Annotated in this window: 58 protein-coding genes and 1 riboswitch (1 of these 59 only partly in view); of the genes, 37 read left to right on the top strand and 21 right to left on the bottom strand. The window is 68.2% G+C overall.

From position 1 onward, the window contains the following. On the top strand, positions 1-409 hold the 3' portion of the coding sequence (locus tag JWP60_RS24415; protein WP_299797414.1) for a VOC family protein. It extends 71 nt beyond the left edge of the window; the window shows 409 of its 480 coding nt (coding positions 72-480); its start codon lies beyond the left edge, outside the window; the stop codon is at positions 407-409. A 140-nt stretch (positions 410-549) separates the two neighbouring features. Continuing rightward, on the top strand, positions 550-951 hold the full coding sequence (locus JWP60_RS24410; RefSeq protein ID WP_299797411.1) for a YciI family protein: 402 nt from the start codon (positions 550-552) through the stop codon (positions 949-951). A 37-nt stretch (positions 952-988) separates the two neighbouring features. Here the strand turns inward: JWP60_RS24410 and JWP60_RS24405 are convergent, their stop codons facing one another. Together JWP60_RS24405 and JWP60_RS24400 are read right to left on the bottom strand one after the other, a co-directional pair. Further along, entirely contained in the window at positions 989-1,621 is a 633-nt protein-coding gene (locus JWP60_RS24405) for a ProQ/FINO family protein (RefSeq protein ID WP_299797408.1), read from the bottom strand. 453 nt (positions 1,622-2,074) lie between these two features. Next, entirely contained in the window at positions 2,075-2,314 is a 240-nt protein-coding gene (locus JWP60_RS24400; protein WP_299797406.1) for a hypothetical protein, read from the bottom strand. A 452-nt stretch (positions 2,315-2,766) separates the two neighbouring features. Between JWP60_RS24400 and JWP60_RS24395 the strand changes: the two genes are divergently transcribed. Next, positions 2,767-3,513, top strand: a complete 747-nt coding sequence (locus tag JWP60_RS24395) for a class II aldolase/adducin family protein (protein ID WP_299797404.1) — start codon at positions 2,767-2,769, stop codon at positions 3,511-3,513. 142 nt (positions 3,514-3,655) lie between these two features. Here JWP60_RS24395 and JWP60_RS24390 read toward each other — a convergent pair whose 3' ends face one another. Next, a complete protein-coding gene (locus tag JWP60_RS24390) occupies positions 3,656-4,045 on the bottom strand; it encodes a cupin domain-containing protein (RefSeq protein WP_299797401.1) in 390 nt (129 codons plus the stop codon). 252 nt (positions 4,046-4,297) lie between these two features. On the opposite strand from JWP60_RS24390, the gene JWP60_RS24385 reads away from it, so the two are divergent. From JWP60_RS24385 to JWP60_RS24365, 5 genes are all read left to right on the top strand, one after another. Then, on the top strand, positions 4,298-5,476 hold the full coding sequence (locus JWP60_RS24385; protein ID WP_299797398.1) for a pyridoxal phosphate-dependent aminotransferase: 1,179 nt from the start codon (positions 4,298-4,300) through the stop codon (positions 5,474-5,476). A gap of 136 nt (positions 5,477-5,612) precedes the next feature. Next, positions 5,613-6,122 (top strand): DinB family protein, encoded by a 510-nt coding sequence (locus JWP60_RS24380; protein WP_299797395.1) that lies wholly within the window; start codon positions 5,613-5,615, stop codon positions 6,120-6,122. 103 nt (positions 6,123-6,225) lie between these two features. Next, positions 6,226-7,308 (top strand): peptidyl-alpha-hydroxyglycine alpha-amidating lyase family protein, encoded by a 1,083-nt coding sequence (locus JWP60_RS24375; RefSeq protein ID WP_299797392.1) that lies wholly within the window; start codon positions 6,226-6,228, stop codon positions 7,306-7,308. Between the two features lie 60 nt (positions 7,309-7,368). Next, a complete protein-coding gene (locus tag JWP60_RS24370; RefSeq protein ID WP_299797390.1) occupies positions 7,369-7,644 on the top strand; it encodes a hypothetical protein in 276 nt (91 codons plus the stop codon). 54 nt (positions 7,645-7,698) lie between these two features. Continuing rightward, complete coding sequence (locus JWP60_RS24365; RefSeq protein WP_299797387.1) at positions 7,699-8,592, top strand: YihY/virulence factor BrkB family protein; 894 nt, start codon at positions 7,699-7,701, stop codon at positions 8,590-8,592. A gap of 88 nt (positions 8,593-8,680) precedes the next feature. Here JWP60_RS24365 and JWP60_RS24360 read toward each other — a convergent pair whose 3' ends face one another. After that, a complete protein-coding gene (locus JWP60_RS24360) occupies positions 8,681-9,031 on the bottom strand; it encodes a cupin domain-containing protein (RefSeq protein ID WP_299797385.1) in 351 nt (116 codons plus the stop codon). Between the two features lie 79 nt (positions 9,032-9,110). Then, on the bottom strand, positions 9,111-9,476 hold the full coding sequence (locus JWP60_RS24355; RefSeq protein ID WP_299797382.1) for a glutaredoxin domain-containing protein: 366 nt from the start codon (positions 9,474-9,476) through the stop codon (positions 9,111-9,113). 122 nt (positions 9,477-9,598) lie between these two features. Here JWP60_RS24355 and JWP60_RS24350 point away from each other — a divergent pair, with 122 nt between their 5' ends. The 4 genes from JWP60_RS24350 to thiC all read left to right on the top strand — a co-directional run bounded on the left by JWP60_RS24350 (position 9,599) and on the right by thiC (position 14,576). Further along, positions 9,599-10,816: a helix-turn-helix domain-containing protein gene (locus tag JWP60_RS24350; RefSeq protein WP_299797379.1), complete on the top strand. Its 1,218-nt coding sequence runs from the start codon at positions 9,599-9,601 to the stop codon at positions 10,814-10,816. 48 nt (positions 10,817-10,864) lie between these two features. Then, positions 10,865-11,554, top strand: a complete 690-nt coding sequence (locus JWP60_RS24345) for a hypothetical protein (RefSeq protein WP_299797376.1) — start codon at positions 10,865-10,867, stop codon at positions 11,552-11,554. Between the two features lie 97 nt (positions 11,555-11,651). Beyond that, positions 11,652-12,461: a thioredoxin family protein gene (locus tag JWP60_RS24340; protein ID WP_299797373.1), complete on the top strand. Its 810-nt coding sequence runs from the start codon at positions 11,652-11,654 to the stop codon at positions 12,459-12,461. A 79-nt stretch (positions 12,462-12,540) separates the two neighbouring features. After that, a riboswitch (TPP riboswitch) is annotated at positions 12,541-12,651 on the top strand. 65 nt (positions 12,652-12,716) lie between these two features. Continuing rightward, on the top strand, positions 12,717-14,576 hold the full coding sequence (gene thiC / locus JWP60_RS24335) for a phosphomethylpyrimidine synthase ThiC (protein WP_299797371.1): 1,860 nt from the start codon (positions 12,717-12,719) through the stop codon (positions 14,574-14,576). A gap of 49 nt (positions 14,577-14,625) precedes the next feature. Here thiC and JWP60_RS24330 read toward each other — a convergent pair whose 3' ends face one another. From JWP60_RS24330 to JWP60_RS24320, 3 genes are all read right to left on the bottom strand, one after another. Further along, entirely contained in the window at positions 14,626-15,990 is a 1,365-nt protein-coding gene (locus tag JWP60_RS24330; RefSeq protein ID WP_299797368.1) for a M20/M25/M40 family metallo-hydrolase, read from the bottom strand. Between the two features lie 301 nt (positions 15,991-16,291). After that, positions 16,292-17,257: an amidohydrolase family protein gene (locus JWP60_RS24325; protein ID WP_299797365.1), complete on the bottom strand. Its 966-nt coding sequence runs from the start codon at positions 17,255-17,257 to the stop codon at positions 16,292-16,294. A 92-nt stretch (positions 17,258-17,349) separates the two neighbouring features. Then, the gene (locus JWP60_RS24320) at positions 17,350-18,342 is read right to left on the bottom strand and encodes an amidohydrolase family protein (protein ID WP_299797362.1); all 993 of its coding nucleotides are present in this window, start codon (positions 18,340-18,342) and stop codon (positions 17,350-17,352) included. Positions 18,343-18,688: 346 nt separating this feature from the next. Here JWP60_RS24320 and JWP60_RS24315 point away from each other — a divergent pair, with 346 nt between their 5' ends. The 9 genes from JWP60_RS24315 (at position 18,689) to JWP60_RS24275 (ending at position 27,219) form a co-directional block, all read left to right on the top strand. Further along, positions 18,689-19,186 (top strand): hypothetical protein, encoded by a 498-nt coding sequence (locus tag JWP60_RS24315; RefSeq protein WP_299797359.1) that lies wholly within the window; start codon positions 18,689-18,691, stop codon positions 19,184-19,186. 158 nt (positions 19,187-19,344) lie between these two features. Then, positions 19,345-19,974 (top strand): dihydrofolate reductase family protein, encoded by a 630-nt coding sequence (locus JWP60_RS24310; protein WP_299797356.1) that lies wholly within the window; start codon positions 19,345-19,347, stop codon positions 19,972-19,974. 158 nt (positions 19,975-20,132) lie between these two features. Then, entirely contained in the window at positions 20,133-21,017 is an 885-nt protein-coding gene (locus JWP60_RS24305; protein WP_299797353.1) for an NAD(P)-dependent oxidoreductase, read from the top strand. Between the two features lie 92 nt (positions 21,018-21,109). Continuing rightward, entirely contained in the window at positions 21,110-21,787 is a 678-nt protein-coding gene (locus JWP60_RS24300) for a hypothetical protein (RefSeq protein WP_299797351.1), read from the top strand. A gap of 167 nt (positions 21,788-21,954) precedes the next feature. Next, on the top strand, positions 21,955-23,103 hold the full coding sequence (locus tag JWP60_RS24295; protein WP_299797348.1) for an ABC transporter substrate-binding protein: 1,149 nt from the start codon (positions 21,955-21,957) through the stop codon (positions 23,101-23,103). A gap of 4 nt (positions 23,104-23,107) precedes the next feature. Then, complete coding sequence (locus JWP60_RS24290; RefSeq protein WP_299797345.1) at positions 23,108-23,983, top strand: branched-chain amino acid ABC transporter permease; 876 nt, start codon at positions 23,108-23,110, stop codon at positions 23,981-23,983. Further along, positions 23,980-25,734, top strand: coding sequence for a branched-chain amino acid ABC transporter ATP-binding protein/permease (locus JWP60_RS24285; protein ID WP_299797342.1), 1,755 nt, complete (start codon positions 23,980-23,982; stop codon positions 25,732-25,734). The genes JWP60_RS24290 and JWP60_RS24285 overlap by 4 nt, the downstream gene beginning before the upstream one ends. Further along, positions 25,715-26,449, top strand: a complete 735-nt coding sequence (locus tag JWP60_RS24280; RefSeq protein WP_299797339.1) for an ABC transporter ATP-binding protein — start codon at positions 25,715-25,717, stop codon at positions 26,447-26,449. Before JWP60_RS24285 ends, JWP60_RS24280 begins: the two co-directional genes overlap by 20 nt. A 2-nt stretch (positions 26,450-26,451) precedes the next feature. After that, positions 26,452-27,219, top strand: coding sequence for a class I SAM-dependent methyltransferase (locus JWP60_RS24275; RefSeq protein ID WP_299797336.1), 768 nt, complete (start codon positions 26,452-26,454; stop codon positions 27,217-27,219). Between the two features lie 12 nt (positions 27,220-27,231). On the opposite strand, the gene JWP60_RS24270 is transcribed toward JWP60_RS24275, so the two are convergent. Next, positions 27,232-28,194, bottom strand: a complete 963-nt coding sequence (locus JWP60_RS24270) for a LysR family transcriptional regulator (RefSeq protein WP_299797333.1) — start codon at positions 28,192-28,194, stop codon at positions 27,232-27,234. A gap of 107 nt (positions 28,195-28,301) precedes the next feature. On the opposite strand from JWP60_RS24270, the gene JWP60_RS24265 reads away from it, so the two are divergent. Both JWP60_RS24265 and JWP60_RS24260 read left to right on the top strand, forming a co-directional pair. Further along, positions 28,302-29,510, top strand: a complete 1,209-nt coding sequence (locus JWP60_RS24265; RefSeq protein ID WP_299797331.1) for an MFS transporter — start codon at positions 28,302-28,304, stop codon at positions 29,508-29,510. 41 nt (positions 29,511-29,551) lie between these two features. Further along, entirely contained in the window at positions 29,552-30,529 is a 978-nt protein-coding gene (locus tag JWP60_RS24260) for a DUF2272 domain-containing protein (protein WP_299797329.1), read from the top strand. Between the two features lies 1 nt (position 30,530). On the opposite strand, the gene JWP60_RS24255 is transcribed toward JWP60_RS24260, so the two are convergent. Continuing rightward, a complete protein-coding gene (locus JWP60_RS24255; RefSeq protein WP_299797327.1) occupies positions 30,531-31,982 on the bottom strand; it encodes a DUF3943 domain-containing protein in 1,452 nt (483 codons plus the stop codon). Between the two features lie 177 nt (positions 31,983-32,159). Here JWP60_RS24255 and ggt point away from each other — a divergent pair, with 177 nt between their 5' ends. Together ggt and JWP60_RS24245 are read left to right on the top strand one after the other, a co-directional pair. Beyond that, a complete protein-coding gene (gene ggt / locus JWP60_RS24250; protein WP_299797461.1) occupies positions 32,160-33,866 on the top strand; it encodes a gamma-glutamyltransferase in 1,707 nt (568 codons plus the stop codon). 70 nt (positions 33,867-33,936) lie between these two features. Continuing rightward, positions 33,937-34,167 (top strand): DUF1653 domain-containing protein, encoded by a 231-nt coding sequence (locus tag JWP60_RS24245; RefSeq protein ID WP_299797324.1) that lies wholly within the window; start codon positions 33,937-33,939, stop codon positions 34,165-34,167. 34 nt (positions 34,168-34,201) lie between these two features. Here the strand turns inward: JWP60_RS24245 and JWP60_RS24240 are convergent, their stop codons facing one another. Then, the gene (locus JWP60_RS24240) at positions 34,202-35,860 is read right to left on the bottom strand and encodes an FAD-dependent oxidoreductase (RefSeq protein WP_299797321.1); all 1,659 of its coding nucleotides are present in this window, start codon (positions 35,858-35,860) and stop codon (positions 34,202-34,204) included. A 209-nt stretch (positions 35,861-36,069) separates the two neighbouring features. Between JWP60_RS24240 and JWP60_RS24235 the strand changes: the two genes are divergently transcribed. Continuing rightward, positions 36,070-36,339: a hypothetical protein gene (locus JWP60_RS24235; protein WP_299797318.1), complete on the top strand. Its 270-nt coding sequence runs from the start codon at positions 36,070-36,072 to the stop codon at positions 36,337-36,339. A gap of 160 nt (positions 36,340-36,499) precedes the next feature. Here the strand turns inward: JWP60_RS24235 and JWP60_RS24230 are convergent, their stop codons facing one another. Together JWP60_RS24230 and JWP60_RS24225 are read right to left on the bottom strand one after the other, a co-directional pair. Next, on the bottom strand, positions 36,500-36,925 hold the full coding sequence (locus JWP60_RS24230) for a DoxX family protein (protein WP_299797315.1): 426 nt from the start codon (positions 36,923-36,925) through the stop codon (positions 36,500-36,502). Between the two features lie 110 nt (positions 36,926-37,035). Next, a complete protein-coding gene (locus tag JWP60_RS24225) occupies positions 37,036-37,836 on the bottom strand; it encodes an IclR family transcriptional regulator C-terminal domain-containing protein (RefSeq protein WP_299797313.1) in 801 nt (266 codons plus the stop codon). Positions 37,837-37,963: 127 nt separating this feature from the next. On the opposite strand from JWP60_RS24225, the gene JWP60_RS24220 reads away from it, so the two are divergent. The 5 genes from JWP60_RS24220 (at position 37,964) to JWP60_RS24200 (ending at position 43,487) form a co-directional block, all read left to right on the top strand. After that, on the top strand, positions 37,964-38,932 hold the full coding sequence (locus tag JWP60_RS24220; protein WP_299797310.1) for a tripartite tricarboxylate transporter substrate binding protein: 969 nt from the start codon (positions 37,964-37,966) through the stop codon (positions 38,930-38,932). Positions 38,933-38,951: 19 nt separating this feature from the next. Beyond that, on the top strand, positions 38,952-40,166 hold the full coding sequence (locus tag JWP60_RS24215) for an amidohydrolase family protein (protein WP_299797307.1): 1,215 nt from the start codon (positions 38,952-38,954) through the stop codon (positions 40,164-40,166). After that, positions 40,166-41,437, top strand: coding sequence for an FAD-dependent oxidoreductase (locus JWP60_RS24210; RefSeq protein ID WP_299797304.1), 1,272 nt, complete (start codon positions 40,166-40,168; stop codon positions 41,435-41,437). The genes JWP60_RS24215 and JWP60_RS24210 overlap by 1 nt, the downstream gene beginning before the upstream one ends. Further along, complete coding sequence (locus JWP60_RS24205; protein ID WP_299797301.1) at positions 41,437-42,411, top strand: tripartite tricarboxylate transporter substrate binding protein; 975 nt, start codon at positions 41,437-41,439, stop codon at positions 42,409-42,411. Before JWP60_RS24210 ends, JWP60_RS24205 begins: the two co-directional genes overlap by 1 nt. Before the next feature lie 119 nt (positions 42,412-42,530). Beyond that, complete coding sequence (locus JWP60_RS24200; protein WP_299797298.1) at positions 42,531-43,487, top strand: NAD(P)-dependent oxidoreductase; 957 nt, start codon at positions 42,531-42,533, stop codon at positions 43,485-43,487. Between the two features lie 18 nt (positions 43,488-43,505). Here JWP60_RS24200 and JWP60_RS24195 read toward each other — a convergent pair whose 3' ends face one another. Beyond that, complete coding sequence (locus JWP60_RS24195; RefSeq protein WP_363320990.1) at positions 43,506-43,742, bottom strand: 2TM domain-containing protein; 237 nt, start codon at positions 43,740-43,742, stop codon at positions 43,506-43,508. Positions 43,743-43,908: 166 nt separating this feature from the next. Here JWP60_RS24195 and JWP60_RS24190 point away from each other — a divergent pair, with 166 nt between their 5' ends. Then, positions 43,909-44,163, top strand: coding sequence for a hypothetical protein (locus tag JWP60_RS24190; protein ID WP_299797295.1), 255 nt, complete (start codon positions 43,909-43,911; stop codon positions 44,161-44,163). Here the strand turns inward: JWP60_RS24190 and JWP60_RS24185 are convergent. The 6 genes from JWP60_RS24185 to JWP60_RS24160 all read right to left on the bottom strand — a co-directional run bounded on the left by JWP60_RS24185 (position 44,138) and on the right by JWP60_RS24160 (position 51,511). Further along, positions 44,138-45,079, bottom strand: a complete 942-nt coding sequence (locus JWP60_RS24185; RefSeq protein ID WP_299797291.1) for an SMP-30/gluconolactonase/LRE family protein — start codon at positions 45,077-45,079, stop codon at positions 44,138-44,140. The genes JWP60_RS24190 and JWP60_RS24185 overlap by 26 nt on opposite strands. Positions 45,080-45,104: 25 nt before the next feature. After that, positions 45,105-46,073, bottom strand: coding sequence for an ABC transporter permease (locus tag JWP60_RS24180; protein WP_299797288.1), 969 nt, complete (start codon positions 46,071-46,073; stop codon positions 45,105-45,107). Between the two features lie 4 nt (positions 46,074-46,077). Further along, positions 46,078-47,064, bottom strand: a complete 987-nt coding sequence (locus tag JWP60_RS24175; RefSeq protein ID WP_299797285.1) for an ABC transporter permease — start codon at positions 47,062-47,064, stop codon at positions 46,078-46,080. Continuing rightward, positions 47,061-48,572 carry a sugar ABC transporter ATP-binding protein gene (locus tag JWP60_RS24170; RefSeq protein WP_299797283.1) on the bottom strand — a complete coding sequence of 504 codons (1,512 nt, stop codon included), beginning with the start codon at positions 48,570-48,572 and terminating at the stop codon, positions 47,061-47,063. The genes JWP60_RS24175 and JWP60_RS24170 overlap by 4 nt, the downstream gene beginning before the upstream one ends. A gap of 9 nt (positions 48,573-48,581) precedes the next feature. Continuing rightward, complete coding sequence (locus JWP60_RS24165) at positions 48,582-49,703, bottom strand: sugar ABC transporter substrate-binding protein (RefSeq protein ID WP_299797280.1); 1,122 nt, start codon at positions 49,701-49,703, stop codon at positions 48,582-48,584. Between the two features lie 347 nt (positions 49,704-50,050). Then, the gene (locus tag JWP60_RS24160; RefSeq protein ID WP_299797458.1) at positions 50,051-51,511 is read right to left on the bottom strand and encodes a D-alanyl-D-alanine carboxypeptidase family protein; all 1,461 of its coding nucleotides are present in this window, start codon (positions 51,509-51,511) and stop codon (positions 50,051-50,053) included. On the opposite strand from JWP60_RS24160, the gene JWP60_RS24155 reads away from it, so the two are divergent. The 3 genes from JWP60_RS24155 (at position 51,510) to JWP60_RS24145 (ending at position 53,064) form a co-directional block, all read left to right on the top strand. Beyond that, positions 51,510-51,707 (top strand): CsbD family protein, encoded by a 198-nt coding sequence (locus JWP60_RS24155; protein WP_299797278.1) that lies wholly within the window; start codon positions 51,510-51,512, stop codon positions 51,705-51,707. The genes JWP60_RS24160 and JWP60_RS24155 overlap by 2 nt on opposite strands. A gap of 201 nt (positions 51,708-51,908) precedes the next feature. Then, the gene (locus tag JWP60_RS24150) at positions 51,909-52,226 is read left to right on the top strand and encodes a hypothetical protein (RefSeq protein ID WP_299797275.1); all 318 of its coding nucleotides are present in this window, start codon (positions 51,909-51,911) and stop codon (positions 52,224-52,226) included. A 94-nt stretch (positions 52,227-52,320) separates the two neighbouring features. Next, entirely contained in the window at positions 52,321-53,064 is a 744-nt protein-coding gene (locus JWP60_RS24145; protein ID WP_299797273.1) for a glutathione peroxidase, read from the top strand. A 30-nt stretch (positions 53,065-53,094) separates the two neighbouring features. Here JWP60_RS24145 and JWP60_RS24140 read toward each other — a convergent pair whose 3' ends face one another. Further along, positions 53,095-53,676: a hypothetical protein gene (locus JWP60_RS24140; RefSeq protein ID WP_299797270.1), complete on the bottom strand. Its 582-nt coding sequence runs from the start codon at positions 53,674-53,676 to the stop codon at positions 53,095-53,097. Positions 53,677-53,897: 221 nt separating this feature from the next. Between JWP60_RS24140 and JWP60_RS24135 the strand changes: the two genes are divergently transcribed. Together JWP60_RS24135 and JWP60_RS24130 are read left to right on the top strand one after the other, a co-directional pair. Further along, entirely contained in the window at positions 53,898-54,734 is an 837-nt protein-coding gene (locus JWP60_RS24135; protein ID WP_299797267.1) for a serine hydrolase, read from the top strand. Then, a partial coding sequence (locus tag JWP60_RS24130) for a hypothetical protein (protein ID WP_299797264.1) occupies positions 54,731-54,981 on the top strand: 251 nt, incomplete at its 3' end. The genes JWP60_RS24135 and JWP60_RS24130, both read left to right, overlap by 4 nt.

Raw genomic sequence — 54,981 nt, 5'->3', positions numbered from 1 at the left:
GACGTTCCCCGAGAGCTCCGTCGGCGCCGTGCATCGCGCGCCGGGGGACTTCCCCTCGGGCAAGGAGGGCGACGTCCTCACCGTCGAATTCACGGTCATGGGCATCCCCTGCCTCGGGCTGAACGGGGGGCCGGCGTTCCGGCACAACGAGGCGTTCTCGTTCCAGGTGGCCACCGACGACCAGGCGGAGACGGATCGCCTGTGGGACGCGATCATCGGCAACGGCGGCCAGGCCAGCCAGTGCGGCTGGTGCAAGGACAAGTGGGGCCTGTCGTGGCAGATCACCCCCAGGGCGCTGATGGCGGCCATCGCCGACCCCGATGGCGCCGCGGCCAAGCGCGCGTTCCAGGCCATGATGCAGATGGGAAAGATCGACATCGCCAGGATCGAGGCGGCCCGCAGGGGATGAGGGGACACATCCAGGTTCCTTGCCAAGCGCAGGGCGCACGCGGGCGCCGGCGGGGATGGTTCGCACTGCGCACCGGCGAAACCGGGGCGGACAGGGAAGCCTGGAGTCCGCGTAAGCTCCGGCCAGGAGGACAGGCAACGATGTCGACGACTTCTTCGCTGAACGAGTACCTGCTGCTGTCGCGAGGGCAGTGGGACGCCGACAAGTCGGCGCAGGAAATCCAGGCCACCATCGATGCGTTCTATGCCTGGCACGGGCGGCTGGTCGCGGATGGCCGGTTCAAGCCCGGGCAGCGCCTGGCCAAAGCGGCGAAGCTGGTCACGCGCTCCGGCATCACGGACGGCCCATTCACCGAAAGCAAGGAAGTGATCGGCGGCTACTGGTTCGTCCTGGCCCCCAACCTGGAAGAGGCCGCCCGCATCGTCGCGGCCAATCCGTGTCTCGCGTGCGGCCTGGCCTTCGAGATCCGCCCGATCGAGGCGGAACAGGCCAGCGCCTATCGCGAGAGCAACGAGACGCCGGCAAGATGGCGAGAGGGGTGAGCGGGCGCGGTCGGTCAGAAAGGCGGCTCGAGGCTACTTATGCCAGCAGCCTTCCAGCTTCCTTCGGGTCCAACCCATACATCTCGGCGAAGTCGGCAACCGTCTTGCCGCTGGCCTTGAACGCGTTCTGCAAGGCTTCGCGGCGCGCCGCCTTTTGCGCCACCACCGACAGGGCGTCCTCCAGCATCGCATGCACGTTGTCGTCGGGCGAGGTGAAGCGTTCGCGGTATTCTTCGCGGCTCATGCCGGACGCCTCGATCGCAGCGGCCAGTTGCGCGACGGCATGCTGGCGCGCCTGCTCCGGCGCCCTGCCGCTGCGGCGCTTGTACAGCTCCAGGATGGCGTGATGCACATGCTCCGGCGCCACGGGCTCCACTGGCGTGGCTTGCAGGTCGTGGCGTGGCAAGCCGGAGGCCACAGCCTCGATGTAGCGCGTAGAGCGCGTGTGCAGCCCGAGCGCCACCTTGAGCTCGGCCGCGGGCAGCGCGTCCGGCTGCGCCGCCACCAAGTCCTTGAAAATGCCGATCTTGAGTGGAAGGAACCGGGCACCGAACAGCCGCGGGTACAGCTCGAACAGTTTCTGCAGGAGCGGATGCACTGGCTGGCGCGCCCTGCGTGCGGCGGCCTGACCGCGCGAAGCTGGGGAAGTGACGATCGAGTCTTGGGTCATGGTCATGTTCTGGGTCGACAGGCGCGAGCACGGGTGCGGATGGCCACTCGGGCAGCCGGAACGCTGCCCGCCGTGTTGCGTCCGCCCTGGATTTCCCTGAGATCTCGTGCCGCAGCAGCTTGCGCTTCTCCTGCGCGTCGGCGTGCGCGAGGCGGCCGCGTAACGCACAAGAGCGCTCCTGCATTTTGAACACCGAGCTCAAGCTAAGGGCAATCCGTGAGCAGGCGGCACGAATGGCGCGCCGTCTGCCTGGCGAGGTTGCCGCAAATCGGGAAGGGCTTCTTCGCCTGCAGCCACAGTTTAGTTGCAAAGAGCGGGTGCTCCGTGAGCGCTGCGATGCGAAGGAGCTGTGCCGGATTCTGGCGCAAGTGCGGGAAGGTGCGAAACGGTGACGCCGCGGACGCGGCTCAGCGTCCGTCGCGGGATTCCAGCTGCGGGTAGGAAGCCGCCGTATCAGTTCCAGTTGAACCAGATCCAGGCGGTTGCGCCGGCGCCAATGAGCCAGAGCAGCCAGGTTTGCGGAATCACATACGGGTAGAGCATGGTCGCCACGCCGACCCACGTGAGTGGCGCTTGTGACGTCTTGCGGCCGCGCCGGAAGGCTGCATACCCGACCACGCCGAAGACGATCAGGCCGAGAAGGTACAGCGGGGAGGGCAGGTCGATGCCGAGGGAATGGAGGTCGGCTGGCATCGGGCGACTTTGCCACACTGTCATGTCTGGATCCGCAGCCACAAGCAGCCCTCAGTCTGGATGCGCCGGCTTTTTCTGAATGCCCCAAGCACCGCCGCTCCTGCATCCATACGAGCGGCACGCCCAACCAGCTAAAGTCCGACTGCCTCAACCTGTTCGACGTCAACGTGGGCTGCACGATCGGCAATGGCGTCACGGTGAGGGTCAGCGCGCTGCCCGTGCGCAGGTTCATCCGCTTCCCGGTTCTGGTCGATGCGGGTGCGTCGACTCGCTGGTGCAGCTGCCGACAAATACTTGCTGGCCGCTCGGTCCGATCGCGCTGGACGGCATGACATGGCAGGACAACGCGGTGCTGACGGACAACATGGCCTTACGCTCGTGGCGGGCACATCTCCCTGTCCCGGGATGTCAAACCGCCGGATCTGAACTGAATCACCGAAGGAGCACGAGCGATGAACCACACCAACGACGAGACCTGGCGCGCGCGCGTCCATCTGGCTGCGGCGAACCGCCTCGCGGTCTACGACGATCTGGAAGAAGGCATCGACAACCATTTCACGATGCGCGTGCCCGGTCAGGAGGACCGCTACCTGGTCCTGCCATTCGGCCTGCACTGGTCCGAGGCGAGGGCCAGCGACCTGATCGTCTTCAACGAGGCGGGTGAGGTGCTGGAAGGCAGCGGCAGCCTGGAGCTGAGCGCGCTGAGCATCCACGCCCCGCTGCACCGGATCACCGGCGCGAACGTGGTCCTCCACACCCACCAACCCTGGGCGCTGGCGTTGAACCTGCTGGAGGACAACCGCCTGCTGCCCGGCAGCCAGACGGCCGCATTCCTGACGCGGAACATTGCCTACGACGACGGCTACGCCGGACTGGCCGATTCGCTGACCGAAGGCGAACGCCTTGCTTCCGTGCTGGGCGACCAGCAGATCATGTTCATGAAGAACCACGGCGTCCTTGCGGTGGGCGACAACGTTGCACAGGCGTACCGGCGCCTGTACAAGCTGGAGCGTGTCTGCCGCGCGCAGATCCTGGCCATGTCCACCGGCCGGCCCCTTGCGGTGCTGGACGAGGCGATGGTCAAGAGGGTGGAGACGCCGAACCCACGCAACAGCCACTCGCAGGCGGAGCGCGAAACGCTCTATTTCGCCGCGATGATGCGTGTGCTGGATCGGGAGATGCCGGGCTACGCGGACTGAGACGACACGCTGGTCGCCAGCGCTGCATCAAGTGCCACTCGCCGGGTCTTCCGAGGTCTTGGGATGGCCAGATCAGAAGTTTCGGACCTTGCCGAACGTGCCCGGGGAAGCTGCCTTGCATGGGCCCGTGAGCCCATGTTGCTCAGTTCGCTGGCGTGGCAACCGGTTTGCCCTTTTCCACGATGTAGGTCGCCAGCACCTTGGCCTTGCCGCTGCCGGTGTTGATGCCATCATGCACAAGGCCGGCCGGGACAAAAAACGCTTCACCGGCCTTGACGGTTCTGGGCGGCTGGCCGTCGATTCGCAGTTCCAGTTGCCCCTCGAGGACGTAGCCGAGTTCTTCACCCGGATGGGTGTGGCGGCCCGCGGCAACGCCCGGATCGAACTCTGCCCGCGCCTGCACGGCAACGCGGCCTGGTGTGCTCAGGTCCTGGGTCTGCACCGCAGTGCGGGTAAATCCGGCCTGCTGCGCGATCACGAAGCCAGTCACCAGCAATGCAGCAAAGCCCGCGATGACCATTGATTTCTTCATGGTGTCTCCGAGGAACAAGTCGAGGCCGGCCGCGAAAGTGGCGCCCGATGTCGGCGCAGCAGTATGTGGCGGGCCGGGGCCGACGTCAAACGTGCGTGCAGACAGACCAGATGCTCGGGAAGAACGCCAAGGGTTCCCGAACCGCCGCGCGCGCCGCGTCGCTACGGCTTGCGGCGCGGCGGCCCTTCTACCGATTGAAAGACCGGCCGCTTGCGCCGATGATGACCTGCCGCAACGCGTGCATGAGGAGCCATGAAGGAACGAGCCTTGCGCATGGAGCGCGTCGACGCGCCGATCATCCCCGTGATCGCGGCGCTTACGCGCCAGACCCCGGGCACCATTTCCCTCGGCCAGGGTGTCGTGAGCTACGGGCCACCGCCGGAAGCAATCGGGCGGCTGCCCGCGCTGCTCGCGGATCCGCAACTGCACAAGTACCAGGCGGTCAGCGGCTACGCGCCGCTGCTGGATGCGATCCGTTCCAAGCTCGCCGCCGAGAACGGCCTGCACGCGCAAGGCGTTTCGCAGGTCACCGTCACGGCGGGCAGCAACATGGCCTTCCTGAACAGCGTGCTCGCGGTGGCGGACCCCGGAGACGAATTCATCCTGCCGACGCCCTTCTACTTCAACCAGGAGATGGCGATCCGCATGTGCGGCTGCGCGCCGGTGCTGGTGCCGACGCGCGCCGACTGGTCGCTGGACGTAGCCGCGCTGGCGGCCGCGATCACGCCGCGGACGCGCGCCATCGTCACGGTGTCCCCCAACAATCCGACCGGGGCGGTCTACAGCGAAGCCGACCTGCGCGCGGTGAATGCGCTGTGCGCGCGCGCCGGCATCTACCACTTCAGCGACGAGGCGTACGAGTACTTCACCTTCGACGGCGCGCGGCATTTCTCTCCCGGGTCGATCCCTGGGGCGCACGCGCACACGCTGTCGTTCTATTCCATGTCCAAGAACTTCGGCATGGCGAGCTGGCGGGTGGGCTACGTGGTGTTCCCGTTGCACCTGGCCGAGGCGATGGACAAGGTGCAGGACACCAATCTCATCTGCGCTCCCGTGCCCTCGCAGCTGCTCGCGCTGGAGGCGCTGCGACTCGGCAAGCCCTGGGTGCAAGGGAAGGTGGAGGAGCTCGCCCGGGTCCGGTCGGCCGTCTACGCATCGCTCGACCAGCTGGGCGATCTCGTGCGCTTCCCGCGCACGCAAGGGGCTTTCTACGTGCTCATGCGTCTGCCCGGCGTGGACGACGCGCTGGCCTTCAACCGGATGCTGATCGAGAAGCACAAGGTCGCAACCATTCCCGGCTTTGCATTCGGCCTCACCGACACCCGCCGCGACAACTACCAGCGCCTGTCGTACGGTGCGCTGGACGCGGTGACAGTCGCCGAGGGCGTGCAGCGTTTCGTTGCGGGGGTGAAGGACTGGTATCGCGCGTGAGGCAGCCTTCATTCCACCGATTTGCGTGAATGTGACTTGAGCTTGCGCCTCCCGGGCTTCTGTTACTGCGCGCGCTGGTAGCTATCGATCTGGCAGGCGCGTGCTCCAATGCCGGAAGCTCTTACCGGAGACGCTCATGGACCTGCCCGCCAAGATCTGCATGCTCGCGCGCTATACGGCCTGGGCCAACGCGCGCTTGTTCGCCGCGATAGCGCAATTGCCCGAAGGCGCGGAAGTTGCAAAACGGCCGACGCTGTTCGGCAACATGCTGCGCACCCTCAACCACTGCCACGTGGTCGACCAGATCTGGATGGCGCACCTGGAGGGCCGGCCGCATGGATACACCGCGCTCAACACGGAAGGCTCCCCCGCGTTAGCGGAACTACGATCGGCGCAGGCCGCACTGGACGAGTGGTTCGTGGCGTATGCCGGCCGCCTGCCTGCGGCGGCGTACGACGAGGTTGTGGAGTTCCGGTTCGTCGACGGCGGGGCGGGCGCCATGACCCGAGGCGACATCCTGCTGCACGTCGTGAATCACAAGACTTATCACCGGGGATGGGTGGCGGACATGTTCTTCCAGGAGAACGCGCGGCCTCCGGCCATGGACCTTCCGGTGTTCGTGCGGGAGGCCCGCGAGCCAGCGTAGGCCTTGTTCAGGAATTCGCAAGGTATGATCCGCGCTCGGCGCGCGGGTCGAGTGCAAAAAGCGCAGCCGGTTGGTTCGGTCCACCATCCAGAGGGAGGAGAGCATGCTTCGTGCGTTGTTCGCGCTGCTGTTTTTCGTTTCCGCGGCTGTCTGCGCGCAGAATTCCGCGCCGACGATCAGCTTCGATTCGGTGCCGGATCCGCTGAAGCTGCCGAAGGATCTCTATCTCGGAGAAGTCGCCGGCGTGGCGGTGAATTCGAAGGGACACATCTTCGTCTTCTCGCGCGGGAACACAAGCGGCCCGGCTTACGCCGCCTCGGCAGCTCAGCTTCTCGAGTTCGACCGCAACGGCAAGTTCATGCGCGAGATCGGCCACAACCTCTATGGATGGTCGTTCGCGCATGCGGTGCGGGTCGATCAGCAGGACAACATCTGGGTGACCGACAAGGGATCGGACCTCGTCGTCAAGTTCGACCCGCAGGGGCGCGTGGCGATGGTCGTCGGGCGCAAGCAGGAAGCCTCCGACGAAGAGACCGGGCCGGTCAAGCATCCGAAGCCGCCGGCGCCGCCCGAGATCGGCCGCTTCAGGCAGGTCACCGATGTCGCGTGGGACCCCGCGGGCAACGCCTACATCAGCGACGGCTACATCAACTCGCGTGTGGCGAAAATCGACAGCAACGGGCGCTGGCTCAAATCGTTCGGCGAGCCGGGTCACGGGCCGGGGCAGTTCGTGCAGCCGCACAGCATCGCCGCCGACGCGCAGGGCAATATCTACGTCGCCGATCGCGGCAACCGGCGCATCCAGGTCATGGATGGCGAAGGCAGGATCCTGCGCGAGATCAAGATCGACGTGCCTTTCGATCCGCGCATCCAGCCGCTGCTCGGTCCGGTTCCGGAGACCGAGAAAATGGAAGCGGCGGGCGCGAACCTCACGCAAACCCCGGGTGCGCCGTGGGCGCTCTGCATCACGCCCGGGCCGCGCCAGGTTCTCTATGCGGCCGACGCGTATCCGGGCCGCATCTACAAGCTGTCGCTCGATGGCAAGGTGCTGGGCGTGCTCGGCGAGGCGGGCAGGCAGCTCAAGCAGTTCGGCTGGATCCACGAAATTGCGTGCCCGTCCGAGAACGTGCTGTACGTTGCCGAACTTCTCAACTGGCGCGTGCAGAAGCTGATTTTGCACCCGTAAACGGCGGCGGCGATATGGCGCGACCGGGGAGCCGTTCGCGCCGACAACAAACGAAAGATCATGAAAAAAATTCTTGCAGCCATCGCTCTGCTTCTGGCGTTCCTGCCTGCTGCGTATGCACAGGAGACCATCGGCGACAAGGCGCGCGAAGCGAAGGCAGAGGGCGTCGCTGCCAAGCGCGCCGCAGGACATGACATCCGCAAGGGCGGCCGCAAGGTCAAGGCATCGGCGCGCAAGGCGCGGCAGGCCGTGATCAGCCGCTGTGCTGACGGTCGCCATACGGTGAGAGGCGCGTCCGGATGCGCAGGTCACGGTGGAGTGCGCGACCCGAGGTGAAGCGCGCCCACTGAGGGGTCGCGGGCGGGGCGCCATCACAAGGGACCTGCGCCTATGAGCCGACTTCGTGCAGCCGGGCGCTGGCTCCGGCACGCCGCGCTGGCCACGCCGGGCCTGCGTGTGCTTCTGCTGGCCGTGCGCAACTACGTCGTTCACCAGAGCGCCAACCAGGCTGGCAGCCTGGCATTCTCGTCGGTGCTGGCGATGTTTCCGTTGCTGATCCTGTTGTCCGCGTCCGCCGGTTTCTTCGGCCGGCCCGGCGAGGCGGCGGCTCTCGCCGACCGCGTCGTCGGCTACGCGCCGCAGCTGGTGAGAGAAGCGATGAAGCCGGTCATCCAGCAGGTACTGGCGCAGCGCAGCCAGGCGCTACTGACCATCGGCGTGCTGGCGACGCTATGGACAGCGTCGTCGGGAATGCAGGCGGTGCGTTCGGCGCTGAACCGCGCCTATGGAATCGAGCGCGGCCTTCCTTTCTGGAAAGCCCGCATCAAGGTCACGCTTTTCACGTTGATCGTTGGCGCCGGTGTCCTCGCGGCATTCAGTTCGGTGGTCGTGATGCCGTACGTGTGGCAGCTGCTCGCGTCGAATGTGGCCGGCGGGAGCGAAGCTCTGCGGCTCTACAACGGCGTGCGCTACGGCGTCGCATTCCCGGTGCTGGTGCTCCTGTACGCGTTGTTGTACGGCTGGTTGCCGGACATCCCACAGCGGCTGTACACGGTATTACCGGGGGCGCTGGTGGGGGGCGCGCTGTGGGTGGCGGCTGCCGCCACGCTGTCGTACACCTTGCGGACGGCCGGCAAGCTGGCCTTGCTCTATGGCAGCTTCGCCGGCGTGGTCGCCACCTTGGTCTTCATGTACATCACCGCGAGCACCTTGATCTTTGGCGCCGAGATCAACGGCGTGCTGCGCGAGGGTGGGGCAACGCCGGGACAGGCGCCGCGCGGATAGAAGCGCTTGCCCTCGCGAGAGCGGGGCCGCGGCGTCCGACAGCAGCCAGCACCCAAGGACTGCCGCCGCGGGAAAGCAACTCCCCGGATCAGATGACGGCGCGGGTCGCAGCCGTGGCCTGGTCGCCGGTGTTGGGCGTACCCCTGGGTTCGATCAGCAGGAGATGCGCCTCTTCGATTGCGACCGGGCAATGCTGGACACCCTTCGGAACCACGAACAGTTCGCCTGGACCGAGATCCACGTTGCCCTCGTGCATCTGGATCGTGATGCGGCCGCGAAGGACCAGGAAGAAATCGTCCGTGTCGTCATGTTGGTGCCAGCGAAACTCCCCCTTCACTTTCACCACCATGACGTCGTGACCATTGAATTCCGTCACCACCCGAGGAGCCCAGTGGTCGGAGAACGTGGATAGTTTCTGCGCCAGGTTCACAGCAGGCATGGCAGGCTCCTCTTCGTTGGACGGCCAGGGATGGACGCGCGACTCGGGAAAGGCTCTCGTGCGGTCGATTCGATTGCGATCAGGCCAGCATGGCTTTGAATTCGCCGCTGTCGATCAGGGCCTGCAGCTCGCTCGAACCGCCGACCAGGACGCCCTTGACGAAGACCATGGGGAAGGTCGGCCAGCCCGTCCACATCTTCAATGCGCTGCGCGGGCGCCACATCCCGAAGTAGCTGCCGTACTCGAGATATTTGAACGGCTGCCCGATCGCCTGGAGGGCCTTGCGCGCCTTCGCGGGAAACGGGTTCTGCTTCATCCCGACCACCACGACGTCGTTGGCAGCGACTGCCGTCCGCACCTGATCGACGGTGGCATTGTTCCAGCCCGCGATCTTCGCGCGAACGGCGCTGTGGATGCTGGGTTCATCGAGGATCGCGCGCGGCATGATGGTTCCTTCCAATAGACCGCTACGGTAGCACGGGCACGGAGGTACACGTCCATGCCGGGCGGCCCGCCGCTGCTCGCCGCGCGCAACGGCCGCGGGCGCGCACGCGTTAGGCTCGCGCCATGGACGCCCTGATCGCCGCCTCCGCCCGCGCGCTTGCCGCCGGCGATGCGCTGGGCGCGCTCAAGCGCGTCGCCCTGCGCGACGACCCGCCGGCGCTCGCCCTGCGTGGCATCGCGATGGCGCAACTGGGCGAGCATGCGCGCGCCCGCGAACTGCTGCGTCGGGCCGCGCGTGCGTTCGGGCCCCAGGAGGAACTCGCACACGCCCGCTGCGTGCTGGCCGAAGCCGAAGTGGACCTCGCCTTGCGCGAGTTGCGGGGAAGTCCGCGCGGCCTCGCGGCGGCAGCCGGTGCGCTGGCCCGGCACGGCGACCACGCCAACGCGATGCACGCGCGGCTGGTGGCGGCGCGGCGCTTCCTGCTGCTCGGCCGCCTGGCCGATGCCGCCGTGACGCTGCAGGGGCTCGATCCGCGGCAACTGCCGCCCGCGCTCGCCGCCGTCGCGGAACTCGCGGCCGCCGAACTCGCCCTGCGCTCTCTGCGCTGCGCGCCCGCAAGGGCCGCCTTGGCGCGGGCGGACCAGGCTGCGTATCGCGCGGGTATCCCGTCGCTGATCGCCGAAGTGGCCGAAGCGCGGGCGGCGCTCGATCGCCCGGCGGCCCGCCAGCTCGCCGGCGACGAAGTTCGCGCGCTGCGGCTCGAGGAGGTCGAAGCGGTGCTGGGCTCCGGCGCGCTCGTGCTGGATGCCTGCCGGCGCGGGCTGGCCTCGGCCGGCGCGTGGGTGCCGCTCGCGCGCCGCCCCATCCTGTTCGCGCTGGCCTTCGCGCTGGCGCAAGCCTGGCCGCGCGACGTGGAGCGCGACGCGCTCATCGCGGCCGCCTTCCGCACGCGCGAGCCCGACGAGACCCATCGCGCACGGCTGCGCGTGGAGATCGGCCGGCTGCGCGCGCTCGCCAGGGATATCGCCGGCATCGAGGCGACGGCGCGCGGCTTCGTGCTGCGGCCCCGCGCGTCGGAGGTCGTCGTGCTCGCGCCGCCGATCGAAGGCGACCAGGCCTCGTTGCAGGCGTTGCTGGCCGATGGCGCGGCATGGTCGACCTCCGCGCTGGCGCTGGCGCTCGACGCCAGTCAGCGCACCGTGCAGCGGGCGCTCTCGGCGCTCGAATCCGCGGGCCGCGTGCGGGCCATCGGCCAGACGCGCGCGCGGCGCTGGGTGGCGGCGCCGCTGGTGGATTTCACGACAATCTTGTTACTCCCCGCTGCGCTGCCGGGTGCGTAGAGTCCTCCCCATGGCGCCGACCAAGGCGCCGACGAAAGGCCCGGCACCATGACCAGCAGCCCCCGCGAATCTTCCCCCGAGACCGAGACCGAGACCGAGGCCCGGCCGGCCGAGATCGTGCGCGAGTTCGGCCCCTTCCCGGGCGCGAGCGCGGTGCACGGCGTGAGCTACGACGGCCGCCACATGTGGGCCGCGACCGGCACGCGGCTGCTGGCGATCGACCCGCACAGCGGCGAGGTCGCGCGCACGCTGCAGCACGCGTGCGACGCGGGGACCGCGTTCGACGGCAGGCATCTCTGGCAGATCGCCGAGTCGCGCATCGACAAGATCGATCCCGCGAGCGGGGCGGTCCTGGCATCGATCCCGGCGCCCGGCGGCGGTGGCGACTCCGGCCTGACCTGGGCGGAAGGCAGCCTGTGGGTGGGCAACTACCGCGGCCGCAAGATCCACCAGATCGATCCGGACACGGGTGCCATCCGGCGCACGATCGCCTCGAACCGGTTCGTCACCGGCGTCACCTGGGTCGACGGCGAGCTGTGGCACGGGACCATGGAGGCCGACGAGAGCGAACTGCGCCACGTCGACCCCGGGAGCGCCGAAGTGCTGGAACGCCTGCGCCTGCCCGCCGGCGTGAGCGTGAGCGGCCTCGAGTCCGACGGCGCCGACCTCCTCTATTGCGGCGGTGGCGGCAGCGGCAAGGTGCGCGTCGTGCGCCGCCCGAAGGCCCGGCGCAGCTAGTCCTCTATCGCAACGTTTCCGCGGCGGCCGCGCCGGGTCGCGCCGCTGCATGGATGTCTCGCGTTTCAACCCGCTCGTCGAGCCCAAGGAGCACAGCATGACCATCGCCCCATCCACCGTCCCGGCCGCCCTCGCCGGCCACCCCGTCGCGCCGGATGCGCTCTGGACCGAGCAGCGCAGGAAGCTGCTGGCGCGCGAAAAGGAACTCACGCGGCTACGCGACGAGGTCGCGCGCGACCGGCGTGCACTGCCTTGGCGCCGCATCGGCAAGGAGTACGTGTTCGATGCGCCGCAAGGCAGGCGCACGCTGGGCGACCTGTTCGCGGGCCGCCGCCAGCTCCTCGTGCAGCACTTCATGTTCGGTCCGGGCTGGCAGCAGGGCTGCCCGAGTTGCTCGTACATGGCCGACCACATGGACGGCATGACGATCCACCTCGCGCACCGCGACATCGCGTTTGTGGCGGTGTCGCGCGCGCCGCTCGCGGACCTCCTGCGCTTTCGCGAGCGCATGGGGTGGCAGTTCGACTGGGTGTCCTCGAACGGCAGCGATTTCAACTTCGACTTCGCCGTGAGCTTCACGCCCGAGGCGCTCGCCAGCGGCGAAGTCGACTACAACTATCGCAGGGCCTACTTCCCGGCGGAGGAGGCGCCGGGCATCAGCGTCTTCTGCAAGGACGACGCCGGCGAGGTGTTCCACACCTACTCGACCTTCGGGCGCGGCGTGGAAGCCATGATGGGCGCCTACACGCTGATGGACCTGACACCGCAAGGCCGCGACGAGCGCGACGTGTTCTACAAGATGGAGTGGCTGCGGCACCACGACCGCTACGCGCCGCAGCATGTCTTCGAGCCGGCGCCGGAGCAGGCATCGAGGCCGGTGCCAGCGTGTCCGCATTGCGAGGCATGAGCCCAGGGACTGGTGCCATGCAGGCGTCCTGCCATGGCTCGCGGTCTCGGCGGCCGGAGTGTCGGGCGCCGCTATACTGCCTCTCGCTCCGGGGTGCGATCGGCCGCAAGGCCGTTCGCTGAGATGGCAGATCCAAACCCGTGAACTTGAACCGGCTCGTACCGGCGTAAGAAGAGCTGACAGGATGGCAGGCGCCCCCGCGCGCCCGTCCTGCCGTCACTTTCGGAGCACCCTTGCAACCGAAAGGACGGACCCTTGAACGCACCCGACACATTCAGCCAGCTGCTCGCACTGACGCGCGAGCCCTTCCCCGCCTCCCGCAAGCTCCACGTGCCCGGCCAGTTGCATCCGCAACTGCGCGTGCCGATGCGCGAGGTCGCGCTCTCGAATGGCGAGGCGGTCACCCTGTACGACACCTCCGGGCCTTACACCGATCCGGCCGCCGACGTCGATGTGCGGCGCGGCCTGGCCAACCAGCGAAGCGAGTGGATCGCTGCCCGTGCCGACACCGAGCCCTACACGGGGCGGCAGCCGCAGTCGATCGACGACGGCGATCGCGGCGGCGAGCGAGAGGCGAAACGCCTGGGCGATCTGCGGGTGCAAGCCGCCGGCCTGCAGCGCATGCCGCGGCGCGCGCGTGCCGGAGCCAACGTCACGCAGATGCATTACGCGCGCCGCGGCATCGTCACGCCGGAGATGGAATACGTGGCCATCCGCGAGAGCGGCCGACGCGAGTGGATGGCTGAATACCTCGCCGACGAAGAGCGCGCCCAGCGCCTGCGCGGCAACCCCATGGGTGCCACGATTCCCGAGCGCATCACGCCGGAGTTCGTGCGTGACGAGGTGGCCCGCGGGCGCGCGATCATCCCGGCCAACATCAATCACCCGGAGCTGGAGCCGATGGCGATCGGCCGCAACTTCCTGGTGAAGATCAATGCCAACATCGGCAACTCCGCCGTCACTTCGAGCATCGAGGAGGAGGTGGAGAAGCTCGTGTGGGCGACCCGCTGGGGCGCCGACACGGTCATGGATCTGTCCACCGGCAGGAACATCCACACCACGCGTGACTGGATCCTGCGCAATGCGCCGGTGCCGATCGGCACCGTGCCGATCTACCAGGCGCTGGAGAAGGTGGGCGGCGTCTCCGATGACCTAACGTTGGAGATCTTTCGAGACACGCTGGTCGAGCAGGCCGAACAGGGCGTGGACTACTTCACCATCCATGCCGGCGTGCGCCTGCCCTTCATCCCCATGACCGCGAGGCGCCGCACGGGCATCGTCTCGCGCGGCGGCTCCATCCTCGCGAAATGGTGCATCGCGCATCATCGCGAGAACTTCCTGTACGAGCGCTTCGAGGAGATCTGCGAGATCATGAAGGCCTACGACGTGAGCTTCTCGCTGGGCGACGGCCTGCGTCCCGGCTCCGGCGCCGATGCCAACGACGAGGCCCAGTTCGCCGAGTTGCGAACGCTGGGCGAGCTGACGCTGATCGCCTGGAAGCACGACGTGCAGACCATGATCGAAGGTCCGGGCCATGTGCCGATGCACATGATCCAGGCCAACATGGACGAGCAGCTCAAGCACTGCCACGAGGCACCCTTCTACACGCTCGGCCCGCTGACGATCGACGTCGCCCCGGGCTACGACCACATTGCCAGCGCCATCGGCGCAGCCATGATCGGCTGGTTCGGCACCGCGATGCTTTGCTACGTGACGCCGAAAGAGCACCTGGGCCTGCCCGATCGGCAAGACGTCAAGCAGGGGATCGTCGCCTACAAGATCGCGGCCCACGCCGCCGACGTGGCGAAGGGGCATCCCGGCGCGCGGGCCTGGGACGAGGCGCTGTCGAAGGCACGCTTCGAGTTCCGCTGGCAGGACCAGTTCAACCTTTCACTCGATCCGGAGACGGCGAAGGAATTCCACGACGAGACGCTGCCGGCCGACGGCGCCAAGGTGGCGCACTTCTGCTCGATGTGCGGCCCGAAGTTCTGCTCGATGAAGATCACCCAGGAAGTGCGCGACTATGCGGCGGCCCGAGAGGGAATGGCCGCCAAGAGTGCGGAATTCAGGGCTGGCGGCAGCGAGATCTACATCATCCCGCTGCAAAAACGCTGAGTTGTTGAAATGGTAGCGCAGTGCGGGCTCGCTCGCGAGCTCGATCTCGTCAGGGGCTGCGCAGCAGGGTGAGCATCGTGCGAACGCCGGCGACGTAGTGCCCGACGCGCAGGTTCTCGTCGTAGCTGTGCTGGTTGTTGTCGCTGTTGACGAGCGGCAGGATCAGGAACGGCGCACCGAGTTCCTGGACCAGTTTGTCGGTCGGAACACTGCCGCCCATCATGCGGATGCGCACCGGTTCGCCGGTGCTCGCTTGCTTCAGCGCGGCATAGGCCCACGCACCCTGCGCTGAATCCATCCGCGTGTAGGCGGCTTGGCTGCCCCGGCCCACGACGATGGACGCGAGCTTGTCGTGCTGCGCACGCTCCGCGTCGGTGGGCTCACCTTTGGTCAGGTAGTACCCGCGCGAGCGCACGTGATCCTCGATCAGGTGCACCAGGTAGTCCGGCGGCGTTTCAGGAGTGGTGCGCAAGTCGAGTTCTGCGACCGCCTGTTGCGGGACAATGTTTGCGCCCTTGTCGCCGACGGCGGCGGACTGCATGCCGCGGATGTTCAGCGAGGGGTATTGCAATGCTTCCTGGTAGTTCGAACCCACCTTCTCGGTGCGCGCCACGCCGAGTCGTGCCCGGATGGCTGCTTCGTCGTCCGGCACGGCCGCCAGGATTTTCCGTTCCGCCTCCGAGAGCTTGATCCGTTCGTAGTAGCCGGGGATCGTCACGCGGCCGTCATCGTCCTTCATCGAGGCCAGGAGCGACGCCAGGCGCTGCGCGGGATTGGGAATGAAGTTGCCGTAGTGCCCGCTGTGCACCGGGCTTTTGGGGCCATACACCGTCAGCGAGACGATGGTGTTGCCGCGGTTGCCGAAGATCAGCGTGGCGCGGTTGCTGGCATGCATGGGGCCATCGTGGATCAGCACCACATCCGCCTTCAGCAGGTCCTTGTTCTGCATGACCACGTGGCCGATGGTCGGCGAGCCTTTCTCCTCCTCGCTGTCCAGGAGCACCTTCACGCCGACCCGCGGCTCCATACCGGCCGCCTTGAGCGCATCGAAGGCCGCCAGAAACATCATGATCGGCCCCTTGTCGTCCGAGGAGGACCGCCCGAACACCCGCAGCTCGGGATCGAGCGGCGCCGCCTGCAGGCGCGCGGTGTCGACGGCCTCCCACTTGCCGGCGGCATTGCGCTGCTTCACGACGGGCTGCCACGGGCTTTTCTGGGACCACTGTTCCGGCAGCACGGGCTGACCGTCGAAGTGCATGTAAAAGAGCACGGTCCGGGTATTCGCCGGCTGCCTGGCAAGCTCCGCATAGACGAGAGGCTTGCCATCATTGGGTAACTGGCGTGTCGTGAAGCCGCGCTTGCGGAACGCGGCTTCGAGCCACAGCGCATTCTTCTGGACGTCGGCCGGGACCACGGCGTCGTTCGGCAGCGAGAGCAGTTCGAGGTACTCGGGGAAGCTGGCCTGCGCCGACCGCATCGCCTGTTCCGGCGTTGGGACGGTTGGCAATTCGGCCAGCGACAGCGAAGCGAAGCAAGCCAGTACGGTGCAGAACAGAAGGCGCTTGAACATCAGAGAGATCTCCACAACGCCATGAGTGTCGCATGGCTCGGTGGACCCGCGAGTTTTGCGGGGGGCTCAGGCGCGATCGCGGAGGCTATATTTGTACAAATGCTTCCGTGCAGAATGGCCAATCGGGGTTTTTCAACCCCCTACGCTAGAACTTGTAGAGCTGCGCGGGATTGTCGACCAGGATCCGCTTCCGCACGACCGGGTCCGGTTCCCACACCGCGAGCTGGTTCAGCAGCTTTCCATCGTCGATCCGCAGCAGCGGTGTGACGTCGCTCGGCTTCCTTCCCGGCGGCGTGACCGAATCCGGATGCGGCCAGTCGCTTCCCCAGATGATGCGATCGGGGTTCGCCGCGATGAGGGCTCTCGCGAAGGGAACCACGTCGCTGTACTCGGGGCCGACGGTGGCGGCGCGATACGCGCCCGAGATCTTCACGTAGGCCTTGCCCGACTTCACCAGTTCGACCAGTTCCGGGAATCCGGGCTGCTGCAGACCCGCCGCTGCCTGAACGCCGCCAAAGTGGTCGAAGACGACTGGCACGGGAGACGCGACGAACGATTGCTTGATGAGAGGAATCATCGATGCGTTCGTGTAGACCTGGACGTGCCAGCCGCGATCCTTCACCCGATCGACCGCGGCGTTGAAGCGCCGCTTCGCCTCTTCCGGATCGTTGACGCCTCCGGTCGCGAGATTCACGCGCACGCCGCGGATGCCCGCTTGTTCCATCGCATCGAGCTCGGCATCGGAATTCCCCGGGCCGATCACGGCGACGCCGCGCGCATCCTTGCCGCGTGCCTTCATGCCGAAAAGTGTCGCGGAGTTGTCGGTGCCGTAGACGCTGGGCGTGACGATCACCACGCGCTGCATCTGAAGCGCCTGGTGCAGCGCCTTCATCTCCTCGGGCGAGGCGAGCTCGGGCGTGTAGACGCGCCCGTCGAACCACGGGAATCTTGCGGGGTCGGCGTGGATGTGCGTATGGCAATCGCACGCGCCGGGCGGGATCGGGAAGTTGACCGGAGTGGAGGGCTGCGAAGGCGCGGCGAATGCCGATCCCGCGCGGGAAAGGGCGCTGGCGGCGACCGCACCCAGCAAGACATCACGTCTGGTTGTCATTGGGTTCCCTCCTGGTTACGGCTTCTCACGATAGCGCGAGACCCGTGCCTCATGCAACTCGAACCTGCGGCCTCCGCAAGGGTGGAGACCCTTCAGCGCAGCCGTGCGCCCAGCAGTCGGCGTGCGTTGCCGACCTCGATGGCGCGCGCCGTGGAATCGGCCAGCTTCAGGCTGCGCAGCGCCGTGACCTGCGCATCCATCGGCACGTACGGATAGTCCGAGCCGTACACCACCTGCGATTCCGGCACGAGCTTGAGCAATGCTGCCATGGGCGCAGCGTCCGTGGCATTGGCGGTGTCGTAATAGAGGCGGCGGAACTCGGCTTCGAAGCCATCCGGCGCGATGGCCTGTGCATCGGGACGGGCCTTGAAGAAAAATGCCATTCGTCCCGCCAGCATGGGCACCGTGCCGCCCGCGTGGCTGAACAGCCATTTGATGTCCCGGTTGCGCACCAGCGCGCCGGCGAGCATCAGGCTGGTCACGGCCCGCGTGGTGTCGTGCGGAACCTCGATGACGGCCGGGAAGGTGCCGACGGACAGACGGCCGCAGCATGCGGCCACCAGGGGATGGAAGTACACCACTGCCTTGCGCCGGTTGAGTTCTTCCCACACGGGATCGAACATCGGGTTGCCGGGCCAGACGTCGCCGTAGTTGGTCTGCAGGCCGACGCCGTCTGCCTTCAGCACGTCGAAAACGTAGGCGATCTCGCGCAGCGTCGCGGGCACGTCCGTCATCGGCAAGGTGGCGAACAGGCCAAAGCGACCCGGATAGTCCCCGACCATCTTCGCGCCGAATTCGTTGCAGGCCCTCGCCATCGTGGCCGCCGCCGCCGGGCCCCGGTCGAACCAGACGCCGGGCGTCGATGCAAGCGACAGGATCGCCGTCTTGACGCCGGCCTGGTCCATGTCCGCTAACGCCGCTTGCACCGACCAGCCCACCTGTTGCCGGAAGTGCGGGATCTTGCGCTCGTCCTCCCAGTCCAGCCATGCCTTCTGGTATTCAGGGGGATAGAAATGGTGGTGGGTGTCGATCAGGTCGGGGCTGGCCACCATCGACGCTGTGCCGCAGCCCGTGAGCGATGCCATTGCGCTCACCGCACCGAAGGCGCCGAGCGCCTGCACGAAGCCGCGCCGGCTTGCCCACGCACTCGCGCTCGCTGGACAGCAACTACAAGGTTCGAGTGCGCCCTCGGCTGCTGCGGGGGTGCATTGGTGATCGCTCTTCTTCTTCATCTGGCGACTTGAAGTTGAGTGGAAGAGCCGGCAGTTTAGTGAGCGTGTCATGCGGTGCTCACCCAGTAGAACCCTAACTGCGGCAGTCGGTAGATGCCGGTTGCGGCACCTGGTGACGCCGGTTTCCGCCAAACGCCGCCGTGCTGTGAACCCTCCACGCGGGCGCCGAGAACCACTGCCATGCCGCGACAATCACGCCATGGACGAACACGAAATGCACCCCGAACAGCAGGCCATCCGCGAGCCGCGCTTGTGGCGCGACAACGGCTGGACCGCGCGCGTCATCAAGAACGAGGAGGACGACGGCTGGGCCGTGGCCATGACGCCTGACGGCCAGGTCGAACCGGCGCTGGTCGGCCCATGGACCATGGGCCGGGACAAGAAAAATCCGAAACCCCTGGACACCTCCGCGTTCAACACGCTGGTGAAGACGGCCGCCGAATTCGTGCGCCGCCACGAGCAGCAGATGCACGCGACGCTGCACCGTCAGATCGAGATCTCCCGCGACGGCGGCCGCGTGAGCGTCACGCTGGACATCGAGCCGGACGAAGACAACCCCTCGGCCCTGCTGCGCGCCACCGACGCCTCAGGGGAGGTGCTGGCCGAAGTGCGTGTCTCGGCCGGCTTCCGCCTGACGCGCGCGACTGCGGACGCATGGGCGGAGGCGGGGTTCAGCGCGCAGGCTGCTGCCCGGTGAGCTCGCGGGCTCGTCGCCGAGCCGTCATGTGGACGGCGTTCGTCTTGTCTGATAGATTGTGGACACCGTACACAATGTGCCAGGTGGAGGCAGAGGTCCTTCACTGAACGCCTGTCGATTGACCTTTGGCCGACATCCGAACCTGCGAGAGGACAACCATGAGCAAAGTATTCGTCACCGTCGGACTCAGCCTGGATGGCTACATGGCACCGGAAGGAATGACCATGGGCAAGCCCGAGTACAAGAACTGGGGCGCAAAGTGGGGTGCGATGATGGCCTGGATCATCAAGCAACAGTACTTCCGCGAGAACCTCAAGCTCGGACCAGGGGGAGAAACGGGCCCGGTCAATGACCTGCTTCGCAGCACCACGGAGCGCATCGGTGCCAACATCATGGGCAAGCGAATGTTCGACCAGGGCGAGATCGCCTGGCCCGAGGAGGCTCCGTTTCACACCCCGGTCTACGTTCTTACCCACGAGAAACGCGAACCCTGGGTGCGCCCCGGTGGAACGACGTTCTACTTCGTCAATGACGGGTCGCAGCGTGCGCTGGAGCTGGCTCGGGAATCCGCAGGCAGTCGCGATATTCGTATCGCGGGTGGAGCCGACGTGATCCAGCAGTACATGAACCTGGGAGCCGTCGACGAGCTGGAAATCGCCTTGGCACCCGTGTTGTTCGGTGGCGGGCGGCGTCTCTTCGAGAACCTGGGCGAGCCCGGGCCGCAGTTTCGCATTGACAGGGTTCTTGATGGCCCAGCTGCCACTCACTTGCGCTATGTGCGTCAGTGAGTTGGACGTCGCCCACTGAGGGGTCGCGTTCCGGCGACGCCTGCCTCGGCGGCCCCACCGACACGCCCCTTCGCTGACTGCCGCTGCGGGTCAGCCCTCGTACAGCGCCACCCAGGCGCGCGGTATCGTGCCTTCCGGCGTTTCCAGGGAGGTGCGATTTGGCGTCAGAACACATCGGTGCGATCGAGATCGGGCTGGTCGGACTCGGGCGCATGGGCAGCGCGATCGCAGGGCGGCTGCTCGAATGCGGATACGCGCTGCGCGTGTACGACCAGGACGCGCATGCGATCGAGCGCGTCGTGCAACGCGGTGCGCGCGCGGCCGCCACGCCGGCCGACACGGCCCAAGCCGGCGGCATCGTCATTTCTTCGGTCACCGACGCCGCCGGCGTGGACGCGATCTGCGCCGGCGAAGGTGGCCTGCTGCGCACCCTGCGCGGCGGAACGCACATCGGCATGAGCACCTTGTCGCCGCAGGCGGCCGCGGATCTCGCGCGCCGGCACGAAGAAGCCGGCGTGCGCTATGTCTCGGCGCCGGTGCAGGGCCGCCCCGCGGCGGCGGGCACCGGGCAACTCGTGGGCTGGGTCTCGGGTCCGCGCGATGCACAGGCGCAAGCCGTGCTCGAGGCGCTGTGCCGCAAGGTGTTCTGGCTGTCCGAGGATGCGGCGGCCGGTCCGGCGACGAAGCTCGCGATCAACTTCCTGATGTTCGGCAACGTGGCCCTCATGGCCGAAGCGTTCGCATACGTCGAGCGGCACGGCATCGCCCAGCAGGCCTTCGCCGAGGGCCTGACCGATACGGTGTTCGCCGCGCCCTTCTTCCGCAACTTCGCCGCGGCGCTGTGCGCGCAAGAACAAGCGGCGCAGGGCAGCGACATCGCGCTGGCGCACAAGGACTTCAAGCTGCTGGTGGGCAGCGAGCCGCACCCCGAACTGCTGCCGTCCGCGCACCGCATGCACGAGATCTACCAGCGGGCGATGGACGAAGGCCTGGCCGAGCTCGATCCGGCGGCGGTGCGCCGCCTCTTTGCGCGCCCTGCCTGAGGAGCGTCGACCAGGCCGGGGTGGCAAAACCCTTGGTGAATGGCCGAGGCTTCACTCAATAATCAAATCCCTTTCACTCCCTGGAGCACCTGATGAACCGATTCCATTTCACGCAGACCGTGGCGCGGGCGCTCGTGCTCGTGGGGGGCGCCGTTGCCATGGTGTCGGCGCTCGCCGCCGACCCGATGGGTCACATCCGTGGGACCATCGTCTCCGCGACCGCCAACAAGCTCACCGTGCGGACCGCCGAAGGCAGCGTGAGCGTCGCGATCGACGCGACAACGCGCATCGCCGGAATCGTTCCGAGCGGCCTCGAGCAGATCAAGTCCGGCACCTTCGTCGGCATTGCGAACGTTCCGGGTGCGGGTACGTCCAGGGCACTGGAAGTGGTCGTCTTTCCGGAGGCGATGAAGGGAACCGGCATCGGCGACTACCCGTGGGACCTGTCGCCCAAGTCTGCCGCCGGTGGCGGCAAGACCTCCGCGATGACGAACGGGACGGTGACCGCCGCCAGCGCGGGCGGTTCGGCAATGACCAACGGCACGGTCAAGGCGACCTCGAAGGCGAACGGGCTGGTGCTGACCGTGGACTACGGCAAGGGCGAGAAGAAGATCGAGGTGCCGGCAAGCGTGCCGGTGGTCGGCATCGTCCCGGGCGACGCCAGCAAGCTGGTCCCCGGTGCGCATGTGTTCGTGGCCACCAAGAAGGACGCGCCGCAGACAGCGGGATTCGTGGCGGTCGGGATCGACGGTGCGGTCCCGCCGATGTAAGCGAGTCTCGGCGCGGCGGATAGCCCGATCCGCCGCTGCGCACCCCGAGGAATACCCGCACTCGGCGCGCGCCGATCCGGTCCTATAGTGCTTCGCGAATCGCGGACGGCCGAGCGCGTGTACCGGTCCGTGCCAGCAAAGTGCCAAAACGACAGAAGGAGACAACGATGACGCTTTCCCGCCGGAAGTTTTCTGGTGCCCTGTCCGCGACGCTCGCGTCGCCTGCGCTGGTGGGCCGCGCGTTCGCGCAAGGCCAGACCATCAAGATCGGCATGTGCACGCCGGTCACCGGGCCCGCGGCGGAGCAGGGACGCTATGCCCAGACCGGCGCCCGGATGGCGCTGGATGCGGTCAACAAGGCCGGCGGTGTTCTCGGCAAGAAGGTCGAACTGGTGACCGAGGACGACCAGACCACCAACCCGGGCGTCGTGCTCGCCTTCTCCAAGCTCGCTTCGCAGTCCGACATCGTGGCGTTCCTCGGCTCGATCCGCTCGACGCAGGTGCACGCGATGGCGCCCGACGTGATGAAGGTCGGCAAGCCGGTGATGATCGGCGGCACCGACCCGAACCTCACGCACATGGGCAACCCGTGGCTGTTTCGCTGCCGCCCCAACGATTCCTACTCCGGCGCCGTGATCGCCGACTATGGCGTCAAGAGCCTGGGCAAGAAGAAGTGGGCGATCGTGCATTCGACCGACGCCTTCGGCACGGCCGGTGGCAAGGCGCTCACCACGGCACTGGGCAAGCTGCCCGGCGCGACGATCGCTCTCGACCAGGGCTACGCGAACCAGAGCCAGGACTTCACCCCGGTGGTCCTGGCGATCAAGCAATCGGGCGCCGATGTGCTCGGCACCTATTTCACCTTCGAGAACGATCTCGGCGTGTTCGCGCGGCAGCTGCGGCAGCTGGGCGTGCTGATCCCCTGGGTCGGGTCCCCGTCCACCGTGAACGTCAGCGCGATGAAGCTGGCGGGTCCGGCCCTGTATGGCACCTTCGGCGTCGCCGACTATGCGGAGGACTCCAGCCCCGCCGCCAAGGCCTTCGGCAAGGCCTACCGCGAGGTGGCGAAAGTAGCGCCCGACAACCAGTCGTCCTGGACGTACGACGCCATCAACATCCTGTGCATGGCCATCAAGAAGGCGGGCAGCACCGATCCGCAGGCGATCCGCGCGGCCATCGTTGCCATCCGCAACTATCCGGGCGCCGAGGGCGAGTACAACTTCGACGCCAATGGCGACGGCCTGCACGGCTACAACATCGTGAAGAACGAGAAGGGCAACATCGTCTTCGACAAGCACGTCGAGTCCGCGATCTGAGCCAGTGGATCTCGCGCTCCAGCTTTTCTTCACGGGCCTGGGCATCGGTGCGGTGTATGCGCTGGTCGCCCTGGGCTTCGTGCTGATCTTCCGCGCCACCAACGTCGTGAACTTCGCGCAGGGCGAGTTCTCGATGGTGGCGGCCTACCTGATGGTCGTCTTCGCGGTGGACCTGCACTGGCCCTACGCGTTGGCCCTTCTCGCATCGCTGGCGGGGATGGCGCTGCTCGGGGTCGTGTTCAACCTGGGCGTCTACTACCCCTTGCGGCACCGCACCTTCCTGCCGGTGATCATCGCCACCATCGGCGCTTCGATCTTCCTGGCGAACACGGTGCTGGCCTTGTACGGCCCGCAGCCGCAGGTGCTGCCGGGATGGTTCGACACCCCGGGCCTGCAGATCGGGCCGGTGTACCTGGATAGCCAGTACCTGCTGATCATGGTCGTGACGCTGATCCTGGTGGCTTTCAACTTCTGGTTCTTCGAGCACACGCTCCTGGGCAAGAAGCTGCAGGCGACCTCGCAGGACAAGGAGATGGCCGCGCTGCTCGGCATCCCGGTCGCCACCATGATCATGCTGACCTTCGTGTATTCGGCACTGCTGGGCGGCGTGGCCGGCATCCTCGTCGCGCCCATCCTGTTCGTCTCGATCCAGATGGGGTCCACCATCGCGCTCAAGGCCTTCGCCGCCACCATCATCGGCGGCTTCGGCGACGTCAAGGGGGCCATCCTCGGCGGCCTCGCGCTCGGGGTCATCGAGACTTTCGGGGCGGCCTATGTGTCGGTCCCCTACAAGGACGGATTCGCCTTCCTGGTGCTGGTGGCGTTCCTGATCTTCCGGCCGCAAGGCATTTTCGGCGAACGCGTGGCGGAGAAGGCGTGACCGGGCGCCGCACCTTCGGCACCCTGGGCTTTGCCGCGCTCGCCGCGGCGGTCATCGCCGTGGTGGGCCTGCTGCCGATGGACAGCTACACCGTCCACATCCTGGTGCAGACGGCCACCTTTGCCATCGCGGTGTTCGGCCTCACCGTGGTGCTCGGTCTGTGCGGGCAGATCAACCTGGCGCAGGCCGCCTTCTTCGGGCTCGGCGCGTATGCGGTGGGGCTCGGCACGACGGCGCTGCACCTGAACTTCTGGCTGGCCATGCTGATGGCCGTTGCCCTGGCGGTGCTCGCGGGTGCGCTGCTTGGCATGACCACCCTGCGCCTGGGCGGCCACTATCTCGCGATGGTCACGATCAGCTTCCAGCAGATCATCACGCTGGTGATGGTCAACTGGATCCCGGTCACGCGCGGGCCCGACGGCGTCAGCGGCATCGCGCGGCCGCCCTTCTTCGAGTCCGCGAACGCCTATCTCGGGCTGTGCGTCTTCGCGATGGCGGCGATCGGCTACTTCGTCTGGCGCCTGCCGCACACGCGACTCGGTCGCGCCATGCGCGCCATTCGCGACAATGAACTGGCCGCCAGCGTCGCCGGCGTCAACGTCTATCGGGTGAAGGTCGCCGCGTTCGCGTTGTCCGCCATCCTCGGCGCGATCGGTGGGGGATTGTTCGCCAGCGGCTTTGCCTACGTCAGCCCCGACCAGTTCAGCTTTGCCGAGTCGATCGTCTTCATCACGATGACCTTGCTGGGCGGGGTCTCGTCGCCGATAGGCGCTCTGATCGGCACCGGCCTGCTGATCGTGCTGCCGGAGAGCCTGCGCTTCATGAAAAGCGTGCCCGGCCTGTACCTGGCGCTCTACGGCCTCGCGATCATCCTCATCATCCGCTATATGCCCGATGGCATCTGGGGTTTCGTGCAGGACCGCGTGCGGCGCTGGCTGCCGCCGGCTCCATTCACCGGTCCGCCGGCGGAACTGGTGCTGACCCGGGGCACGGCGGCTGGTACCCGCGTTGCACTGCAGGTGCGTGACCTGGCCAAGCATTTCGGCGGCGTGAAGGCCGTGGACAAGGTCTCGTTCTCGGTGAGCCAGGGCGGCGTGCATGCGCTGATCGGCCCGAACGGTTCGGGCAAGACCACGACATTGAACGTGCTCTCCGGCCTGTACGTCGCCACTTCGGGCAGCGTCCTTCTCGGCGGCCGCGATATCACGACCCTGCCCGCGCATGCGCGCACCGCTGCCGGCCTGGGGCGCACCTTCCAGAACATCCGCCTGTTCCGTTCCATGACGGCGCTCGAGAACGTGGTGATCGGCGCGGAGCAGGGCGGCGCTCGCGGCCATGCCGATCACGCACGGCTGGTCGAACTCGCGCGCGCCGCCCTGGCGTTCGTGGGCCTGGAGGCGCGCGCGCACGAGCGGGTGACCGGCTTCTCGTACGGGCACCAGCGACTGATCGAGATCGCGCGCGCGCTGGCCGGGCAGCCCAGCTTGCTGCTGCTCGACGAGCCGGGTGCCGGCCTCAATTCGAGCGAGAAGCTCGCGCTGCGCGACCTGCTGCGGCGCATCGCCGACAAGGGCCTCACCATCCTCATCATCGACCACGACATGACGCTGGTGACCGAAGTGGCGCACCAGATCACCGTGCTGAACTTCGGCCGCTGCATTGCCGACGGTGGCGTGGCGCAGGTCCTGCAGCAGCCGGATGTGATCGCGGCCTACCTGGGAACGGAACCCGATGCCCCTGCTTTCTCTTGAGGGCCTGGTGGTCCGCTATGGCGAGATCGAGGCCGTGCGCGGCCTCTCGCTGGCGGTCGAGGCCGGCGAAGTCGTGACCCTGCTTGGCTCGAACGGCGCCGGCAAGTCGACGACCCTGCGGGCGATCTCGGGGCTGCTCAAGCCCGCCGCAGGCGACATCCAGTTCGACGGCCGTTCGATCGCCTCGCTGGCGCCGGAGGCCATCGTCAGGCTCGGGATCGCGCACGTGCCGGAAGGGCGCCGCCTGTTCCCCGGCCTGACGGCGCGCGAGAACATCATGCTGGGCGCCTCCAATCGCGGGCGCGTGGCCAAGGCGCAGTTGCTGCGCGAGTCCGACGAGATGTTCGACCTGTTTCCCGACATCCGCCCGTTCGCCGACGCGCTGGGCTGGACGCTCTCCGGTGGCCAGCAGCAGATGGTGGCGGTGGCGCGCGGATTGATGGCCAGGCCGCGGCTGCTGCTGCTGGACGAGCCCTCGCTCGGCCTGGCCCCGGTGATCGTGCAGAAGGTGTTCGCGATCATCGGCGAGATCCGGCGGCGCCAGACGACCGTGCTGCTGGTGGAGCAGAACGCCCGCATGGCGCTGTCCATCGCCGACCGCGGCTACGTGCTGGAGACCGGGCGGCTGGCCGTCTCGGGCAAGCCCGCGGAGCTCTGGTCGAACGACGAAGTGCGTGCCGCTTATCTCGGTGGCCGGCTGGAGCGGGCGGCCTGAGCTTGAACGAGGCCACATGGCTCGACCCGGGCCTGGCGGCCTTCTATGCCGTCGACACGCGCCTGCAAGGGGCGGAGGCCCGGATCCTCGCCGAACTGCGACCTCGCATGGGGTCCTGGTCCATGCTCGATGTCGGCGTGGGCGCCGGCCGCACCACGCAGCACTTCGCGCCGGTCGTGGCGGAGTACGTGGGCGTGGATATCTCACCGGCGATGGTGGCGCAGTGCCGCCGCCGATTCACCGCAGCGCCTTGCCGCTTCGAAGTGGCGGACGTGCGCGAGCTCGCCGCGTTGGGCCGGCACCGTTTCGACTTCGTTCTCTTCAGCTTCAACGGCCTCGATTACCTCGCGCACGACGACCGCCTGCGCGCGCTGGAGCAGATTCACGCGGCGTGCCGGCCGGGCGCCTTGTTCTGCTTTTCCACCCACAACCTGCGCGCCCTGGGGCACCTGATGCGGCTGCGCGCGCAGTTCACGCGCGACCCGGCCTGGCTCTGGCGCAATCTGCGCAATTGGGTGCGCTGGCGGCTGCGCCATGCGCGGCACGTTGCGCAGGTGGCGGCGCAGGAGCGCGACTGGGCCATCGTCAACGATGGCGCCCACGACTGCCGCCTCGAAACCTATTACGTGCGACCCGCCGCGCAGTTGGCGCAGCTGGAGCCGGCCTTCGGCGCGGTCCGCGTGTTCACGGTCGCCGGCCGGGAACTCGCGCGCGAGGAGCTCGCGAGCAGCGAGGACGACTGGCTGTATTTCCTGGCTGAGGCGCGCTGAAGCCGGGGGACCCTACGGCTCCACGATTCCCGGCACCGCTGCCCGCATCGCCTCCACGAAACGCAACAGCCGCGAGGGGTAGTGCGGCGCATGCGGATAAGTGATCCAGATCGGCAGCGGCGCCGGTTGCCATTGCGGCGCCAGGTGGACCAGGTCGCCGCGCGCGAGATCGTCGGCCAGCATCCAGGCCGAGCCCGCACAGGCTCCCAGGCCATGCAGCGCGGCGCTGCGCAGCGCAAACAGGCTGTCGGTGCCCATGCGCGGCTGCAGCGGCACGCTGCGGCTCTCACCGGTGACTGCATGCGTCAGCACGATCTCGTCGCGGTAGAAGGTCCGCAGCGCGAGCCAGGGCAGCGCGCCCAGCGCCTGCGGATCCTGCGGCACCGCGCCACCCGCGAGCAGCGAGGGGGCGGCAACGACGATGCGGTGGACGGCCGCCATGCGCACGGCCACCAGCGAGGGATCGGTGGGTTGCCCCGCCTGGATCGCGCAGTCGATGCCGCGCGCGAGTGAGTCGGTGACGTCGTCGACCAGCAGCCATTCCACCGTGACGCGCGGGTACGCCCGCAGGAAGCCGGCCAGCGGCGCCACGAACTTGTCCTGCCCGAACGCGTGCGGCACGGCCACCCGCAGCAGGCCCTCCGGCTGGGCGCCGGCGCCGCCGACGTCCGCTTCGAAGGCGGACCAGTCGGCCAGCAGGATGCGCGCGCGCTCGTAGCAGCGCTCGCCATCCGGTGTCAGGCGCATGCCGTGGGTAGACCGCTGCAGCAGCCGCACGCCGAGCGTCTGTTCCAGCGTTCGCAGGCGCCGGCTGATGGTGGGCTGTGTCGTGCGCAGCAGCGGAGCCGCGGCGGACAGGCTGCCCGCCTCGACGATGCGCACGAAGGTCTCGAGGAGGGCGATGCGGTCGGCAGGGACGCCGGCGGCCTCTGGCGCAGGAGCGCTCACTTGCCGGGCTTGATCGGCTCTGGTCATGCGCTGAGCGTATAGCGGTTTTGCCGTCGGCGGGACTTCCGCCCTTGAACCTGTGCTGGCAAAGTCGCCCTCGGTCCACTTCTTGAGGGTTTTCACGGATGAATGAAATGTCACTGGCGAATGGCGCCGTCGCCAGCCGGACCGAGCCTGTTGCTCCCGCCGCCGCCGTGATGCTGTTGCTGGCCACCGGGGCGGGGTTGTCCGTTGCCTCGATCTACTACGCCCAGCCGCTGCTCGGCGTGATCGGCGCCGACCTGCACGCGCCCTCCTGGCTGGTCGGATGGATTCCGACCGCGACCCAGCTTGGATATGCGCTGGGGCTGGTCCTGCTCGGTCCCCTGGCCGACCGCTTCGACCGGCGCAGCGTCATCCTGGGCAAGGCCCTGGCGCTCACGCTGGCGCTGCTGCTTGCCGCCTTCGCGCGCTCGGTGCATGGGTTGCTGGCAGCCAGCGCGGTGATCGGCATCACGGCCACCCTGGCGCAGGACTTCGTGCCCGCCGCCGCCGCGCTGGCGCCGCCCTCGCAACGTGGCAAGCTGGTGGGCACCGTGATGACCGGCCTGCTGCTCGGCATCCTCCTGTCGCGCGTGCTGAGCGGCCTGGTGGCGGAGCACTTCGGTTGGCGCACGATGTTCGTGGCAGCCGCCGGTGCAGTGGCGGCCATCGGTATCGCCGCGCGCAAGGCGCTGCCCTCGTTCCCCGCCAACGCCGCCCTGCGCTATGGCGAGCTGCTGCGCTCGCTGGCCACGGTGTGGCAGCAGCATCCGGCGCTGCGCCGTGCCGCGCTGGCGCAAGGCCTGCTCGGCGTGGGCTTGAGTGCGTTCTGGTCGACGCTGGCGGTGATGCTGCACGGCGCGCCGTTCCATCTCGGTAGCGCTGCCGCCGGTGCCTTCGGGCTGGCAGGCGCCGTGGGCGCGCTGGCGGCGCCCTTTGCCGGCCGCATCGCGGACCGCCGTGGGCCGCTGCACGTCGTTCGTCTCGGCGCGTCCCTTGCCGCCGGTGCCTTCCTGGCGATCGGCGCCGGTGCCGGTTTGCCCGCAGCCGCGCAATTGGTGCTGCTGGCGATCGGCACGGTGGTATTCGACCTCGGTGTGCAGGGTGCGCTGATTGCGCACCAGACCATCGTCTTCGGCCTGGACCCGGCTGCGCGCAGCCGCTTGAACGTGGTGCTGATGACGTCGATGTTCCTCGGCATGGCGGCCGGCTCCGGGCTGGGCAGCGTGTTGCTGGCGCATGCCGGCTGGCTGGCGGTGATGGGCATGGCGACACTCTCGGCGCTCGCTGCGCTGGGCCTGCAGATGCGCCGGGCGCGCTGAACGCGAGGTCCGCCGGCGCAGCGCTTGCGCACAATCGAGGCATGACGCGCTGCCTGCTTCCAGCCTTCGGTGCCGTGCTGCTCTGCGCGTGCGCCCTCGTGCCTCACGCCGCGGCCGCTGCGGTCCCCGCCTGCGCCGCCACGGCGAGCCAGGCATCGCAGGACCCGCGGATCCGGCAAGCCGTCGAAGAAGCCCGCCGCCAGCACCAGCTGTTTGGCGGACAGACGATAGAGCGCAACGGCGGCATGTTCCACGTCGGCTATCACGAAGCAGAGTGGGACCGGCCACCCGGCGAGTCCACTCCCGCCTGGGAGCGCGTGGCGACGTTCTGGCGGGCCCTGTCCGAGTTCGAGCCGCCGGCACTTGTCACCAGCGTGGGCCGGGTGCGGCGCGCGGAGGTCGCGAGTGCCGCGGCCACGGCCAGCACAGGGACGAGGGCGGAGGTTGCGGTGCGCGAGGCCCTGCTGCGCACCGCCATCGTGGACACGCCGTGGTCGGCGGCCTTCATCAGCTATCTGATGAAGACGGCGGGCTTCTCACGCGCGGAGTTCGAGTTCTCGGACAGTCACGCCGATTACGTGCGGGCGGCGCTCGCTGCCTCGGCGGCGGAAGCGGCGGGTCGGGACTCGACGCAGGCGTTTCGCGCGTGCGATATCGCCACCACGCGCCCGCGTGCGGGTGACCTGATTTGCGCAACGCGCGCCAGCAGCGCCGGTACCGCGAAGTTCGCCGCGCTCTCCGCTGCGCTGGCGGCGACCTCGGCGAGCCAGGCGTTTCCGATGCATTGCGACCTCGTCGTGCGCTCGGACGAAGGAGGCGATGCCAAGCTGGAGAGCATCGGCGGCAACGTGGTCAATTCCGTGACGCTATCGCGCATGACGCTGAACGCCAGGAAGGTTCCGAGCGCCGTGTACATCACCGGTGCCGCACCGGGAGCCGATTGCTCGCGCGTCAGAACCCAGTGCCGCGAGAACCTCAGTCGCCGGCCCTGGGTGGTGCTTCTCCAGTTCAGGCGGTGAGCTACTTCCAGTCGAGCGCGCCGAAGCGATCGTGTCCGAGCAGCGTGTAGAACACGCCGATGGTGCCGCGCGTCTGGCTGCGGTCGCCGAGGTCGGGGTATTGCGCGTTGCGGCGGTTCCAGAGGTACTTGACGGTGATCGCCTGCTGGTCGTGCAGGCGCCACGTCCAGGCGAGCTCCGCGCGCGCGATGTTGTCGTGGCCGCCGCGCGTGCTGTCACCGATGTTCGAGACGAAGAAGTCGCGCGCGGTCAGGTCCAGCGCCCACTTGCCGCCGTGGATGACGCGGGCGGCAAGCAGTACCTGCGGCGCCACGCCGTAGTGGTAGTCGCGGTCGACGCCCGGGGCGGCACTGCTCAAGGTGCCGACCGCGGCGTAGCCCAGGCCCGCCGTGCCGGTACCGGTCACCACCCAGTCGCCGCGCCCCCACTGCCCGGTGGTGCCGAGGGAGACCGCGGTGCTGGAAACGCGAAAGGTCTGCGGCGAGAGGTAGTCGTAGCTGCCGTACAGGCCCCACACGCCGCGATAGTCGGAGCCGGCGCGGTAGTCGCGCCCGAGCAGCAAGCCGCGCGTCATCACGTTCTCGAAACCGTTGGCCGACGATGCGGTCGCCTGGAACGTGAAGTAATCGAAGGGCCGGCGGTACTCGTAGCCCTCCTGGCCCGGCATGCCGTAGTCGAGCGCGAATTCGGCCTGCGCCTCGGCGCGCTGCACCGAGGCGGTGGAGTTGCCGGCCTGGTTCTGCGACGTGCCCATCACGCCCAGCGAAAGGCGACTGTAGTAAGGCGCGCCATGGCTGCTGAACACCGTGTCCGGTCCGCGCCCCTGCAGCCAGCGATTGAAGGCGGTGGAAGGCGACACCGCCGCGGCGACGGTCTCGCGCCAGAAAGGCGTCATGCCGCCACCGTGTTCCAGCAGCAGGTTGGCCATGCGAAACAGCGGCTCCCCGAGCAAGCTGCCGCCGATGCCGGTGGAGATCAGGTCGTTGCGCGAGGGCGGCGTGCGCTCGCCCGCGATTTCCCACAAGGCGCTGCCCCCGAGCGCGTAGGCTGTGGACGTCCAGAAGTCGAAGCCGTTGGAACGCGCGAAGCCGTAGTACATCGAGCCGGAATAGGGATGCGCGAACTGGTTGACGCTGAAGGGATCGTTGTCCACGACCCAGCCGCTGTGCAGGTTGTGGCGGATCGTGCTCCAGTTCACCGCATAGTCGCCCCGCCCGTTGCCGCAGCACCGGTTGATGCGATTGAGCAGCAGCTCGAACTCCAGGATCTCCAGCGCCGGCAGCAGCGGGTCGCGCCAGTGCGGCAGCGACGATGGGTCCGCCGCGGCCGCCGGGGCTGCGGCAGCAGGTGTTGCTGCGGCCGCGGGCGCGGCCTGTTCCTGGGCGCAGGCGAAGCTGGTGGCGAGCAGCAGCAACCAGGCTGCGCTGCGCAGGCGAGAGGGCTGGTGAGGCATCCGCGGATTGTTGGAGCGGCCGCCATGCCTCAGCTGTAGGACTTGATCGCTTCAGGACGGCACGCGTCGGGCCAGCAGCCGGTGGCTGCGCGCACGGCTACCATGCCGGCACCAGGCGCAGGCATTCGCGCCCAAGGAGAAACCATGGTCACCAGGTTCTGCCACCCCCCGCGCGCCATGCGGCTCACGATCGGCCTCGCGATTTCCCTGCTGTTCACCGCGGCCGAGGCCGCTTCCGTCGCACCGGTTGCCGCCGAGCACGGCATGGTGGTGACCGCGCAGCACCTGGCCAGCGAAGTCGGTGTCGACGTGCTCAAGAGAGGCGGCAACGCGATCGACGCGGCGGTGGCGGTCGGCTATGCGCTGGCCGTCGTCTATCCCGCGGCGGGCAATCTCGGGGGCGGCGGCTTCATGACGATCCAGTTGGCGGACGGCCGCAAGACCTTCATCGACTTTCGCGAGAAGGCGCCGCTGGCCGCCAAGGCGGACATGTACCTCGACGCGCAGGGCAACGTGATCAAGGGCGCGACCACGACCGGCCAACTCGCCGTCGCGGTGCCGGGCTCCGTCGCCGGCATGGAATACGCGCTGGCGAAGTACGGCACCAGGAAGCGCGGCGAAGTGGTGGCGCCGGCCATCGCGCTCGCCGAGCGCGGCTTCCGCCTCGATCAGGGCGACGTCGACATGCTGAACACTGCCACCGACGCCTTCCGCAGGGACGCGCCCTCCGCCCGCGTGTTCCTGAAGAACGGCGAGCCCTTGCAGGTGGGCGATCGCCTCGTGCAGAAGGACCTCGCGAACACGCTGCGCACGATCGCGCGGCGCGGCGCTGACGGCTTCTATCACGGTCCGGTGGCGGCATCCATCGTCGCGTCCAGCCACGCGGGCGGCGGCATCCTGCAGCAGGCCGACCTCGATCGCTACAAGGTGCGCGAGCTCGCCCCGATCGAGTGCGACTACCGCGGCTACCACGTGGTCTCCGCACCGCCTCCGAGCTCGGGCGGCGTGGTGATCTGCGAGATCCTCAACGTGCTGGAAGGCTATCCGCTGCGCGATCTCGGCTTCCGCTCGGCGCAATCCGTGCACTACCAGATCGAGGCGATGCGCCATGCCTACATGGACCGCAACAGCTACCTGGGCGATCCCGACTTCGTGCAGAACCCGATCGCGCATCTGCTGGACAGGAATTACGCCGCGGCAATCCGGCAGGCGATCGATCCGAAGAAGGCGGGCGTCTCCGCGCTGATCAAGCCCGGCGTGCCGCCGCACGAGGGCAGCAACACCACGCACTACTCCATCGCCGACAAGGAGGGCAATGCGGTGTCGGTGACCTATACGCTCAACGACTGGTTCGGCGCCAAGGTGATGGCGCCCGGCACCGGCGTGATGCTGAACGACGAGATGGACGACTTCACGGCCAAGACCGGCGTGCCCAACCTCTACGGGCTGGTGCAGGGCGAAGCGAACTCCATCGCACCCGGCAAGACCCCGCTGTCCTCGATGTCGCCGACCATCGTCACGCGCGACGGCAAGCCCGTGATGGTGGTGGGGACGCCGGGCGGCAGCCGCATCATCACGGCCGTCCTGCACACGATCCTGAACGTGATCGACTACGACATGGACGTGCAGGAGGCGGTCGACGCGCCGCGCTTCCACCAGCAGTGGCTGCCGGAGACCACCAACCTGGAGCGCTTTGCGCTCAGCCCCGACACCCGGGCCAGCCTCGAGGCCATGGGCCAGAAGTTCGGTGCGCCGCAGCCGGCCAACCACGTCGCCGCCATCCTCGTCGGTGCGCCCTCGCTGCGCGGCAAGCCGGTGGGGGCGAATCGCTATTACGGCGCCAACGATCCGAGGCGCAATAGCGGGCTGGCTGCCGGGTATTGAGGCTGCGCCATGACCAGGCTCCAAACTTCAGCGCCGGCAGCTGCGCCAGCACGGCGGATCCTGCTTCGTCATGAGTGACCTGCCGCCGCTGCCGCCGATCACCGCGGGCCGCTATCGCCACTACAAGGGTGGCGAATACGAACTGCTGGCCGTGGTTCGGCACAGCGAGACGCTGGCACCCATGGTGTTGTATCGCGCGCTCTACGGCGAGCAAGGCCTCTGGGTGCGACCGTATTCGATGTTCTTCGAAAGCATCGAAGTGGACGGCGTGCGTCGGCCCCGCTTTGCTGCCGTCCCGTGAGCAGGATTGCGAGCGGTTCGAGGCAGCACTGAAATCAGCGGGCAGCTTTTTCTGCCGAAGCTTCCAGAAAGCGATGCAGCGCGGCGACCACCGCGGCGCCTTCACCGATGGCCGCGCCCACCCGCTTGGTGGAGCCGGCGCGGACATCGCCCACGGCAAAGACACCCGGCAGACTCGACTCGAGCTCGCCGCGTCCCGACCCTCCGGTGACGACGAAACCGGCCCGGTCCAGGACCATGTCGCAGCCCGCGAGGAAGGCCGTCTCCGGCGAGGCGCCGATGAACAGGAACAGGTTGCGCACGGGGCAGCGCGTCGACTCGCCGCTGTCACGATCGCGCCAGGTCACCCAAGCCAGGTGGCCGGCTTCGTCGCCTTCCAGCTCGCTCAGTTCCTGGCGCGGTAGCACCGTGATGTTGGCCGCCGCCTCGATGCGATCGATGAGGTAGCGCGACATCGTTGCCGCCAGGCCGGCGCCGCGCACGAGCATCGTGACACGGGCCGCATGCGCCGCGAGAAAGACGGCGGCCTGCCCGGCGGAGTTGCCGCCGCCCACCAGCACCACGTGTTCGCCATGGCACAAGCGCGCTTCGATGGGCGACGCCCAGTACCACACCCCGCGCCCCTCGAAGGCCGGCAGGTTGCGTGCGTCCGGACGGTTGTAGCGCGCGCCGCTGGCGATCACCACAGCCCTTGCGCGCAAGCGGCGGCCGTCCACGAGGCGGAGCGCGGGCGTCGCGCCCGCGGTGCATTCCAGCGCCGCGACCTGCGCGGGCACCAGGATGCGCGCGCCGAACTTCTGGGCCTGCACGTAGGCACGGCCCGCCAGTGCCTGGCCCGAGATGCCGGTCGGGAAGCCCAGATAGTTCTCGATGCGCGCACTGGCGCCCGCCTGGCCGCCATAGGCCCGGCAATCCAGCGCCACCACCGTGAGCCCTTCACTGGCAGCGTACACGGCGGTCGCCAGCCCTGCGGGCCCGGCGCCGACGATGGCAACGTCGAACAGCTGGTCCTGCTCCTGGGCGTTCATCAGGCCCAGGCCGCGTGCCAGCTCGTGCTCCTCGGGGTCGACCAGGATGCTGCCGTCGGGACAGACCGCCAGCACCTCGTGCGGCCGGTTCGCGTATTGCCTTGCCAGGGCGCAGGCGCTGGCGTCGTCATGGGGCGCGAGCACGTGGTAGGGCTGGCCGTTGCGGCGCAGGAAGTTCTCCAGCCGCGCCAGGTGCGGCGCCTGGGCATCGCCGATCAGCACGGCGCCGGCCGCGCCGCGTTCGATCAACGCCACCCGTCGCAGGATGAGCGCCCGGATGATGCGCTCGCCCAGGTCGGCTTCGGCCGTGATCAAGGCGCGCAGTTGCGCCGGCGGCACCAGCAGCGCTTGCACCGGCTCCTCGGCCACCCCGTCGACCAGGGAGGATGCGCCGGACAACTGTCCGACCTCGGCGAGGAACGCACCGGCCCCTTCCCGGACGACCGGAACGACGTGCCCCAGGCCGTCGCGTTGCTGGATGCTGACCAGGCCGCGCAGCACGATGAACATGCCGGGGCCTGGCTCCCCGGCCCGGAACAGGTACTCGCCGGCCGCGTAGTTGCGCGGGGTGCCGAAGCGGGCGGCCCGGGCGATGTCGTCCTCGCCAAGGACGGGAAACATCTGGTCGCGCCGGCCCGCGAACGCGTCGAGTGGAGGGGTGGCCATGCGGCAAGCGTGCGGGCTTTCGCCGCACGCGTCAACCACGCCTCAGAGCAGCGCAGCGCTGCCATGGCGGCCAGTCAAGGGGCGATCAACACGGCACCGGCGCGCAGCAACGCGACCTGCACATCAGCGCGAAGAAATCGGCGCCCGATACATCTTGTCGCTTGCTCGCCGGCGTGCCGCGGCAATTCGCCAGCACAATCGCCGCCACCATGATGCCGCGCCGCCTTCCGCTTCGTACCGACACCACGTCGCATTGCCCGTTCCCCGCCGTTGCCCGCGTGCCGGTGGCCCGTGCCGGGTGGACGCGCAAGACCTTCGCCATGACCATGCACATCACGTGCTTCGGGCTGTTCGGATTGACCGTGGTCTGGCCCCTGGCGTCGCCCATCGCCAGTGGTGAACTGGCGCGCGAATTCAAGCCGGTGCTGCAAGCGCTGGCGAGCTGGCTGCCCGAAGCGGGCCGCGCACCGGGTCGCTAGGCCCGCAAGGGCAGGTCGATGAACGATGCCTGCTCGCCGCCCAGCTGGTCGAGCAGTTCCTGTTCCCGATCCCGGGCACGCCGGCCGACATCCAGAAGCGCGCGGAGAACGAGGCGCGCGTCTGGGGCGGACTGATCCGCGACCTGAAGATCCAGATCGATTAGGTCCTGAACAGGTCCCGGCGCAGCGGAATGATGGCGCGCAGCCGCGCATCGCGCAGCCAGAGTCCGCCCCACGCCATCACCCCCAGGTACACGCCAAACAGCGTGTGCGTGAACAAGGGGTCGTGCACGCGCACGTGGGTGGAGATGGCGCCGCCGAGCAGGCCGGTCAGCACGATGGCGCCGAGCACCGCCGTGCGTGGAATGGCATAGAGCAGGGCGCAAGCCAGCGCCAGGTAGCCGATGACGGAGGCCGACTCCAGCGGATATCCGAGTTGTCGAAAGGCATCGACCACGGGCGGGATCGCCATCAGTTTCATGACTCCGTCGAACACCAGGAACAGGACGACGATCGAGCTCAGGACGCGACCGGTCCAGACCAGGGCAGGGGGCAAGGAAGGAATGGCGGTGGGCGTGGCGTGCATGGAAGAATTCGTTGACAGGCAAGGGCGCCTGAGCCTGAGACGAACGAGGCAGGGCGAAATCGACAAGCGCGCCCGGCTATCTGCGAGCGCGCCCCTGGAAGCAGCGGGCCCTAGAGGGAGCGCAGATCCTTCTCGACTGCCGCGGCCGTCTTCAGCAACTGCGGCACGAGCTTGTGCAAGACGTCGTGCAATTGCCAGCGTGGGGTCGGCACTGCGATATTCACCGCGGCCAGCGGCCGACCTTGCGGGTCGCGCAGCGGGGCCGCCACCGAGAGATCGCCCAGGAACGCTTCCTGATCGTTCAGGGCATAGCCCTGCGCGCGCACCGTCTCCAGCGCCCGCTTGAGGCCCGTGAGATCGGTGATGGTGAAGCGCGTCATGGCGGTCCGGCGCGCGGCCTTCAGGCGCACGAGCGCTTCGGCCGCTTCGAACTGGGCCAGGATGGCGCGGCCGGCGGCGGTGCAGTAGGCCGGCAGCCGCGAGCCGACGTGCAGGTCCACGCTCACGGCGTGCAGGCTGGGGTAGCGCAGCACGTACACGATCTCCTCGCCTTCCAGTTCCATCAGGTTCACGGTTTCGCCGGTGCGGCGGTTCAGGGCTTCCAGGTGCGGCTGGGCGCGCTCGCGCACCCGGTCGGTGGCGAGCACGGTGTGGCCGAACTCCAGCATCCGCCCGGAGAGGCGGAACGCCTTGCTCGCGGGATCCTGGCGCAGGTAGCCGAGCACGCGCAAGGTGTGGGTGATGCGCTGCACGGCGCTGCGGTCGAGGCAGGAGAGCCGGGCCAGTTCGGTCAAGCCCACGGCGCGGCCGGCCGTGTTCAGCGCCTCCAGCACCTGGAAGCACTTGGCCAGGGATGCGATGAACAGCGGGCTGTCTTCCTGCGCCGTCCCGCGCGTGGCAGCTGCGCGCATACGGGTTCCCTCCGGTGCGAGTTATTGCATGCCAATAATCGCATATTGCATTTCGATGCGCCAGGCATATAAAGTGCATCACCCGGCGAGCCGGCCGCACCGCGGCCTCACGATCTGGAGAACATGGATGCGACGTCGTACTTTCCTGCTCGTTTCGGCCGCCGCGGGGGCGCACGCCGGTGCCTTCGCGCAGGGCGCCTGGCCCGCCCGGCCGGTGCGCATGCTGATCGGCTATCCGCCGGGCGGCAGCACGGACGTTGCGGGCCGATTGCTGGCGGAGCAACTGGGGCGGCGCCTCGGCCAGGCCGTGGTGGTGGACAACCGCGCTGGCGCCGGCGGCACCCTGGCCGCGAGCGCGGTCGTTCGGGCGGAGCCGGACGGCTACACGCTGCTGCTGGCGGCCTCGCCGGAGGTCTCGATCGCACCCATCACCATGAAGGCGATACCGTACGACCCGGTGCGCGACCTGCAGCCGATCACGCTGGTGGGGCAGGTGCCTTTCCTGCTGGTCGTGAACCCCGCGGTGCCGGCCCACACGCTGCAGGAGTTCATCGCCTATGCGAAGGCGCATCCGGGCAAGCTCAACTACTCCTCCTTCGGCAACAACACGTCCAACCATCTTGCCGGCGAGCTGTTCAAGGTGCTCACGGGCACCAACAGCGTGCACGTGCCGTACAAGGGCAGCGGCCCGTCCATCGTGGACCTGATTGCCGGCCAGGTGCAGTACACCTTCGACGGGCCGCCCGCCGTGCTGGAGCAGGTGCGTGCCGGCAAGCTGCGCGCGCTGGCCGTCGCGAGCCGGCAGCGTTTGCCAGGCGCGCCGAACGTGCCCACGTTTGCCGAGGCGGGACTGCCCGCTTTCTCCGGTGGCACCTGGTTCGGCCTGTTCGCGCCGGCGAAGACGCCGCGCAGCGTGATCGAGCGCGTGAACGCCGAGGCGGTGGCCGCGCTGCATGCACCCGAGCTCGCGAAGGGCTTCAATGACAAGGGCATCGTCCCCTCGCCGCAGACGCCCGACGAATTCGGCCGCTTCGTGCAGGCCGAAGTGAACAAGTGGCAAGAGCTGGCCGGCAAGGTCGGCATCGTGGCCGAGTGAGCCACGCAACGAAGGACCGATGAAGACTCTCCTCACCCATGCGACGCTGATCGATTGCGTCGAGCCCCGGCCGCGGCCGGATACCGCCGTCCTGATCGAGGACGGCCGCATCCGCGACATCTTCGACGCCGGCTCGGCGCCGCCGATGGGCGATGCCCAGGTCGTCGACCTGCGCGGCGCGTGGCTGATGCCGGGCCTGTGGGACGTCCACATCCACCCCGACTACCTGTCGCTCAACGACGTGCCGCTGCCCGATCAGGTGACGCTGTTCGGCCACCGGCTGCAGGCGGGCCTGCTGGACTCCGGCATCGTCGGGTTTCGCTGTGCGGGCGCGCACCACTTCATGGACGTGGCCTGGAAGCGCGCCTTCGACTCGGGCCAGCACCTGGGGCCGCGCCTGTTTGCGGCCGGCCACTTTCTCACCACCACGGGCGGTCACTTCCTCACCTCGGGCCACGCGCTCGAAGTGGATGGTCCCTATGGCTTCGTGCACGCGATCCGCGATCAGATCAAGAACGGCGTCGACCACATCAAGCTCAATCTCTCTGGCGGCATCATGGGCCCGGCATGGGACCTGCACCGCCACTCCTTCCTGCTGGAGGAGGAGCTCAAGGCCGCCTTCGAGATCTGCAAGCTGCGCGACTTCAAGGTGATGGCGCATGCCACCAATCCGCAGGCGGTGAAGGCGGCGATCCGCCTGGGCGCCCACAGCATCGAGCACGGCTACATCCTTGACGACGAATGCATCGAGCTGTTCCTGCAGCACGGCACCTGGTACGTGCCGACGCTGTCGATCAGCCATCTCACGCCCACCCAGGCCAGCAACGACTGGGAAGAGCGCTGGGTGAAGAACCGCAATCTCGCTGCCTCGCTGTGCTGCCGGGCGGATGCAGCCTCCGACGATCATCGCCACGGCTTTGCCAAGGCACTGAAGGCGGGCGTGAAGATGGCGCTTGGCTCCGACATCCGGCCGCTCAAGGACGCGGCGCTGCTGGAACTCGGCCTGTGGGTGCGCGACGGCGCCACGCCGTGGCAGGCGCTGGTCGCCGCCACGCGCAACGGCGCCGCCATCTGCGGCGTGGGGGACGACCTCGGCACGATCGAGCGGGGCAAGATCGCCGACCTGATCGTCGTCGGCGGCAATCCGCTCGAGGACATCAACAACGTGCGGCGACTGCAACTGGTGCTCAAGGACGGCCGCATCGTGTCCGACAAGCGTGAGCAGCAACGCTGATGGCAGCGCCGTCGAACGCGCGCGTCGCGGTGGTAGGCGCCGGCATCGTCGGCACCAGCATCGCGCTGGCACTGCGCAAGCGCGGTGCGCAGGTGACGCTGGTGGACCGCGACGAGCCGGGCCGCGGCTGCAGCTTCGGCAACTCCGGCGCGATCAGTCCCGGCTCGGTGGCGCCGCTCGCCTTGCCCGGGGTATTGGCATCCGTTCCCGGCATGCTGCTGGACGACGAAAGCCCGCTGTACCTGCCGCTGCGCTACCTGCCCCGCGCGCTGCCGTGGCTGGCGCGCTTCGTGGCCTCCGCGCGGCCGCGGACCGTGCAGGCATCGGCGCGCAAGCTGGCCACGATCCATGCCGGCGCGATCGCTGCGCACGAGGCGATGACCCGCGAGCTCGGGGTGCCGGAGCTGTTCCTGCAACGCGGCCACCTGCACCTCTATCCCGATGCGCAGGCGCTGGCCAAGGACGCAACGGGCTGGCGCATGCGCGAGGCGTACGGGTTCCGCAGCGAGCGGCTGGATCGCGCCGGCATCCTCGCGCTGGAGCCGAACGTCGGCGAGCGCTACCAGCTCGGGATGTACCTCGCGGATCACGCCACCATCCTCAATCCCTTCCGCTACGTGCAGGCGATGGCGCGCGCCTTCACGGCCGCGGGCGGGCGCATCGAGCGCGCAAGCGTTTCGCGCCTGCTGCAGGCCGGCGCGCAGTGGAGCCTGCAAGGCAGCGGCGGTTCCGGGCCAGGCTACGACCATGTCGTCGTCGCTGCCGGCGCGTGGTCGAAGGAGCTGCTGGCGCCGCTGGGCATCCAGCTCGCGCTGGAAAGCCAGCGCGGCTATCACCTGCAGTTCGAGGGCGGGCGCGACGCGGTCTCGCGCACCGTGGTGCTTGCCGATCGCAAGGTCTTCGTCACGCCCATGGAAGGCGGGCTGCGCGTCGGCGGCACAGTGGAGATCGGCGGCCTGGCGGCGCCGCCGGATCCGCGCCGCGCCGCAGTGCTCGGTCGCATTGCACGCGAGACCTTCCGCGGCCTGGCCACGCTGCCCACGCGCAGCTGGATGGGACATCGACCCTGCATGCCCGACTCGGTGCCCGTGGTGGGCGCCGCGCCCGGGCGCGCCAACCTGTGGATCGCCACCGGCCACGGCCACCTGGGGCTCACCGATTCGCTGAACACCGCGCAATGGATCGCCGCTGCGCTGTTCGGCGAGCCGCCGGCGCGCGATGCAACTGGCGTGGAGCTTGCTGCGACTTGCGCCTCACAACAAGGAATCTGATGCGTGCCTTCCTCACCCGCCGCGGCGCTGTCGCCGCGCTTGCCCTGGCGCTCTCCGGTGGCGCGTTCGCGCAAGCCTGGCCCACCAAGCCGGTGCGCCTGGTCATCCCGTTTCCCGCCGGCGGCTCGACCGACATCGTCGGCCGCCTGATCGGCGAGAAGCTCTCGCAAGGCCTCGGCCAGGCGGTGGTGATCGACAACCGCGGCGGTGCCGGCGGTACCACCGGCTCGGACGTGGTGGCCAAGGCAGCTGCCGACGGCTACACCATCCTCATGGGCACGAGCAGCACGCACGCGATCGCGGCCAGCCTGTATCCGAAGCTGCCGTACGACCCGGTGCGCGACTTCGCACCGATCACCTTGATCGGCACCGCGACGATCCTGATGGTGGTGCATCCCTCCGTGCCCGCGAAGAACGTGGCGGAATTCATTGCGCTGGCCAGGAGCAAGCCGGGGCAGATCATGTTCGGCTCCACCGGCAATGGCAGCGTGTCGCACCTCACGGCCGAATACTTCAAGACGATGGCGGGCGTGGACCTGCAGCACGTGCCGTACAAGGGCGACTCGCCGATGATGGTGGACCTGGTCGCCGGCCGCCTGCAGGTGGCCTTCGGCACCGCGGTGGCCTTCCTGCCTTACGTGCAGAGCGGCAAGCTCAACGCGCTGGCGGTCACGGACGCCAAGCCTTCTCCGGTCGCGCCCCGGCTGCCCACCGTCGCGTCGTCCGGCCTGCCCGGCTTCGAGGCGCTGCAGTGGTTCGGCCTGCTCGCTCCGGCCGGCACGCCGCGCGAGGTGGTGGCGCGCCTGAACACCGAGATCCACAAGGTGCTGCAGATGCACGACGTGCAGGAGAAGCTGCAAAGCCTGGGCATCCAGGTCAGCGCCGGCGGCCCGGACCAGTTCGCCGGCTTCATCCGCACCGAGAGCGCCAAGTGGGGAAAGATCGTGAAGGAGTCCGGCGCGAAGGTGGATTGATCCGGGGCCGCGGCGGCGTCGCGCCCGCCAGCCAGCTGCGTGGCTGAAGCCGAACAGCACCGTCACGGTCGAAGGCTTCGGTCGCTTGTCGAACCCCGTCCACCAGGGAGAGTCCTTCCTTGACCGCTAAGCCCCGCGTCCTGCTCACCAACCCCATGCACCCGCAGGTGCAACCTGTGCTCGCGCAACATTGCGAAGTCGTGCTGGCGCCCGACACGAAGCCCGACACGCTGACAAGATTGGTCGCCGAGGTCGATGCCCTGGTGGTGCGCGCGCAATTGCCGCCGACGATCTTCGACAACGCCGGCAACTTGCGCGCCGTCGTGCGCCATGGCGTCGGACTCGACATGATCCCCGTCGAAGCGGCGACGGCGCGCGGCATTCCCGTCGCGAACCTGCCCGGCTCCAACACGCAGGCCGTCGTCGAGTATTGCCTCGCCGCCATGCTCCACCTGCGCCGCGGCCTCGCAACGATGGATGCCGGATTGCGCAGCCGGGGCTGGGCAGTCGCGCGCCCCCTTGCCGACACGGGAGCCGAACTCGGTAGCGGTACGTGCGGCATCGTCGGTGTCGGCGCGATCGGCAGCCGGCTGGCGCAGGTCGCCAGTGCGATGGGAATGCGCGTACTCGGGCTGACCCGGCGCCCGAGCGCGCTGCCAGCCGGCATCGAAGCCGTAGCCAAGCATCAGCTTTTCTCCCAGGCCGATGTCGTCGTGCTGTGTTGCCCGCTGAACGACCAGACCCGCGGCCTGGTGGACGCCGCCACCCTCGCGACGATGAAGCGCGATGCCATCCTGATCAACGTGTCGCGCGGGCCCGTGATCGACACTGCGGCCCTGGTCAGCGCACTGCGTGCCGGAAAGCTGGGCGGCGCCGCGCTCGATGTGCACGATCGCCAACCCCTCACCGGAGGCGAGCCGATCTTCGAAGCTCCCAATCTGCTGTTGACGCCACACGTCGCCGGCATCACGGACACCAGCATGCGGGCCATGAGCCACGGCACCGTCGCCACGGTGTTGGCCCTGCTTCGCGGTGAACGCCCGGCCAACGTGGTGAATCCGCAGGTCTTTCGTTAATCCTTCTTCGCGTGACTCTCACGCGGGCCGCTTGCCGCTGCGGCGCCCCATCGTGACGCCGAACACCACCAGCCCGTGGATCGCCAGGCCGAGGCCCCAGCCCAGCGCCGGTGCCAGCATCGGCGAGCGGCCGTGCGCCCACGCCAGCACCACGAGCCCCAGGTTCACGGCCGCGTAGACCGTGGCGTGAATCAGCCAGCCCCGCTGCGCGCCATGCAATCCGCGGGTCTCGACCTGCCTTGCCGCCTGTTCCATCGTCATCTCCTGTTCGCGGCACCGCGCCGCGTTGCGGTGAACTGTGATGGCCGGCGCCGGCGAGAGTCAGGCCCATGCGACAAAACGCCGTTCGAGGTCGCCAGATGCAGCCCGGGCGGAGCGGACGGAGCGCGAGGACAGGTCGCCCGGCGCCGTATAGTGCGGCATGGCAGGCAGCGCGATCACCACCGAGACCTACAAGCTTTATCCGTCGCCGCGCAACCGCGACCACGTGATCTTCGTGCACGAGGTGTTCGTGCCGCATCCCTACGCGCTGGTCGATCCGCCCAGCTATGACCCGAAGGGCCGGTGGACCTTGTTCGCGGCGCATCGCCTGGCCGACGGCAAGAACGGGCAGCTGGTGACCTTCGAACTGGAATCGGACGCGGCGAGTTTCAGGGCGCGCTTCGTGCCGGACTGAGCGCCCCTCGCGTATTCAAATACACCGAATACAGCGAAGTCGTCGCGCAGATGAACAGGCGATTCAGCCTGGGCCCGCCGAAGCACACGTTGGCCACCGCCTCGGGCACGCGCACCTTGCCGATCAGCGTCGCATCCGGAGCGTAGCAATGCACCCCGTCGCCGGCGCTGGTCCACAGGTTGCCGTGGACGTCGACGCGCAGCCCGTCGAACAGGCCGTTGCCGCATTCCGCGAACACCTCGCCGCCGTCCAGGCGGGCGCCGTCGTCCTGCACGCGGAAGCGGCGGATGTGCCGGGGGCCGTCGTCCCGGTGCGTGGCCCCGGTGTCCACGATGTACAGCCAGCGCTCGTCCGGCGAGAACGCCAGGCCGTTCGGCTGCACGAAGTCGCTGGCCACGCGCGTCACTCGGCGCAGGTCGGGCGCGATGCGGTACACGCAGCAGGCGCCCAGTTCGCTCGGTGCCGCCTGGCCCTCGTAGTCGCTGTCGATGCCGTAGCTGGGGTCCGAGAACCAGATGCTGCCGTCCGACTTCACCACCACGTCGTTGGGCGAGTTCAAGCGCTTGCCTTCGTAGCGGTCGGCCAGCACGCTGCGCGTGCCGTCATGCTCCGTGCGCGAGACGCAGCGGCCGCGGTGCTCGCAGGAGACGAGGCGGCCCTGCGCGTCCACGGTGTGGCCGTTGGTGTTCAGCGCCGGCTGCCGGAACACGGACACCGAGCCATCGGTTTCGTCCCATCGCAACATGCGGTCGTTGGGGATGTCCGACCAGACGAGGTAGCGTCCGGCCGCGAACCAGGCCGGCCCCTCCGCCCAGCGGCAGCCGGTGTACAGCCGCTCGAGGTGCACGTTGCCGAAGGCGAGCGTGCGAAAGCGCTCGTCGATCACCTCGAAGCTGTCGGTGAGTTCAATGGCCATGGTCCGTCTCCTCGTGGTCGCGCGTTCAACCCGCGTGCCGCTGGCCGCGGCCGTACACCAGCAGCATCGCGATGATCACCAGCCCGTAGGCGACCTGGCGGCCCATCTCCGGGATCTGCATCACGGAGAGGATGGACTGCAGCAGCGTGATCAGCACCACGCCGACGACCGTGCCCAGGTAGGTCCCGCGGCCGCCCAGGATGTGGGTGCCGCCCAGCACCACCGCGGCAATCGCCGGCAGCTGGTAGGCGTCGCCCATCGCCTGGTACGCCTTGGTGGAATAACCCGTGAGCAGCACGCCGGCCGCGGCCGAACAGGCACCGGCGATCACGAAGCAGAGCAGGGTGACGCGCCGCGTGGCGATGCCGGAGAGGTAGGCAGCGCGCTCCCGGTTGCCGACCGCGTAGACGGCGCGGCCGAAGCTGGTCCGGTGCAGCAGGAACAGCGTGGCACCCCCCACCGCGGCCCACGCCACCAGGGCGTTGGGGATGCCGAGCAGCGAGCGGCCGGTGGCGATCAGGTGCATGGCTGGCGTGGCGCGGTCCTGTGGCGCGAAGCCGCCGGTGTGCACCACGATCAGCCCCTGGGCGACGGCGTTGATGCCCAGCGTGAAGATCATGGAAGGCACGCGCAGGTAGGCCACGCCGATGCCGTTCAGCAGCCCGAAGAGCGCGCCGCACAGGATGCCGAAGGGAATGGCGAACGCGGCCGCCGCCCCGCCCCACCACCCCGCCGCGGCGGCGGACATCATCCCGCCCACCGTCACCAGCCAGGGCACCGACAAGTCGATGCCGCCCAGCAGGATCACCAGCATCGCGCCCGTGGCGACGATGCCGAGGAAGGACGCGATCTGCAGTTGCAGCAGCAGGTACTCGGGCGACAGGAAGTTGCTCGAATAGACGCTGCCCACCAGCAGCAAAGCCACGCTGCAGGCAGCGCCGGCCATCACCGGCAGGTGGCGTGAGCCTTTCAGGCGCAGGGCGAGCGTGGTCATGCGCTCACCGAAACAGCGCAAGCCGGTTGTCGACGCGCAGCAGCCGCAGCGAGCCGAAGCAGACGGCCGCCAGCAGGATCACGCCCTGGAACAGCGGTTGCCACAGCGGCTCCAGGTCGAACACGAACAGCAGGTCGCCGATGGTGCGCAGCGCGAAGGCGCCGAACACGGAGCCGATCGCGCTGCCGAAGCCGCCGGCCAGTGAAGTGCCGCCCAGCACCACGGCGGCGATCGCGTTGAGCGTGTAGACGCCGCCGATCGCCTGCGATGCCTCGCCCGAGTAGGTGACGAAGGTAAGCAGCAGGCCGCCGATGGCAGCCAGCAGGCCGGCCAGCGCGTAGGTGACCAGCGTGGTCCGCCCCATGGCCACGCCCGACATGTAGCTGGCCGCTTCCGAGGACCCCATGGCCAGCGCCGCGCGCCCGAGCACCGAGCGGCGATAAGGCACCCACACCACCAGCACCACTGCCAGCAGCACGACCAGCATGGCCGGGACGCCGCCGGGCAAGGCGCCGGTCAGCGCGTCCGCCAGCCCTGCGTGCACGCTGCCGCCGGGAACCGGGCGCAGGCCCAGGGCCAGGCCGAAGTAGATGATGCCGGTGGCGAGCGTGGTGATGATCGGCTGCAGCCGCCCGAACACGATGACCAGCCCGTTCACCAGGCCGCAGGCGGCTCCGGCCGCCAGCACCGCCACGACGCCGAAACCGGCGTGCAGGGCGGAGCCGACCACGAGGTGCGATGCGATGCAGTTGGCCAGCACGAACACCATGCCGACCGACAGGTCGATGCCTCCCATCAGCACCGGCAGGGTCTGCGCCATCGCGACGATGGCGAGCAGCACGCCCTTGTTGGCCGCGGTGGTCAGCACGTCGCGGTCCCAGCCCACCGGGTGCTTGCCGATGTAGAGAGCGAACAGCGCGACGAACAGCGCCACCGCGCCCATGGTGGCGCGATGCTCGCGCAGGCGGTACGGCCAGTCGCCGCTGCTCATGCAGCCGCCTCTTCCAGGTTGAGCGCATTCGCCACCAGGGCGTGCTCCGTCAGGGCCGCGCCTTCCAGCCAGCGGACGATGCGGCCGCCGTAGAACACGGCCACCCGGTCGCAGCAGCCGATCAGCTCGGCGTAGTCGGTCGAATAGAGCAGCACCGCGGCGCCTTCGTCGGCCAGGGTGCGCACCAGCGCGTAGATCTCCTGCTTGGTGCCGACGTCGATGCCCCGGGTCAGGTCATTGAGCAAGAGCACGCGCGGTGCGTTCAGCAACCACTTGCCGATCACCACCTTCTGCTGGTTGCCGCCCGAGAGCGTGCCCACTGCGTCTTCCCCGCTGCCCGCCTTGATCGCGAGCCGCCGCACGATGCCCGCGATCGCACGCTGTTCGTCGGCCAGCCGCAGCACCCCCGCGCGGCTGAGCCGGTCCAGTGCCGCCAGGCTCAGGTTGTCGTTCAAGGACATCGGCAGCAGCAGGCCGTCGGTCTTGCGGTCCTCCGGCACCAGTGCGATGCCCAGGCCCTTGGCCGCACGCGGGCCTGCGATGCGTGCGGGCTGGCCAGCCACCCGCACCTCGCCGCTCACGCCGCGCAGCACGCCGAACAGCGCGAGGAACAGCTCGCGCTGGCCCTGCCCGTCGAGCCCGCCGAGACCGACGATCTCGCCCGGTCGCACGGCCAGGTCGATCCCGTGCAGGCGCCCGGCCCACGAGAGGCCGCGCACCTCCAGTGCGGGGTGAGCCGAGGCCGGCGCTGCAGCGGGCTTGGGCGGAAACGCATGCGCGATGTCGCGGCCTATCATCATCTCGACGACCTCCGCGTCGGTGCGCGTGCCGGCTGCGAAGCTCGCCACCTCGCGCCCGTTGCGGAACACCGAGCAGTCGTCGGCCAGCTCGCTCACCTCGTGCATGCGATGGGAGATGTAGACGATGGCCAGGCCCTCGTCGCGCAGCCGCCGCAGCAGCGCGAACACGCGCTGCACTTCCGCCGCCGGCAGCGCCGATGTCGCCTCGTCCAGGATCAGGATCTTCGGCTCGCGGGCCAGCGCCTTGGCAATCTCCACCAGCTGCCGCTTGGACAGCGGCAGGCTGGACACCGGCGCCAGCGGATGGATGTCTCCCGCGCCTGCGCGTTCGAGTGCAGCCTCCGCGATGCGCCGCTGCCCCTTGCGAGCTATCAGGCCGAAGCGGCGCGGCGGGTTGGTGATGCAGATGTTGTCGGCGACGCTCAGGTCGGGCAGCAGCGACAGCTCCTGGAAGATGCAGGCGATGCCGGCGGCCACCGCCTCCTGCGGGTGTGAAAACTGGCGCTGCTGCCCCTGCAGCAGCAGGCGCCCTTCGTCCGGCTGCACCACGCCGGCCATCACCTTGATCAGCGTGGACTTGCCCGCGCCGTTCTCGCCCAGCAGCGCGTGGATGCGGCCGGCGGCGCAGGCAAAGCTCGCGCGATCGAGCGCGCGCACGCCGCCGTAACGCTTGGAGACCTCGACCAGCCGCAGGACGGGATCCGACACGGAGGCCCGTCAGTTGTTCTTCTCGTCCTTCGCCATGATGTCCGTGGCCTTCAGCGTCACGCCGCAGGGCGGGAAGTCGGTGGTGGTGAAGAAGTTGTCGGTCAGGTTGGGGAAGTAGTTCTCGCCCGACTTGAAGTTCGGATGCGTCGCCGTGGGGATGGGCACCGAAATCATCTGCGGCATCACCTTGCCCTGCAGCGCCGAGACAGCCGCCTTCATCGAGATCGCCACCAGGCCGGGCGACTGCCCGAGCGAGGCGCACACCAGTCCGTCCTTCGAGCGCTCGGCGCACAGCTTGCGAAAGCCGTTCTCGGCCTCGCCCGCCACCGGAATCATCTTGTGCTTGGCGTCGATCAGGGCGCGCACCGCGCCGGTGGAGCCGCCCTGCACGAACATGCCGTCGAAATTCTTGTGCACGGCCACGGCGTCGGCCACCGCCTTCTGGGCGGTGCCGTCGTCCCAGTTGCCCACCACCTCCACCACCTCGAACTTGCTGCCCGGCGCCTCGACCACCTTGCGGAAGCCGACGTGGCGGTCGCGGTCGACCGAGTTGCCGGGCACGCCGCGCACCTCCAGCAGCTTGCCGGACTTGGACGGGATGTTCTTCACCACCCATTCGCCGGACTGCTGGCCCATGGCGAGCTGGTCCTCGTTGACCATCATCACGTCGCTGCTGTCCAGGACGTTGTCGAAGGGCACGATCACCACGCCCTTGGCGTTGGCGCGCTTGATCACCGGCGCGAAGGCCGTCGGGTTCACGGCGATCGTGACGATCGCGTCGTAGCCCGAGTTGATGAAGTTGTCGATCGCCGCGATCTGCGCCGCCACGTCGGTGCCGGTGGAGACGATCTTGAACTCCTTGAGCTGCGCCTTCATCTCCGGCGTTGCCGCGTAGGCCTTGGCCATCTTGATCATCTGGATCCGCCACGTATTACCCACGAAGCCGTTGGCCAGCGCAAGGCGGTACGGCCCCTTCTTGGCCGGCCACTGGAAGTACTTGGTGCTGGCGTCCCACGGCTTGAAGCAACCGGGGTTCTCGCCGGGGCCGCCGACGACGACGGGCCCGGCCGCGAGGGCTGACCCGGCAATCAGCGCCGCCGCTGCGGCGACGGTGCACGTGCGTGAGTTCATGGCTGTCTCCTGGGTTGGGATCAACGGCCGATGGCGCGTCCCCGTCACCGGCGGAACAACACAGCGCCTGCTTATTACGTTGCTGCAGGCTGCGGAACGATCATTGATCACATGAATTGCGACTGCCAGCGGCGCGTGCATGGGACTAACCCTAGGCAGCAGGTCAAGGCCGAGCGCTCTTCGAGGGGAACCGGCAGCGCAAGCCGCGGTGTTCGTAGGCTTCGCGCGGACGGGCTCGTTCGACGCGACCGACCTGCTGGTCACGCACCAGACGCAGTGAGCCTCAGAATCTGGCGGGCTGCGGCGCGCAGATCACGACGGACCGCGCGCGCCGGCCCTGCCATCGCTCACTTGCCGAACAACTTCGTCACATGCTGCCAGGTGCGCAGCATCAGGCCCGCGCGTTCCACATCGGCCTGCGCGACGAGCGGGGCTTCTCCGACCGGCTTGCCGTTCGAGCTGGCGACCACCTTGCCGATCACGGCACCCTTGGTCACGGGCGCCTCCAGCTCCGGCTTGAGCTGCACCGCGGTCTGCAGTTTCTGGCCGCGCGGCACCGTCACCGTCCACGGCGATCCCAGGCCCGCGGTGACAGTATCGACCTTGCCGAAGTTGACCTTGGCCGTCGCGACCGCGGTGTTCGGCTGGATCGGGGTCTCCTTCTCGAAGTTGCTGAACCCCCAACCGAGCAGCGTGCGCGTCTCGTCGGCACGGGCCTGCGCGCTGTTGGTATTGAGGATCACCGTGATGAGGCGCATCCCATTGCGCTTGGATGAAGTGACCAGGCAGTAGCCCGCTTCTTCGGTGTGCCCGGTCTTCAGGCCGTCGACGGTCGGATCGGTGTAGAGCAGGGCGTTGCGGTTGCCTTGCTTGATGCCGTGGAACGTGAAGTCGCGTTCTGCGTAGATCGGGTAGTAGTCGGCGCTGTCACGGATGATCGCGCGCGCGAGGATCGCGAGGTCGCGCGCAGACGCCTTGTGCGCCGGATCGGGCAGCCCCGTGGCGTTCGCGAAATGCGTGTGGGTCATCCCGAGGCGCTGGGCCTCGGCGTTCATCAGCTTGGCGAAGCCTTCTTCGGAGCCGGCCATGTGCTCGGCGATCGCCTTGGAGGCGTCGTTGCCCGACTGGATGATGATGCCGCGCAGGATGTCGATCACCTTGGCCTGGCTGTTCAGCGGCAGGTACATGCACGACTCGGTGCTCGAGCCGCGGCACCAGGCGTTCTGGCTGACCGTGACCAGGTCGTCCTTCTTGAGCTTGCCCGAGCGAAGTGCCTGCTCGACCAGGAAGCTGGTCATCATCTTGGTCAGTGACGCGGGCGGCAGCGGTTCGTCGGCGTTGGCCGAGGCGAGCACCTGGCCGGAGTCGAAGTCCATCAGCAGCCATGCCTTGGCGGGCAGCGCCGGCGACCCGCCAGCAACGGCGGTCTCGCCAGCGACTGGCGCCGAAGCAGCGGCGTCGGCCGCGGGCTTCTTGTGAGCGGCGGCCTTGGCGGCATTGTGGGGGGCCGCGAAGGACACCGAGCCGGGGACCAGGGCGCCGGCAGCGATTGCGAAGACGAGGGGGAGGATGGAAAAACTCTTGGATGGCATGGCGTTCACGGGTAGACCGAACATTGTGGCCGATCGGGCGTCGCTTTTGGATCGTGCAGGGAAGATCGAAAGTTGGCGCCGCGGGCCAGGCGGCACCAAGGCGGGCCGCGTCATGCTCAAGTAGGAAATGACCCACCACCCGGCGAGAGGATCCGGAGGGCCTTTATTCGCCGGGCGGGTCCACAGTTCATCGGTCTTTCTCAAAGGAGTTGCCATGAACAAGGACCAGGTCAGGGGCGCCGCGAACGAGGCGGTGGGTGAAGCAAAGAAGCAGGTGGGCAAGCTGACGGGCGATACCAGCCGGGAAGTCGGTGGCACCGCCCAGGAGATCAAGGGCAAGGTTCAGGAGAAGGTGGGCGACGTGAAGGAGTCCGCCCGTGAAGCCGACAAGGGCGACGTCGACTCGCGCTGACGATCGGCCACATCGCCAGGCTCGCGCCCCCGCCCGGGGGCGCTTCTCTTTGCCTCGCTGCGCAGGCGTATTCCTCGGTAGCGGCCCCGTGCGACCGACGAGCTGTCCTTTGATACACGCGCGACCGCAACTTTGCCGGGCATTGGCTTGCATGCAACGTGCCAGGCGCGAAATGGAGGGTATCAACCAAGGAGCACCTCCATGAAGACCTCTCTTCTCGCACTCACTGTCGCTGCAGCCGTCGGTCTCAGCTCCGTCCCCGCTTTTGCCCGCGATCACGAGGGCGACCGCCATGAAGTCCGGCGCGAAGGCCATGACCGTCACTGGGACCGCGGTGGCGTGGTCGTGCAGCCCGCGTACTACCCGCAGGCCGCCTACTATCCGCAGCCGGGCTATTACCCGCAGGCCTACTATGGCCAGCGCGCGTACCGCTACGACAGCGGCGATGCGGTCGGCGCCGCGATCGCCGGTGCGGTGATCGGCGGGCTCGTCACGCAGATGGCGCTGCACCACCGCTGACCGGGGCGCTTCAGGCGGCCAGCAGCCGCCTGACAACACGAATCGCCGCTGCCGGCGCAAGATACGCAATCCTTCATTGCACGAGAGCCACGCCATGCCAAAGCCGACCCGCGAAGGCCAGTCGGTCCCCCAGGTCAAGTTCCGCTACCGCGCGAACAACGAATGGAAAGAGATCACCTCCGAAGCCCTCTTCAAGGGACGCACGGTCGCGGTGTTCTCGCTCCCCGGCGCTTTCACGCCCACCTGTTCCAGCACCCACCTGCCGCGCTTCAACGAGCTGGCCCCGACCTTCAAGCAGAACGGCGTGGACCAGGTGGTCTGCATCGCCGTGAACGACCCCTTCGTGATGGAGGAGTGGGCCAAGAGCCAGGAGAGCGACAACGTCTTCATGCTGCCCGACGGCAACGGTGCCTTCACCGAGCAGATGGGCATGCTGGTCGACAAGAGCGACCTGAATTTCGGCAAGCGTTCCTGGCGTTACTCGATGCTGGTGCGCGACGGCATCGTCGAGAAGATGTTCGTCGAGCCCGAGGAACCCGGCGACCCTTTCAAGGTGTCCGACGCCGACACGCTGCTGCGCTACGTCAACAAGGACGCCCGCGAGCCCGACCAGGTGGCGCTGCTCACGCGCGAAGGCTGCGCGTTCTGCGCCAAGGCCAAGAAGCTGCTGGACGAGGCCGGGGTGACCTATGCGGACGTGCCGCTGCCGCACAGCATCCGCACCCGTGCGCTGGGCGCGATCGCCAAGGCCGGCACGGTGCCGCAGATGTTCGTCAACGGCGAGCTGATCGGAGGCAGTGACGCGGTCGAAGACTGGGTGAAGCAGCGGCAGGGCTGAGCGTTTTTTCGAAACTGCCGAGACGTGGCATCACCGCCTGCTGAAGTGGGCCCGCGTCTGCAGCAGGCACAGGTCCCGCGTCTTGCCGACATAGCCGTCGCACTGGCGCCTGGCTGCTGCGTAGCGGGCTTCCAGGGTCTCGCTGCTTGCGTCCTCACGATCCTCGAGAGACTGTTCGGAGGCCTTCGCCTTCGCCTCGGCGGTTTTCAGTCGCGCATCCGCGTCGGCATCCGCCGAGGTCCAGGCGCTCATCGCCTGCGTCTCGCAGGTTCTCCTGGCCGTACCGCTGCGGTCCGCGCAGCGCACCCTGGCCACTGCCAGGCGGCTGTCCGCGGCCACGATCAGCGCGCGGTGGCGTGCCTTCGCCGAAGGCCGGTAACTGGCCTCGAGGTTGGCGCGCGCGATCTTCGCGCCTGCGTTTGCTTCGGCGAAGCAGACGGCTTTGGGATGGGCCGCGAGGCCGGCGCAGCCCTTCCGTGCCGAGCTCAAGCGCGTGGCGATCGCCTGCTCGCGTGCCTGGTAGTCGCTGGGCGCCAGGACTTGCCCGGCGACGCCGGTGCAGAACGCGAGTCCGGCCGCGAGGGCGATCAGGGCAGTCTTGCCTTGGTTCAATCTGGTTTCCTCCACGGTGGAGCATGGCGCATGACGCCGGGCACGTCTGTCCGCTTGCGTACGCAGGCGACAGCTCGACCGAATCATTCTTCGTCTGCGTTGGTCCCCCACTTTGGCCTTAGTCCGACGCGCTGTTCTCCCATGTTGTCTCAACATAGTGCAGAACCCGCTGCAAGGAGACCGGAGATGGCTGAAGGTGGATCGAAACTGCTCTTCAAAGCATGACCGAGGCAACGCTGCGCGACACCGTCCTCAGGATCGGCGAAGAGGCGAAGGCGGCTGCCATTGCGGTCGCGGCCTATGACTTCGAGCACCACACGGCGTGGTCGCTCAACCCAGCCCGCTGGTTCCATGCGGCCAGCACCATCAAAGTACCGGTGCTGCTGAGCGTGTACGAGGCGATCGAGCAGCGCCGGTTCGAACCATACTCGCGCCTGCATGTGCGCAACCGCTTCATCAGCGTGGTCGACGGCCGGCCGTTTCGCGTGCCGCTGGAGCGCGACGCGAACGCCGGCGTGCACGCGGCGCTCGGACGCATGCTCACGGTGCACGAGCTCGCCGAGCACATGATCGTGACCAGCAGCAATCTCGCCACGAACCTGCTGCTCGATCTCGTGGGGATCGAGGCTGCGCGCGCGGCCCTCGTGCGCCTGCACCTGAGCGGCATCGACCTGCGGCGCGGCGTCGAGGACGAGATGGCGTGGGAGGCGGGCATCAACAATCGCGTGACCGCCGCCGGCCTGTGCGATGCCCTGCGCCTGATCGAGGACGGCAAGGCCATCTCGCCCGAGGCCTCCAAGGCAATGCTCGACATCCTGCACCAGCAGCGCTTTCGCAGCGGCATTCCGGCGGGCTTGCCGGAGGACGCGCGCGTGGCCCACAAGACGGGCGAGATATCGACCGTTGCCCATGATGCCGGCATCGTTTATCTCGGCGATCGCGACGCGTACGTCGTTGTCATCCTGACCGAGTGGGCTCCGGAAACGGGCGGTCGGCAGGAGACGATCGCGCGTATCTCGCGGGCTGTGTACGAGTACATGACAGGGGCTTCGGCATGAGCACCTTGCCCCTGCCCGTGGTGGTCGCCAAGGATCTGCCCTCCGAGCTGCAGCAGGTGCTGCGACCCGGCGGGACGCTGCACGACCGTTCCGGCGCTACCCATGTCCTGCCGTCCTCGTTCCTGCGGGTGGATTGCTGGAGCCGCGCGCGCGAAACGCTGCTGACCCCGCATTTCGCGCTCTGGGAACTGATTGGCGTCGACGTGCGGGAAGCGGCGCTGGTGCGATCGTTTCCGCGCTATGTTCC

Source organism: Ramlibacter sp. (genome assembly GCF_028291745.1).
Lineage (GTDB): Bacteria > Pseudomonadota > Gammaproteobacteria > Burkholderiales > Burkholderiaceae_C > Ramlibacter.
The sequence above is the reverse complement of the archived record's forward strand: the minus strand, read 5'-3'. Positions and strand labels throughout refer to the sequence as shown.

Coding starts and splice junctions, on each gene's coding strand:
- JWP60_RS24145 (WP_299797273.1), top strand. CDS start 52,321: ATGCCAAAGCCGACCCGCGAAGGCCAGTCGGTCCCCCAGGTCAAGTTC.
- JWP60_RS24280 (WP_299797339.1), top strand. CDS start 25,715: ATGCCCCTGCTTTCTCTTGAGGGCCTGGTGGTCCGCTATGGCGAGATC.
- JWP60_RS24220 (WP_299797310.1), top strand. CDS start 37,964: ATGCGACGTCGTACTTTCCTGCTCGTTTCGGCCGCCGCGGGGGCGCAC.
- JWP60_RS24175 (WP_299797285.1), bottom strand. CDS start 47,064: ATGAGCAGCGGCGACTGGCCGTACCGCCTGCGCGAGCATCGCGCCACC.
- JWP60_RS24390 (WP_299797401.1), bottom strand. CDS start 4,045: ATGAAGAAATCAATGGTCATCGCGGGCTTTGCTGCATTGCTGGTGACT.
- JWP60_RS24370 (WP_299797390.1), top strand. CDS start 7,369: ATGAAAAAAATTCTTGCAGCCATCGCTCTGCTTCTGGCGTTCCTGCCT.
- JWP60_RS24135 (WP_299797267.1), top strand. CDS start 53,898: ATGACCGAGGCAACGCTGCGCGACACCGTCCTCAGGATCGGCGAAGAG.
- JWP60_RS24180 (WP_299797288.1), bottom strand. CDS start 46,073: ATGACCACGCTCGCCCTGCGCCTGAAAGGCTCACGCCACCTGCCGGTG.
- JWP60_RS24235 (WP_299797318.1), top strand. CDS start 36,070: ATGATGCCGCGCCGCCTTCCGCTTCGTACCGACACCACGTCGCATTGC.
- JWP60_RS24385 (WP_299797398.1), top strand. CDS start 4,298: ATGAAGGAACGAGCCTTGCGCATGGAGCGCGTCGACGCGCCGATCATC.
- JWP60_RS24210 (WP_299797304.1), top strand. CDS start 40,166: ATGGCAGCGCCGTCGAACGCGCGCGTCGCGGTGGTAGGCGCCGGCATC.
- JWP60_RS24165 (WP_299797280.1), bottom strand. CDS start 49,703: ATGAACTCACGCACGTGCACCGTCGCCGCAGCGGCGGCGCTGATTGCC.
- JWP60_RS24365 (WP_299797387.1), top strand. CDS start 7,699: ATGAGCCGACTTCGTGCAGCCGGGCGCTGGCTCCGGCACGCCGCGCTG.
- JWP60_RS24185 (WP_299797291.1), bottom strand. CDS start 45,079: ATGGCCATTGAACTCACCGACAGCTTCGAGGTGATCGACGAGCGCTTT.
- JWP60_RS24150 (WP_299797275.1), top strand. CDS start 51,909: ATGAAGACCTCTCTTCTCGCACTCACTGTCGCTGCAGCCGTCGGTCTC.
- JWP60_RS24190 (WP_299797295.1), top strand. CDS start 43,909: ATGGCAGGCAGCGCGATCACCACCGAGACCTACAAGCTTTATCCGTCG.
- JWP60_RS24395 (WP_299797404.1), top strand. CDS start 2,767: ATGAACCACACCAACGACGAGACCTGGCGCGCGCGCGTCCATCTGGCT.
- JWP60_RS24380 (WP_299797395.1), top strand. CDS start 5,613: ATGGACCTGCCCGCCAAGATCTGCATGCTCGCGCGCTATACGGCCTGG.
- JWP60_RS24375 (WP_299797392.1), top strand. CDS start 6,226: ATGCTTCGTGCGTTGTTCGCGCTGCTGTTTTTCGTTTCCGCGGCTGTC.
- JWP60_RS24260 (WP_299797329.1), top strand. CDS start 29,552: ATGACGCGCTGCCTGCTTCCAGCCTTCGGTGCCGTGCTGCTCTGCGCG.
- JWP60_RS24215 (WP_299797307.1), top strand. CDS start 38,952: ATGAAGACTCTCCTCACCCATGCGACGCTGATCGATTGCGTCGAGCCC.
- JWP60_RS24265 (WP_299797331.1), top strand. CDS start 28,302: ATGTCACTGGCGAATGGCGCCGTCGCCAGCCGGACCGAGCCTGTTGCT.
- ggt (WP_299797461.1), top strand. CDS start 32,160: ATGCGGCTCACGATCGGCCTCGCGATTTCCCTGCTGTTCACCGCGGCC.
- JWP60_RS24405 (WP_299797408.1), bottom strand. CDS start 1,621: ATGACCCAAGACTCGATCGTCACTTCCCCAGCTTCGCGCGGTCAGGCC.
- JWP60_RS24355 (WP_299797382.1), bottom strand. CDS start 9,476: ATGCCGCGCGCGATCCTCGATGAACCCAGCATCCACAGCGCCGTTCGC.
- JWP60_RS24300 (WP_299797351.1), top strand. CDS start 21,110: ATGAACCGATTCCATTTCACGCAGACCGTGGCGCGGGCGCTCGTGCTC.
- JWP60_RS24225 (WP_299797313.1), bottom strand. CDS start 37,836: ATGCGCGCAGCTGCCACGCGCGGGACGGCGCAGGAAGACAGCCCGCTG.
- JWP60_RS24400 (WP_299797406.1), bottom strand. CDS start 2,314: ATGCCAGCCGACCTCCATTCCCTCGGCATCGACCTGCCCTCCCCGCTG.
- JWP60_RS24195 (WP_363320990.1), bottom strand. CDS start 43,742: ATGGAACAGGCGGCAAGGCAGGTCGAGACCCGCGGATTGCATGGCGCG.
- JWP60_RS24315 (WP_299797359.1), top strand. CDS start 18,689: ATGGACGAACACGAAATGCACCCCGAACAGCAGGCCATCCGCGAGCCG.
- JWP60_RS24160 (WP_299797458.1), bottom strand. CDS start 51,511: ATGGCAACTCCTTTGAGAAAGACCGATGAACTGTGGACCCGCCCGGCG.
- JWP60_RS24345 (WP_299797376.1), top strand. CDS start 10,865: ATGACCAGCAGCCCCCGCGAATCTTCCCCCGAGACCGAGACCGAGACC.
- JWP60_RS24240 (WP_299797321.1), bottom strand. CDS start 35,860: ATGGCCACCCCTCCACTCGACGCGTTCGCGGGCCGGCGCGACCAGATG.
- JWP60_RS24350 (WP_299797379.1), top strand. CDS start 9,599: ATGGACGCCCTGATCGCCGCCTCCGCCCGCGCGCTTGCCGCCGGCGAT.
- JWP60_RS24245 (WP_299797324.1), top strand. CDS start 33,937: ATGAGTGACCTGCCGCCGCTGCCGCCGATCACCGCGGGCCGCTATCGC.
- JWP60_RS24155 (WP_299797278.1), top strand. CDS start 51,510: ATGAACAAGGACCAGGTCAGGGGCGCCGCGAACGAGGCGGTGGGTGAA.
- JWP60_RS24310 (WP_299797356.1), top strand. CDS start 19,345: ATGAGCAAAGTATTCGTCACCGTCGGACTCAGCCTGGATGGCTACATG.
- JWP60_RS24270 (WP_299797333.1), bottom strand. CDS start 28,194: ATGACCAGAGCCGATCAAGCCCGGCAAGTGAGCGCTCCTGCGCCAGAG.
- JWP60_RS24230 (WP_299797315.1), bottom strand. CDS start 36,925: ATGCACGCCACGCCCACCGCCATTCCTTCCTTGCCCCCTGCCCTGGTC.
- JWP60_RS24255 (WP_299797327.1), bottom strand. CDS start 31,982: ATGCCTCACCAGCCCTCTCGCCTGCGCAGCGCAGCCTGGTTGCTGCTG.
- JWP60_RS24410 (WP_299797411.1), top strand. CDS start 550: ATGTCGACGACTTCTTCGCTGAACGAGTACCTGCTGCTGTCGCGAGGG.
- JWP60_RS24360 (WP_299797385.1), bottom strand. CDS start 9,031: ATGCCTGCTGTGAACCTGGCGCAGAAACTATCCACGTTCTCCGACCAC.
- JWP60_RS24205 (WP_299797301.1), top strand. CDS start 41,437: ATGCGTGCCTTCCTCACCCGCCGCGGCGCTGTCGCCGCGCTTGCCCTG.
- JWP60_RS24295 (WP_299797348.1), top strand. CDS start 21,955: ATGACGCTTTCCCGCCGGAAGTTTTCTGGTGCCCTGTCCGCGACGCTC.
- JWP60_RS24320 (WP_299797362.1), bottom strand. CDS start 18,342: ATGGCATCGCTCACGGGCTGCGGCACAGCGTCGATGGTGGCCAGCCCC.
- JWP60_RS24325 (WP_299797365.1), bottom strand. CDS start 17,257: ATGACAACCAGACGTGATGTCTTGCTGGGTGCGGTCGCCGCCAGCGCC.
- JWP60_RS24340 (WP_299797373.1), top strand. CDS start 11,652: ATGACCATCGCCCCATCCACCGTCCCGGCCGCCCTCGCCGGCCACCCC.